48 protein-coding genes and 2 pseudogenes (2 of these 50 only partly in view) are annotated in these 57,671 nt (G+C 70.7%); 30 read left to right on the top strand and 20 right to left on the bottom strand.

Annotation, left to right across the window (positions count from 1 at the left end; genetic code table 11):
* From AB0F29_RS25865 to AB0F29_RS25845, 5 genes are all read left to right on the top strand, one after another.
* Positions 1 to 1,434 carry the final stretch of an adenylate/guanylate cyclase domain-containing protein gene (locus AB0F29_RS25865; protein ID WP_361876283.1) on the top strand. Its footprint begins 1,989 nt before the window's first position, so the window shows 1,434 of its 3,423 coding nt (coding positions 1,990-3,423); its start codon lies off the left edge, out of view; its stop codon occupies positions 1,432 to 1,434.
* Positions 1,435 to 1,668: 234 nt separating this feature from the next.
* Positions 1,669 to 2,472 carry a S8 family serine peptidase gene (locus AB0F29_RS25860; RefSeq protein ID WP_361876281.1) on the top strand — a complete coding sequence of 268 codons (804 nt, stop codon included), beginning with the start codon at positions 1,669 to 1,671 and terminating at the stop codon, positions 2,470 to 2,472.
* Positions 2,456 to 3,097, top strand: coding sequence for a GAF domain-containing protein (locus AB0F29_RS25855; protein ID WP_361876278.1), 642 nt, complete (start codon positions 2,456 to 2,458; stop codon positions 3,095 to 3,097). Before AB0F29_RS25860 ends, AB0F29_RS25855 begins: the two co-directional genes overlap by 17 nt.
* A gap of 94 nt (positions 3,098 to 3,191) precedes the next feature.
* On the top strand, positions 3,192 to 3,980 hold the full coding sequence (locus AB0F29_RS25850) for a sugar phosphate isomerase/epimerase family protein (RefSeq protein ID WP_361876275.1): 789 nt from the start codon (positions 3,192 to 3,194) through the stop codon (positions 3,978 to 3,980).
* A 267-nt stretch (positions 3,981 to 4,247) separates the two neighbouring features.
* On the top strand, positions 4,248 to 6,083 hold the full coding sequence (locus AB0F29_RS25845) for a glycoside hydrolase family 3 protein (protein ID WP_361876272.1): 1,836 nt from the start codon (positions 4,248 to 4,250) through the stop codon (positions 6,081 to 6,083).
* Positions 6,084 to 6,256: 173 nt separating this feature from the next.
* Here AB0F29_RS25845 and AB0F29_RS25840 read toward each other — a convergent pair whose 3' ends face one another.
* The 3 genes from AB0F29_RS25840 to AB0F29_RS25830 form a co-directional block, all read right to left on the bottom strand.
* Positions 6,257 to 7,741: a S28 family serine protease gene (locus tag AB0F29_RS25840; RefSeq protein WP_361876269.1), complete on the bottom strand. Its 1,485-nt coding sequence runs from the start codon at positions 7,739 to 7,741 to the stop codon at positions 6,257 to 6,259.
* Positions 7,742 to 7,892: 151 nt separating this feature from the next.
* Positions 7,893 to 8,378: a hypothetical protein gene (locus tag AB0F29_RS25835; RefSeq protein ID WP_361876267.1), complete on the bottom strand. Its 486-nt coding sequence runs from the start codon at positions 8,376 to 8,378 to the stop codon at positions 7,893 to 7,895.
* Positions 8,379 to 8,505: 127 nt separating this feature from the next.
* The gene (locus AB0F29_RS25830; protein ID WP_361876264.1) at positions 8,506 to 12,237 is read right to left on the bottom strand and encodes an ABC transporter ATP-binding protein; all 3,732 of its coding nucleotides are present in this window, start codon (positions 12,235 to 12,237) and stop codon (positions 8,506 to 8,508) included.
* A 329-nt stretch (positions 12,238 to 12,566) separates the two neighbouring features.
* Between AB0F29_RS25830 and AB0F29_RS25825 the strand changes: the two genes are divergently transcribed.
* Entirely contained in the window at positions 12,567 to 12,932 is a 366-nt protein-coding gene (locus AB0F29_RS25825; RefSeq protein ID WP_361876261.1) for a hypothetical protein, read from the top strand.
* Positions 12,933 to 13,080: 148 nt separating this feature from the next.
* Here AB0F29_RS25825 and AB0F29_RS25820 read toward each other — a convergent pair whose 3' ends face one another.
* Positions 13,081 to 14,769: a thiamine pyrophosphate-binding protein gene (locus AB0F29_RS25820; protein WP_361876258.1), complete on the bottom strand. Its 1,689-nt coding sequence runs from the start codon at positions 14,767 to 14,769 to the stop codon at positions 13,081 to 13,083.
* Positions 14,766 to 15,752 (bottom strand): agmatinase, encoded by a 987-nt coding sequence (gene speB / locus AB0F29_RS25815; RefSeq protein ID WP_361876256.1) that lies wholly within the window; start codon positions 15,750 to 15,752, stop codon positions 14,766 to 14,768. Before speB ends, AB0F29_RS25820 begins: the two co-directional genes overlap by 4 nt.
* 172 nt (positions 15,753 to 15,924) lie before the next feature.
* On the opposite strand from speB, the gene AB0F29_RS25810 reads away from it, so the two are divergent.
* The 16 genes from AB0F29_RS25810 (at position 15,925) to AB0F29_RS25735 (ending at position 35,175) form a co-directional block, all read left to right on the top strand.
* Positions 15,925 to 17,478 (top strand): PucR family transcriptional regulator, encoded by a 1,554-nt coding sequence (locus tag AB0F29_RS25810; protein ID WP_361876395.1) that lies wholly within the window; start codon positions 15,925 to 15,927, stop codon positions 17,476 to 17,478.
* A 156-nt stretch (positions 17,479 to 17,634) separates the two neighbouring features.
* Positions 17,635 to 18,486: a GNAT family N-acetyltransferase gene (locus AB0F29_RS25805; protein ID WP_361876253.1), complete on the top strand. Its 852-nt coding sequence runs from the start codon at positions 17,635 to 17,637 to the stop codon at positions 18,484 to 18,486.
* Positions 18,487 to 18,590: 104 nt separating this feature from the next.
* Positions 18,591 to 18,881, top strand: coding sequence for a hypothetical protein (locus AB0F29_RS25800; RefSeq protein WP_361876250.1), 291 nt, complete (start codon positions 18,591 to 18,593; stop codon positions 18,879 to 18,881).
* A gap of 173 nt (positions 18,882 to 19,054) precedes the next feature.
* On the top strand, positions 19,055 to 20,398 hold the full coding sequence (eccD, locus tag AB0F29_RS25795) for a type VII secretion integral membrane protein EccD (RefSeq protein WP_361876247.1): 1,344 nt from the start codon (positions 19,055 to 19,057) through the stop codon (positions 20,396 to 20,398).
* A gap of 55 nt (positions 20,399 to 20,453) precedes the next feature.
* On the top strand, positions 20,454 to 21,653 hold the full coding sequence (locus AB0F29_RS25790) for a MinD/ParA family protein (protein ID WP_361876244.1): 1,200 nt from the start codon (positions 20,454 to 20,456) through the stop codon (positions 21,651 to 21,653).
* 157 nt (positions 21,654 to 21,810) lie between these two features.
* The gene (eccCa, locus tag AB0F29_RS25785) at positions 21,811 to 25,803 is read left to right on the top strand and encodes a type VII secretion protein EccCa (RefSeq protein WP_361876241.1); all 3,993 of its coding nucleotides are present in this window, start codon (positions 21,811 to 21,813) and stop codon (positions 25,801 to 25,803) included.
* A gap of 82 nt (positions 25,804 to 25,885) precedes the next feature.
* On the top strand, positions 25,886 to 27,304 hold the full coding sequence (locus AB0F29_RS25780; RefSeq protein WP_361876238.1) for a DUF6177 family protein: 1,419 nt from the start codon (positions 25,886 to 25,888) through the stop codon (positions 27,302 to 27,304).
* A gap of 178 nt (positions 27,305 to 27,482) precedes the next feature.
* Complete coding sequence (locus AB0F29_RS25775) at positions 27,483 to 27,815, top strand: hypothetical protein (RefSeq protein ID WP_215101848.1); 333 nt, start codon at positions 27,483 to 27,485, stop codon at positions 27,813 to 27,815.
* A gap of 60 nt (positions 27,816 to 27,875) precedes the next feature.
* Positions 27,876 to 28,187 carry a pore-forming ESAT-6 family protein gene (locus AB0F29_RS25770; RefSeq protein ID WP_018959356.1) on the top strand — a complete coding sequence of 104 codons (312 nt, stop codon included), beginning with the start codon at positions 27,876 to 27,878 and terminating at the stop codon, positions 28,185 to 28,187.
* Between the two features lie 72 nt (positions 28,188 to 28,259).
* Positions 28,260 to 28,706 (top strand): DUF6507 family protein, encoded by a 447-nt coding sequence (locus AB0F29_RS25765; protein ID WP_361876233.1) that lies wholly within the window; start codon positions 28,260 to 28,262, stop codon positions 28,704 to 28,706.
* Entirely contained in the window at positions 28,703 to 31,075 is a 2,373-nt protein-coding gene (locus AB0F29_RS25760; protein WP_361876231.1) for a hypothetical protein, read from the top strand. The genes AB0F29_RS25765 and AB0F29_RS25760 overlap by 4 nt, the downstream gene beginning before the upstream one ends.
* Positions 31,076 to 31,089: 14 nt before the next feature.
* Positions 31,090 to 31,482 carry a hypothetical protein gene (locus tag AB0F29_RS25755; RefSeq protein ID WP_361876228.1) on the top strand — a complete coding sequence of 131 codons (393 nt, stop codon included), beginning with the start codon at positions 31,090 to 31,092 and terminating at the stop codon, positions 31,480 to 31,482.
* Between the two features lie 73 nt (positions 31,483 to 31,555).
* Positions 31,556 to 32,131 (top strand): hypothetical protein, encoded by a 576-nt coding sequence (locus tag AB0F29_RS25750; RefSeq protein ID WP_361876225.1) that lies wholly within the window; start codon positions 31,556 to 31,558, stop codon positions 32,129 to 32,131.
* Between the two features lie 1,007 nt (positions 32,132 to 33,138).
* Positions 33,139 to 33,603: a hypothetical protein gene (locus tag AB0F29_RS25745; RefSeq protein WP_361876222.1), complete on the top strand. Its 465-nt coding sequence runs from the start codon at positions 33,139 to 33,141 to the stop codon at positions 33,601 to 33,603.
* Between the two features lie 194 nt (positions 33,604 to 33,797).
* Positions 33,798 to 34,574 (top strand): hypothetical protein, encoded by a 777-nt coding sequence (locus tag AB0F29_RS25740; protein WP_361876219.1) that lies wholly within the window; start codon positions 33,798 to 33,800, stop codon positions 34,572 to 34,574.
* 64 nt (positions 34,575 to 34,638) lie between these two features.
* Positions 34,639 to 35,175 (top strand): hypothetical protein, encoded by a 537-nt coding sequence (locus AB0F29_RS25735; RefSeq protein WP_361876216.1) that lies wholly within the window; start codon positions 34,639 to 34,641, stop codon positions 35,173 to 35,175.
* Positions 35,176 to 35,382: 207 nt separating this feature from the next.
* Here AB0F29_RS25735 and AB0F29_RS25730 read toward each other — a convergent pair whose 3' ends face one another.
* Entirely contained in the window at positions 35,383 to 36,804 is a 1,422-nt protein-coding gene (locus AB0F29_RS25730) for an FG-GAP and VCBS repeat-containing protein (protein WP_361876214.1), read from the bottom strand.
* A 177-nt stretch (positions 36,805 to 36,981) separates the two neighbouring features.
* Between AB0F29_RS25730 and AB0F29_RS25725 the strand changes: the two genes are divergently transcribed.
* The gene (locus tag AB0F29_RS25725) at positions 36,982 to 37,854 is read left to right on the top strand and encodes a class I SAM-dependent methyltransferase (RefSeq protein WP_361876211.1); all 873 of its coding nucleotides are present in this window, start codon (positions 36,982 to 36,984) and stop codon (positions 37,852 to 37,854) included.
* Between the two features lie 60 nt (positions 37,855 to 37,914).
* Here AB0F29_RS25725 and AB0F29_RS25720 read toward each other — a convergent pair whose 3' ends face one another.
* On the bottom strand, positions 37,915 to 38,868 hold the full coding sequence (locus AB0F29_RS25720) for an N-acetyltransferase (RefSeq protein WP_361876209.1): 954 nt from the start codon (positions 38,866 to 38,868) through the stop codon (positions 37,915 to 37,917).
* 125 nt (positions 38,869 to 38,993) lie between these two features.
* Positions 38,994 to 39,674: a GPP34 family phosphoprotein gene (locus tag AB0F29_RS25715; protein ID WP_361876207.1), complete on the bottom strand. Its 681-nt coding sequence runs from the start codon at positions 39,672 to 39,674 to the stop codon at positions 38,994 to 38,996.
* A gap of 274 nt (positions 39,675 to 39,948) precedes the next feature.
* On the opposite strand from AB0F29_RS25715, the gene AB0F29_RS25710 reads away from it, so the two are divergent.
* Together AB0F29_RS25710 and AB0F29_RS25705 are read left to right on the top strand one after the other, a co-directional pair.
* Positions 39,949 to 40,227, top strand: coding sequence for a DUF1905 domain-containing protein (locus AB0F29_RS25710; RefSeq protein ID WP_361876393.1), 279 nt, complete (start codon positions 39,949 to 39,951; stop codon positions 40,225 to 40,227).
* Positions 40,228 to 40,375: 148 nt separating this feature from the next.
* Positions 40,376 to 41,293, top strand: a complete 918-nt coding sequence (locus tag AB0F29_RS25705; RefSeq protein ID WP_361876204.1) for an alpha/beta hydrolase fold domain-containing protein — start codon at positions 40,376 to 40,378, stop codon at positions 41,291 to 41,293.
* Here the strand turns inward: AB0F29_RS25705 and AB0F29_RS25700 are convergent.
* Positions 41,280 to 41,492: pseudogene (locus tag AB0F29_RS25700) on the bottom strand (GNAT family protein); the annotation flags it as partial. The gene AB0F29_RS25705 and the pseudogene AB0F29_RS25700 overlap by 14 nt on opposite strands.
* Before the next feature lie 164 nt (positions 41,493 to 41,656).
* On the opposite strand from AB0F29_RS25700, the gene AB0F29_RS25695 reads away from it, so the two are divergent.
* Positions 41,657 to 44,710, top strand: a complete 3,054-nt coding sequence (locus AB0F29_RS25695) for a BTAD domain-containing putative transcriptional regulator (RefSeq protein WP_361876201.1) — start codon at positions 41,657 to 41,659, stop codon at positions 44,708 to 44,710.
* A 136-nt stretch (positions 44,711 to 44,846) separates the two neighbouring features.
* Here the strand turns inward: AB0F29_RS25695 and AB0F29_RS25690 are convergent.
* From AB0F29_RS25690 to AB0F29_RS25660, 7 genes and pseudogenes are all read right to left on the bottom strand, one after another.
* A pseudogene (locus tag AB0F29_RS25690) lies at positions 44,847 to 45,344 on the bottom strand (M20/M25/M40 family metallo-hydrolase); the annotation flags it as partial.
* Positions 45,341 to 46,612, bottom strand: a complete 1,272-nt coding sequence (locus AB0F29_RS25685) for a PLP-dependent aminotransferase family protein (protein ID WP_361876198.1) — start codon at positions 46,610 to 46,612, stop codon at positions 45,341 to 45,343. The gene AB0F29_RS25685 and the pseudogene AB0F29_RS25690, both read right to left, overlap by 4 nt.
* Before the next feature lie 55 nt (positions 46,613 to 46,667).
* Positions 46,668 to 47,924, bottom strand: coding sequence for an MFS transporter (locus AB0F29_RS25680; protein ID WP_361876196.1), 1,257 nt, complete (start codon positions 47,922 to 47,924; stop codon positions 46,668 to 46,670).
* Positions 47,921 to 48,922, bottom strand: coding sequence for an NADP-dependent oxidoreductase (locus AB0F29_RS25675; RefSeq protein ID WP_361876193.1), 1,002 nt, complete (start codon positions 48,920 to 48,922; stop codon positions 47,921 to 47,923). The genes AB0F29_RS25680 and AB0F29_RS25675 overlap by 4 nt, the downstream gene beginning before the upstream one ends.
* 114 nt (positions 48,923 to 49,036) lie before the next feature.
* Positions 49,037 to 49,894: a hypothetical protein gene (locus AB0F29_RS25670; protein ID WP_361876191.1), complete on the bottom strand. Its 858-nt coding sequence runs from the start codon at positions 49,892 to 49,894 to the stop codon at positions 49,037 to 49,039.
* 23 nt (positions 49,895 to 49,917) lie between these two features.
* Positions 49,918 to 50,511, bottom strand: a complete 594-nt coding sequence (locus tag AB0F29_RS25665) for an aminotransferase class I/II-fold pyridoxal phosphate-dependent enzyme (RefSeq protein ID WP_361876188.1) — start codon at positions 50,509 to 50,511, stop codon at positions 49,918 to 49,920.
* 132 nt (positions 50,512 to 50,643) lie between these two features.
* Positions 50,644 to 50,988: a hypothetical protein gene (locus AB0F29_RS25660; protein ID WP_361876185.1), complete on the bottom strand. Its 345-nt coding sequence runs from the start codon at positions 50,986 to 50,988 to the stop codon at positions 50,644 to 50,646.
* Positions 50,989 to 51,121: 133 nt separating this feature from the next.
* Here AB0F29_RS25660 and AB0F29_RS25655 point away from each other — a divergent pair, with 133 nt between their 5' ends.
* On the top strand, positions 51,122 to 51,919 hold the full coding sequence (locus tag AB0F29_RS25655; RefSeq protein WP_361876182.1) for a helix-turn-helix transcriptional regulator: 798 nt from the start codon (positions 51,122 to 51,124) through the stop codon (positions 51,917 to 51,919).
* Positions 51,912 to 52,121, top strand: coding sequence for a DUF397 domain-containing protein (locus AB0F29_RS25650; protein WP_361876179.1), 210 nt, complete (start codon positions 51,912 to 51,914; stop codon positions 52,119 to 52,121). The genes AB0F29_RS25655 and AB0F29_RS25650 overlap by 8 nt, the downstream gene beginning before the upstream one ends.
* A gap of 31 nt (positions 52,122 to 52,152) precedes the next feature.
* On the opposite strand, the gene AB0F29_RS25645 is transcribed toward AB0F29_RS25650, so the two are convergent.
* The 4 genes from AB0F29_RS25645 to AB0F29_RS25630 all read right to left on the bottom strand — a co-directional run bounded on the left by AB0F29_RS25645 (position 52,153) and on the right by AB0F29_RS25630 (position 56,010).
* Positions 52,153 to 54,540 (bottom strand): excinuclease ABC subunit UvrA, encoded by a 2,388-nt coding sequence (locus AB0F29_RS25645; protein WP_361876176.1) that lies wholly within the window; start codon positions 54,538 to 54,540, stop codon positions 52,153 to 52,155.
* Positions 54,541 to 54,740: 200 nt separating this feature from the next.
* Positions 54,741 to 55,154, bottom strand: coding sequence for a VOC family protein (locus AB0F29_RS25640; protein ID WP_026290780.1), 414 nt, complete (start codon positions 55,152 to 55,154; stop codon positions 54,741 to 54,743).
* A gap of 10 nt (positions 55,155 to 55,164) precedes the next feature.
* On the bottom strand, positions 55,165 to 55,584 hold the full coding sequence (locus tag AB0F29_RS25635; RefSeq protein ID WP_361876173.1) for a helix-turn-helix transcriptional regulator: 420 nt from the start codon (positions 55,582 to 55,584) through the stop codon (positions 55,165 to 55,167).
* 84 nt (positions 55,585 to 55,668) lie between these two features.
* The gene (locus tag AB0F29_RS25630; protein WP_361876170.1) at positions 55,669 to 56,010 is read right to left on the bottom strand and encodes a DUF5713 family protein; all 342 of its coding nucleotides are present in this window, start codon (positions 56,008 to 56,010) and stop codon (positions 55,669 to 55,671) included.
* A 244-nt stretch (positions 56,011 to 56,254) separates the two neighbouring features.
* Between AB0F29_RS25630 and AB0F29_RS25625 the strand changes: the two genes are divergently transcribed.
* Both AB0F29_RS25625 and AB0F29_RS25620 read left to right on the top strand, forming a co-directional pair.
* The gene (locus tag AB0F29_RS25625) at positions 56,255 to 57,412 is read left to right on the top strand and encodes an acyl-CoA dehydrogenase family protein (protein ID WP_361876168.1); all 1,158 of its coding nucleotides are present in this window, start codon (positions 56,255 to 56,257) and stop codon (positions 57,410 to 57,412) included.
* A gap of 25 nt (positions 57,413 to 57,437) precedes the next feature.
* A protein-coding gene (locus AB0F29_RS25620) for an acyl-CoA thioesterase II (RefSeq protein ID WP_361876166.1) crosses the window boundary here: on the top strand, positions 57,438 to 57,671 show its 5' portion. It continues 651 nt past the right edge of the window; the window shows 234 of its 885 coding nt (coding positions 1-234); it begins with the start codon at positions 57,438 to 57,440; the stop codon falls past the right edge of the window.

Here is a 57,671-nt window from a genome sequence, read left to right as displayed (position 1 = left end):
CGGTTCAGCAGCGGACTGGTGCACGAGGTCGCGTACGCCTCGCTGTCCAAGCGGGCCAAGGCGGAACGCCATGCCTGGGCCGCGGAGCTGCCCAGCGTGCTGCGGAGCGGCGACGGCGCGGTCGGCGGCCATCTGGAGCGTGCCTACCGCTACCGCGCGGAGCTGGGTCTGCTGGACGATCCGGCCCGGCGGCTGCGCGAGCGGGCCGCCGCCGCGCTGGGCCGGGCCGGGGCGCAGGCCGCCGCCCGGTCCGACCTGCACTGGGCGCACGGTCTGCTGGAACGGGCGGTGGACCTGTGCCCCGGGGACCCGGCGGCGACACGGCGGCTCGGCGAGGTACGGGTGGCGCTCGGCCGAACCGGTGAGGGAGCCGAACTGCTGCGCCTCGTACGGGACTCGGGGGCCGACCCGGTGGAGGCCGCGCATGCCCGCCTCGCGCTCGCCGTGCTGGATCCGGGCGGCCCGGGTACCGGCCCCGCCGCCGTGGCCCGGGCCGTGCTGCCGGTGTTCGAACGGGCCGGGGACTCGGCGGGCCGGGCCCGGGCCCATCTGCGGCTCGCCCAGCAGTTCCAGCGGTCCGGGCGGCACGAGGAGGCGGAGCGGGACCAGGCGCGCGCCCTGGAGCACGCGGTGCTGGCCGGTGCGGAGCCGGAGCGGGCCGGGGCGCTCGGCGCGATCGGCGTCTCCCTGTGGCGGGGGCCGGTTCCGGTGCCCGCCGCGGTGGTCCGCTGCCGGTCGCTGCTGGCGGCGCACGGGGCGGGCCGGCCCACGGTCCGGGTCACCCTCAACTGCCCGCTGGCGGTGCTGTACGCGCTCCAGGAGCGGGCCGACGAGGCATACCGCTGCCTGGCCGAGGCGGAACGGCTGGCCGGGAAGCTGGGGTTCGCCGAGGCGGAGGTCTTCCTCCCGGTGTTCCGGGCGACGGTCGAGGGGCTGCTCGGCAACGGCACGGAGGCCCTGGACCTGCTGGCCCGGGCGGACGCGGCGGCCCGGCGTACGGGGGCGGCCGGGATGCGGACGGCGGTGGCGCTGGACGCGGCCCGCCTGGAACTGGACGCGGGCCGGGAGGCTCCGGCGGCCGCCCGGCTGGCGGGCGTCGGCGACACGCCGGGGCTGAGCCGTGCGGACGCGGTGGACCTGGCGGGGCTGCGGGCCCGGCTGACGGTGCGGGACCGCCCGGAGGAGGCGGCGGAGCACGCGGACCGGGCGGTCCGGGCCTCACTGCTCACGGACTCCCCGCTGGTGCAGGCGACCGCAGAGCTGGACCGGGCGCAGGCGCTCGCCGCCCTGGGCCGGTGGCCGGAGGCCGTGGCCTCGGCCCGGTCGGCCGGGGCGCACTTCACGGGCAAGGGGCATCTGCCGGGGACGCGCCGGGTCTCCGGCTTCCTCGCGCACCCGCCCCGGCCCCTGACCACGACGAGGGAGAGGAGCTGACCGATGACGACCACGGAACCGGAACGGCGGCGGGCGGAACCGGAACGGCGGCGGGCGGAACCGGAACGGCGGCGGGCGGGGACGGAACAGCCGGGGACGGAACCCGAACGACCCCGAACGGAGGCGCGACAGCCGAGGACGGCCCCGGGAGCGCGCGGGGCCCCGGGAGCGCGCAGGGCCCCGGGGCAGGGGCTGACCTGGAGTCTGCGCGGCCGTGGTCCGGAGGACGTACCGGTGCTGGCGGACCCCGGGCCGCCGCTCGGCCGCCCCGCCGGGCCCGCCACCGGGCGCGGCGTACGCGTGTGCGTGGTGGATTCGGGCGTCGAGCGGGACCATCCGCTGATCGGACCGCTGGCCGGTTCCTGGGTGGTCGTCAAGGACGCGGAGAGTGGGGAGATCACGGTCGAGCCGACGACCACCGGGGACACCTGCGGGCACGGCACCGCGTGCGCGGGCATCGTCCGCCGGACCGCCCCGGAGTGCGAGATCCACAGTGTGCGGGTGCTCGGGGAGCGGTTCTCCGGCACCGGCGACGTCCTGATGGCCGGGCTGCGCTGGGCGGTGGAGCAGGGCTTCGACGTGGTCAACCTCAGCCTGTCGACCACCCGCACACGGTTCGCGCAGGAGCTGCACAGCCTGGCCGACAACGCCTACTTCGCCCGTACGGTGATCGTCGCCTCGGCCCACAACACCCCGGTGGAGAGCTTCCCCTGGCGGTTCGCGTCGGTCATCTCGGTGGGCAGCCACCAGGAGGACGACCCCGAACTGCACCTGTACAACCCGGAGCCCCCGGTGGAGTTCTTCGGTCCCGGCCAGAACGTGACCGTGCCGTGGCTGGGCGGCCGGACGATCCGCACCACGGGGAACAGCTTCGCCACGCCGTACGTCGCCGGGCTCTGCGCCCGCGTCCTGTCCGCGCATCCGCGGATGACGGCCTTCCAGCTCAAGAACGCCCTCTATCTGTCCGCGGCCAATGTGCGCCACACGCCGCGTCCTTCCACTGCGGCAGGAGATATCCGTGATGACTCCGAGAACTGATCCCGCTCCCTCCCTCTCCCCCACCGCCGCCCCGGTCGCCGACGCCGACGCCAGGATCGCCGACGCGCCGCGCCGCGAGTTGCTCCAGTCGGTGGTCGACGTGGCCCGGGCCATCTTCGGGGCCGAGGCCAGTTCGGTCTTCCTGCTCGACGAGGAGGCGGACGAGCTGGTCTTCCAGGCCGTGTCCGGGCAGGGCGAGGAGTTCCTCGTGGGCCGCCGCTTCCCGGCCGGCCGCGGGATCGCCGGATGGGTGGCGACCTCCGGCGAGCCGATGGTGGTGGACGACCTGAGCGCGGATGCGTCCTTCGACCGCTCGCTGGCCGAGTCGACCGCGTACGTGCCGAACGCCCTGATGGCGGCCCCGCTCATCAGCGACTCCCGGATCCTCGGCGTGCTGGAGGTGCTGGACCCGTCCCCGCAGGCCAGGTCGGGCCTCCGGGAGCTGGACCTGCTCGCGATGTTCGCCCGGCAGGCCGCCGCGGCGCTGCGGGTGGTCACCCCGGAGCGGGTGCGGGAGGCCGAGCAGCGCGCGGCGTCCGGCGCGGGCCTGCTGGAGGGTGCGCGGCGCGAGGACGCGCTGAAGCTGCTGGGTAGCCTGGAGCGACTGCTGCGGGGCGTCGGCTGAGAAGGCCGGCGGCCGCACCCGTCGTCCGTACGGGAGTAGCCACCGGCCCGGCGGGCAGGAGCGGGGCGTCGGCACAAGGAAAGGGACCCGAACGATGAAGCTCGCATTCTCCACCCTCGGAGTGCCGGGAACGCCGGTATCCGAGGTCGTCCGGCTCGCCGCCGGGAACGGCTATGGCGGGGTGGAGCTGCGCGTCCACCCCGAGGAGCCGGTGCACCTGGGGCTCTCGTCGCTGGAACGGGCCGATGTGGTCGAGGCGTTCAAGGCCGGCGGGGTGGAGATCCTGGCCCTCGCCGGGTATGTGAAGGCGGCTGCCGAGGGGGACGACGAGCCGGTCCTGGCGGAGCTGTCCGAGCTGGTGAAGCTCGCCCGGGACCTGGGCGCGTCCTACGTCCGGGTCTTCCCGGGCGGCGGCGACCAGGAGCAGTCGGAGGCCGACGCGACGGCTGCCCGGCGGCTCGGTGCGGTGGCGCCGGCCGCCGCCGACATGGGTGTGAGCATCCTGCTGGAGACCCATGACTCGCACCGGGCGGGCCTCGACGTCGCCCGGATCGTCGCCGCGGTCGGGCACCCCCGGGTCGGCGCGATCTGGGACGTGCTGCACACCTGGCTCGCCGGTGAGGAGCCGACCGCCAGTCAGGCGGTCCTCGCTCCGCACCTGGGCTACGTCCAGGTGAAGGACGTCGCGTCGGCGGACGACCTCACCCCGGTGGCGCTGGGCTCCGGGGTGGTTCCGCTGGCGGACTGCCTGGACGGGCTCGGTCCGGACACGTGGGTGTGCTGGGAGTACGAGAAGCGCTGGCACCCGGGGGCGGCGGAGCTGCCGGGGCTGCTGGGCGCGGGACGCGAGTACCTGCTGCGGCTCGGAGCGCCCAAGCAGTAGCGGCAGAGCGGCAGCGGCGGGGCCGTACGAGGGCGCGGGGGCCGGCGCGGGGCGGCGCACCCCGCGCCTTCGCGTGCGCGCGGACGGTGTACGCCCGTGCGCTTCCGTGTCCGGGCGGGCGGCGCGCCCCTGCTTCCGGCCCGTCCGTTCTCGTCCCTCCGTTCGCGTGCGGGTCGTGACGCGGGCGGCCGGGACCCTTGACCGGAAGTTATTTTCCATATAAGCGTACTCACTTGGAAGTTTCTTTCACCCCGGGAAGGAGCTCACGTGCCCCACCGCACCTCAAGACGCACCCTCCTCACCGCCACCGCTGCCGCCACGGCGGCGGCGGCCACCGGCGCCCTCGCCGCCACCCCCTCCGCCGCGTCCGCGCCCACCACGAACGCCTCCACCGACCGCCGGCTGCGACGGATCATCGCCGGGATGAGCCTGGAGGAGAAGGCCGGCCAGCTCTTCGTGACGCGGGTCTACGGGCACTCCGCCACCGACCCCGACCAGGCCGACATCGACGCGAACCTCAAGGAGATCGGGGTCCGTACGGCCGCCGAGTTGATCTCCACGTACCACGTCGGCGGCATCATCTACTTCACCTGGGCGCACAACACCCGCGACCCCCTCCAGATCGCCGACCTCTCCAACGGCCTCCAGCGCGCCGCGCTCGCCGAGCGCTCCCGGCTGCCGCTGCTCGTCTCCACCGACCAGGAACACGGCATCGTCTGCCGGGTCGGCGAACCCGCCACCCTCCTGCCCGGCGCGATGGCGCTCGGCGCGGGCGGCTCACGCTCCGACACCCGCCGGGCGGCCTGGATCGCGGGCGCCGAACTGGCCGCGCTCGGCGTCAACCAGAACTACGCGCCGAACGCCGACGTCAACGTCAACCCGGCCAACCCGGTCATCGGCGTACGCTCCTTCGGCTCCGACCCCACCGCAGTCGCCGCCCTGGTCGCCGAGCAGGTGAAGGGCTACCAGGGCGCGGGCATCGCGTCGACCGCCAAGCACTTCCCCGGCCACGGCGACACCAGCACCGACAGCCACACCGGGCTGCCCGTCATCAACCACACCCGCGCCCAGTGGGAGGAGCTGGACGCCCCGCCGTTCCGCGCCGCGATCCGGGCCCGTATCGACTCGATCATGACCGCGCACATCGTGGTCCCCGCACTCGACCCGTCCGAGGACCCGGCCACGCTCTCCCGGCCGATCCTCACCGGCATCCTCCGCGAGGAGCTGGGCTACGACGGGGTGGTGGTCACCGACTCGCTCGGCATGGAGGGGGTGCGCACGAAGTACGGCGACGACCGCGTGCCGGTCCTCGCGCTGCTGGCGGGCGTGGACCAGCTGCTGAACCCGCCGAACCTCTCCGTCGCCTGGAACGCCGTGCTGGAGGCGGTACGGGGCGGCGAGATCAGCGAGGCGAGAGTCGATGAATCGATCCTGCGGATTCTGCGGCTGAAGAGCCGACTGGGCCTGTTCCGCGACCCGTTCGTCAGCCGGCGGGGCGTCGAGCGCACGGTCGGGAGCCGCGCCCACCGGGCCGCCGCCGACCGGATCGCCGAGCGCACGACGACCCTGCTCGCCGATCCGGGCGCCCTGCTGCCGCTCTCCCGCCGCAGCCACCGCGACCTGCTGGTGGTGGGGGCCGATCCGGCCTCCCCCTCCGGGACCACGGGCCCGCCGACCAGCACCCTGCGCGACGCCTTCGGCGAACTGGGCTTCGCCGCGACGGCGTTGTCCACCGGTACGGCTCCCAGCCAGGCGAAGATCGCCGAAGCGGTCGCCGCCGCCGAGGGCAGGGACGCGGTGGTCGTGGCGACGTACAACGTCACGGCGACCAGCCCGCAGCGCACCCTGGTCACGGCCCTCGTGGCGACCGGCGTCCCGGTGGTCACCGTCGCGGTCCGCAACCCCTACGACGTCGCCCACCTCACCGGGACCGGAGTCGCCGCGAGCCTCGCCGCGTACTCCTGGACCGACGTCGAACTGCGCGCCGCCGCCCGGGTGATCGCGGGCCACGCCGATCCGGAGGGCACCCTCCCGGTCCCGGTGCAGCGCGCGGACGACCCGACGCAGGTGCTGTATCCGATGGGCCACGGGCTGTCGTACTAGGGCCTTTCGTCCGCGAGGCCCCAGCCCTACGGCGACCGGACGGCACCGCGCCCCGTACACCTGGCGTGGCCCGCACCGGGTGTACGGGGCCGCGCCCGCCGGTCACCGGGAGAGTGACCGAAGGACGCAGCCCCCTGGGGACGGCGGCGACGAGAACCGCGCGTGGGCCGCCGCTACGGGCGCAGCGTGGCCTCGTCGCGCTCGATCTCGCCGTTGCGCTTGTCCAGCTTCTTGTCGAACTTCGCCAGCGGCTTCGCCTTGGCCGGGTCCGCCTCGACGGCCGCCGGGGCGACGCCCGCCCAGCGCAGGATCGCGGCGGTGGCCTTCGCCTTCTCGTCGGCGACGAGACCGGAGACCTTCGCGCCGTGGTTGCCGCCGGGGACGGTGTAGACGTAGCTGTCCTTCGCACCGCGTCCGAGACGGAACGGCTCCGCGCTCCACGGGTCGTTCTCGCCGTTGACGTACATCATCTGCCGGGCGTTGCGCTTGACCCAGCGGTCGATGTCCCGCATCGCGCCCCGGTCGAACTTCATGGGGATGGAGCGGGGCACGAAGTTGCGCGGGGGCTGGTAGCCGTAGCGGCTCAGGTCGCTCAGCCAGGGCTGCTTGATGTCCGGCGACCCGAGCTGGGTGCCCGCCTGGTAGTAGTACGGGGTGTACCTCTCCAGGCCCTGGTCGACGTAGGCGGAGAAGCCGGAGATGGCGTCGACCGAGTTCCAGATGTCCTCGTCGGTCGCCTCCTCGGCGTCGGCCGGGATGTCCACGCAGTCGGCGACCAGGCTGTACTGCCAGAAGGCCCACCCGTAGTCCATGACCGTGGCCTCGTAGGCGTGGTCGAGGGAGCCGATGGTGTTGAAGGTCCAGCCCTGGGCGGCGGCCAGCTCCTTGTACTTCTTCTGGAGCGGGGCCCGGCGGATCAGCGCCTCGCGCTGCACACCGGCCAGTTTGTCGCGGCACTCCTCGGTGCCGACGTTCTCGAAGAACCGGTCGTACGCCGAGTCCTCGTCGTTCACGACGTCGTTGGGCGCGACGTAGGCGACGACGCCGTCCATGTCCTTCGGGTAGAAGCGCTCGAAGTACGTGGCGGTCATGCCGCCCTTGGACCCGCCGGTGGCCAGCCACTTCTTGTCGTAGATCTTCTTCAGCGCCGTGAACACCCGGTGCTGGTCGCTGGCGGCCTGCCAGATGTCCAGCTTCGACCAGTCGGCGGGGGCCGGCCGGGACGGGGTGAAGTAGCGGTACTCCAGCGAGACCTGGTTGCCGTCGATGATCTGCGTCGGCTCGCTGCGGCTGGGGTTGGTGGAGACGTTGTAGCCGCTGGTGAAGAAGACCGTCGGGCGGCTCACGTCCTTGTGCAGCAGCGTCAGGCGCTGCTGGAACGTGCCCTTGGACGGGCGTCGGTGGTCGACCGGCTGGGTGTAGTCGAGGACGAAGTAGCGGTAGCCCGCGTAGGGCTTCTCCTCGATCAGACTCATGCCCGGGATGGCCAGGATGCGGTCCTTGATGTCCTCGTTGCTCGCTTCGCCGCCCTGGGCGGCGCCGCTGCTCCGCTGCGCGGCCGGCTCCGCGGCGGTGGCCGCACCGGCCGAGGCCCCCGTGGCTCCGACCGTGCCTATGAGCACGGCGAGCGAGAGAACCCCTGTGAGTGACTTGCGCATGCACGCTCCCCTTGATTCACGACAGTCGCCGTGAACTTATCGGGGCAACACACGCCACGCCAGACCTGGTTGTCCGTGTCAGTGGAGAAGTCGGCCGAGAAGGGGAGGAGAGGGAGGAGAAGGAGGAGAAGGGGAGGAGTCGGCAGAAAGGTCAGCAGAGAATCCATCCGGTGGAGGCGGATTTCCTGCCGATCGCGCCGGTGGCCCGTACGCAGCGGTTGAGCGCGTTGACCGTGACCGGGCCGGCCATCTTCGTGTACGAGCCCTTGTCGGTGACGGCGCGGCCGCCGCGCGCCTGGAGCGTGACGCTCATCGTCCGCCGCTTGCCGGGCTTCTTGGCGACGGTCACCGCGCACGCCTGCGCGCGGCTCTTGTAGACGCGCAGTTCTCCCGTGGAGAACTCGACGGTCTTCGCGGGGCGGCCGGAGCAGCCGGAGGCGGCCCGCGCGACGCCGGGGGCGCCGAGAAGCGGCACGAGTCCGGCCAGCAGGAGCAGGACGAGGAGGCGCACCAGCGAGGGCCGTCCCGCCGTCCCTGGCGAGCCTGTCTGCCTTGCCGATCCCGCCGATCCCACCGGCCCTGTCTGCCTTGCCGATCCCGCCGATCCCGCCGGCCCTGCCGATCCTGTCGGTCTCATGGGTCTCACCGGCTCCGCGGCCCTGTCGAACACCTTCGCCCCCACCTGACGTCTGTACGCACCCGTGCGTCTCTGGCTACGACGCGGCAGACGGGCGGGAGGTTGCACGCGGGGCCGCCGCCGCCTCTCAGACGCCCGCCGGCTCGTCCTCCCCTATGCCCTCGCCGATGAAGGTGCGCCACAGCCGGGCGTACCGCCCGCCCCGGGCGAGCAGCTCGTCGTGCGTGCCGTCCTCGACGACGCGCCCGTGGTCCATGACCACGACCCGGTCGGCACGGGCGGCGGTGGTCAGCCGGTGGGCCACCACCAGCGTGGTGCGGCGGCCGGCGAGGCGGTCGGTGGCCTGGTTCACCAGGGCCTCGGTGGCGAGGTCCAGGGCGGCGGTGGCCTCGTCCAGGAGCAGGATGTCCGGGTCGACGAGTTCGGCGCGGGCCAGCGCGATGAGCTGGCGCTGCCCGGCGGAGAGGTTGCGGCCGCGCTCGGCGACCTCGTGGAGGTAGCCGTCCTCCAGCGTGGCGATCATCTCGTGCGCGCCGACCGCGCGGGCGGCGGCCTCCACCCGGGCGTCGGTGGCGTCGGGCAGCCCGTAGGCGATCGCGTCGCGGACCGTGCCGGCGAAGAGGTACGCCTCCTGCGGGACGACGCCCAGGCGGTGCCGGTAGGCGGTCATGTCGAGGGTGCGCAGATCGGCTCCGTCGGCGGTGACCCGGCCGCCCGTGGGGTCGTAGTACCGGGCGACGAGCTTCACGAGGGTCGACTTCCCGGCCCCCGTCTCCCCGACGAACGCCACCGTCTGGCCCGCCGGAATACGCAGGTCGACACCGGTCAGGGCCTCCTCGTCGGAGCCGTACGCGAAGGAGACGTCCTCGAACGCGATCTCGCCGCGCAGCGAGAGCACGTCGAGCGGCTCGTCCGGGTCGGCGGTCGAGGTGGGCTCGCGCAGCAGCTCCTGGATGCGGCCCAGGGAGACGGTCGCCTGCTGGTAGCCGTCGAAGACCTGGGAGAGCTGCTGGACGGGAGCGAAGAACAGTTCGATGTAGAGGAGGTAGGCGACCAGGGCGCCGACGGTCAGCGTGCCGTTGTCGACCCGGCCCGCTCCGACGATGATCACGGCGGCGGCGGCGATCGAGGCCAGCAGCTGGACGAACGGGAAGTAGACGGAGATCAGCCACTGGCCGCGTACCCGGGCCTGGCGGTAGTAGTCGCTGTGCTCGGCGAAGCGGACGGCCCCGTCGTGCTCGCGGCCGAAGGCCTGGACGATCCGGAGGCCGGAGACGGACTCCTGGAGGTCGGCGTTGACGGCGCTGATGCGGGTCCGGGCCAGCTCGTACGCCTTGACGCTGCTGCGCCGGAAGAAGACGGTGCCGATGATCAGCACGGGCAGGGTGGCGAAGACGACCAGGGCGAGCTGGACGTCCAGGACGAGCAGTGCGGCCATGATGCCGAAGAAGGTGACGACGGAGACGAACGCGGTGACGAGCCCGGTCTGGAGGAACGTGGCGAGCGCGTCCACGTCCGTCGTCATCCGGGTCATGATCCGGCCGGTCAGCTCCCGCTCGTAGTAGTCGAGGCCGAGCCGCTGGAGCTGGGCGAAGATCTTCAGGCGGAGCGCGTAGAGGATCCGCTCGCCGGTCCGGCCGGTCATCCGGATCTCGCCGGTCTGCGCGACCCATTGGACGAGCACGACGACGAGCGCGATCGCGGACGCCGCCCACACCGCGCCGGTGGAGAGCTGGGAGACGCCCTCGTCGATGCCGTGGCGGATCAGGACCGGCAGCAGCAGGCCCATGCCCGCGTCGACGGCGACGAGCCCGAGGCTGATCAGCAGGACCGCGCCGAAGCCGCGCAGCAGCCGGCGCAGCCCGTAGGAGTCCTCCGCCCGCAAGGCGGCGGTCTCGTCGACCTCGGGGGTGTCGGTGGCGGGCGGCAGGGCCTCGACCTGGGCGAGCAGCTCGGGTGTCGCGGGCATGCCGGCGGCGGTGGTGTCCCGCTCCTCCTCCTCGCGGATCCAGAGCGCGGGGGTGATGCCGCGCTCCGCGTCGAACTCGGCGTCCAGCTCCTCCTGGAGCGCGCGGTCGTCCTCGGGGCCGGCCTCCGGGAGCGTCGGCCGGTGGCCGGGCGAGGTGCCGCCCAGCTCGTCGGGGTCGGTGAGGAGGCGGCGGTAGAGCGCGGAGGTGCGCTCCAGTTCTTCGTGGGTGCCGATCGCGGCGAGCTTCCCGCCGTCCAGGACGGCGATGCGGTCGGCGAGCTGGAGGGTGGAGCGGCGGTGGGCGATGAGGAGCGTCGTACGGCCCGCCATCACCTGCTTGAGGGCCTCGTGGATCTCGTGCTCGACGCGGGCGTCGACGGCGGAGGTCGCGTCGTCGAGGAGGAGGAGCCGGGGGTCGGTGAGGATGGCGCGGGCGAGGGCGACGCGCTGGCGCTGGCCTCCGGAGAGGGTGAGCCCGTGTTCGCCGACGGTGGTGTCGTACCCCTTCGGCAGGTCGGCGATGAACCGGTCGGCCTGGGCGGCGCGGGCGGCCTGTTCGATCTGCTCCTGGGTGGCGCCGGGGAGGCCGTAGGCGATGTTGGCGCGGATGGTGTCGGAGAACAGGAAGCTGTCCTCGGGGACGAGCCCGATGGCGGAGCGCAGGGACGCCTGGGTCAGCTCGCGGACGTCGTGGCCGCCGATGAGGACGGCCCCGTAGGAGACGTCGTAGAAGCGGGGCAGCAGGAGCGAGACGGTGGACTTGCCGCTGCCGGACGCGCCGACGACGGCGACGGTCTCGCCGGGTTCGACGGTGAGCGAGAACCCGTCGAGGACGGGGCGCTCGTCGTCATAGCCGAACCGTACGTCGTCGAACTCGATGCCGGCCGGGGCGTCGGCGGGCAGCTCCTTCGTACCGTCCTGCATGGAGGGCTCGGTGTCGATGAGTTCCAGGACGCGCTCCACACCGGCCCGGGCCTGCTGGCCGACGGTGAGGACCATGGCGAGCATCCGGACGGGGCCGACGAGCTGGGCGAGGTAGGTGGAGAAGGCGACGAACGTGCCGAGGGTGATCTCGCCCCGGGTGGCCAGCCAGCCGCCGAGGGCGAGCATGGCGACCTGGCCGAGCGCGGGCACCGCCTGGAGGGCGGGGGTGTAGCGGGAGTTCAGCCGGATGGTGCGCAGCCGCCCGGCGAACAGCCGGCGTCCGACCTCGCGGAGCTTGCCGGTCTCCTGGTCCTCCTGGCCGAAGCCCTTGACGACCCGGACCCCGGAGACGGCCCCGTCGACGACTCCGGCGACGGCGGCGGCCTGGCTCTGGGCGTACCAGGTGGCGGGGAAGAGCCGGGTGCGGGAGCGGCGGGCGATGAACCAGAGGGCGGGGGCGACGGCGAGCGCGACGAGGGTCAAAGGCAGCGAGAGCCACGCCATGATCACCAGGGAGATGACGAAGAGCAGCACGTTCCCGATGGTCATCGGGAGCATGAACAGCAGCCCCTGGATCAGCTGGAGGTCGCTGGTGGCCCGGCCGACGACCTGCCCGGTGGACAGCTCGTCCTGGCGTTTCCCGTCGAGCCGGCTGATCGTCGTGTACATGTCCGTACGCAGGTCGTGCTGGACGTCCAGGGCGAGCCGGCCGCCGTAGTACCGGCGGATGTAGGTGGCTACGTACACGAGGACGGCCGCGCCGATGAGCAGTCCGGTCCAGACGGCGAGGGAGCGGGTGTGGTCGGTGACCACGTCGTCGATGATCACCTTGGTGATGAGCGGAACGAGGGCCATGACGGCCATTCCGGCGAGCGACGAGCCGAGAGCGAGCACGACGTTGCGCCGGTACCGCCACGCGTACCCGGTCAGCCGCCGGCCCCACCCCTGTTGCTCTGCGCCCGTCACGCGTTGCCTCCCGTCGCGGCCTTCACCTCGGCCTGTCCGCTGATCCAGCTGATCCGGCTGATCCAGTTGTTCCACTTGTTCCCCCTGGCCTACCGGAAGGCACCAACGCCCGGGGCTGCGGATTTCATCCCGCCGCAACAAAAGGGGGCGGCGAACGGGGCCGATGGTCGGGGCGCCCGGCCCCGGGGTCCCAGGCCCCGGCCCGGGGGCCCCGGCCCGGGCCCTGGGAGCGGTTCGGAGCCCCGGCCGGGCGGGTAGTCATCCGCAGCGGCATGGGCGGCCTCCTCGTCGGAAGGCCGTCGGAAGGGCCGCCGAAGGGGGCAGGAACCATGGCGACCGACCGGCTCAACGAGGCTTACCGCTGCGGACAGCTCTACGCGGCGCTCGCCGCGCTGGAGCGCCTCGGCGTGGGCACGCACCACTCCCTGGGGAGGCCCGGGACGCGGCGGCAGGTGTCCACCGAACCGCGCAAGCACCTCACCGTGCACCTGCGGCAGGCGGGCCGGTATCTGGCCGACGCCGCCAACCGGGGCGAGGGGCCCGCCGCCGCGGTGGTGTTCCGGCAGCTGCCGGACCTTCTGCCACTTGGCCGTGAGCTGCCCGGGGAGATCCGGGACCCGGCGGAGCGGGCCCGGTTCCAGGAGGGTGTCCAGGCGCAGGAGGCCGCGATCGAGAAGGCGCTCGCGGAGCTGTGAGAGGGATGGGCCGGACCGGATCGGGCCGGGCCGGGCCGGGGTCGCCGTCGGTCCGGCCCATCTCTCCGCGCTCCGGACGCGTACGGCCTGCGTGCGGCCTGCCTGTACGGCCTGCCCGTACGGCCTGCGTACGGCCTCTGCGCGCGGCCTACAGGTGCGTCGGCTCGAACATCCGCAGCAGGGCCGGGAGCACGACGACGGACGGGCCCGGGGCCGTCAGCGCCTTGCCGAGGTCGGCGGCGAGGGACTCCGGTGTCGTCACGACGGCCGGTACGCCGAAGGACTCGGCGAGCGCGACGAAGTCCGGGCGGGAGAGCTCGGTGGCCGTGGCCGTGCCCTCGCCGAAGGCGTCCGTCATGTACTCGCGCAGAATGCCGTAGCCGCCGTCGTCGACGATCAGCCAGGTCAGCGGCAGGTCGTACTGGCGGGCGGTGGCCAGCTCCGCGATGGAGTACATCGCGCCGCCGTCGCCGGAGACCGCGAGCACGGGCTTCGTCGGGTCGGCGACTGCCGCGCCGATGGCCGCCGGGAAGCCGTAGCCGAGGCCGCCCGCGCCCTGGGCGGAGTGCATGGTGTTGGGGCGGCGGGCGTCGAACGCGGACCATGCCCAGTACGCCAGGATCGTCATGTCCCAGAAGCTGGGCGCGGTGTCGGGCAGCGCCTCGCGGACGGCGGCGAGGACCTGCTGCTCCAGGGTCAGGTCCTGGGCGTCGATCCGGGCCCGTACCTTCTCCAGCACGGTACGTACGCGCTCGGTGGCGCCCGGGTCCTCGCGGGGCTCGACGGCCTCCAGGAGGTCGGCCAGGGCCTCGCGGGCGTCGGAGTGGATGCCGAGCGCGGGGTGGTTGGACTCCAGCTTCCCGGCGTCCGCCTCGATCTGGATCACCCGGCCGCGCGGGCGGAAGGTGTGGTAGTTCGAGGAGAGTTCCCCGAGCCCCGAGCCGACGACGAGGAGGACGTCCGCGTCCTCCAGGAAGTCGGTCGTGTGCCGGTCCTCCAGCCAGGAGCGGAGCGAGAGCGGGTGCTCCCACGGGAACGCGCCCTTGCCGCCGAAGGTGGTGACGACGGGGGCGTCGATCTTCTCGGCCAGCGCGCGCAGCTTGCCGGAGGCGTCGGAGCGGACGACTCCGCCACCCGCGATGATCACCGGGCGTTCGGCGTTCGACAGCAGGTGGGCCGCGGCGATCGCCAGCTCGGGGCGCGGGTAGAGGTCGCGCGGGGTGGCGTCCATGGCGCTGACGACCGGCAGGGTCGTCCCGGCGAGCAGCACGTCCTGCGGGATCTCCACCCAGACCGGCCCGGGCGGGGCGGACAGCGCGGACTCCCAGGCGGCGGCGATCGCGGAGGGGATCTGCGAGGCGGACCGCACGGTGTGCACGGACTTCACGATGTCGCGGACGGAGGCCTGCTGGTCGCGCAGCTCGTGGAGGTAGCCGTGCCGCCCGCCGCCGAGCCCCGCCGTGGGGATCTGGCTGGAGATCGCGAGGACGGGCGCGGAGGCTGCGGCCGCCTCCTGGAGCGCGGCGAGCGAGGTCAGCGCGCCGGGCCCGGTGGACAGGAGCAGCGGCGCGACCTCGCCGGTGATCCGGCCGTACGCGTCGGCGGCGAAGCCCGCGTTGTTCTCGACGCGGAGCCCGACGTAACGGAGGGAGGAGCGGCGCAGCGCGTCGAACATGCCGAGCGCGTGCTGGCCGGGCAGCCCGAAGACGGTGGTCGCGCCGAGCCCCTGGAGGGACTCGACGACGAGGTCGCCGCCGTTGCGCCCGGCCGGCGGGTTCAGGACGGCGGCGGCCTGGGCGGCGGTGAGCCGCGGCCGGTCGTCGTGGTCGTGGCTCACTTGGCCGCGCCCTCCTTCGTCTCCTTCTCCGCCGCGATCTGGCGGGACATGATCGTCGTCAGCTCGTACGCGGCGTGCGAGGCGGCCACGGAGGTGATCTCGGCGTGGTCGTACGCGGGGGCGACCTCGACCAGGTCGGCGGAGACCAGGTGGCAGGAGGAGAGGCCGCGCAGGATCTCCAGCAGCTCGCGGGAGGTGAGGCCGCCGGCCTCGGGGGTGCCGGTGCCAGGGGCGTGCGCCGGGTCCAGGACGTCGATGTCGATGGAGATGTACAGCGGCCGGTCGCCGATGCGCTGCCGCAGCTGGTCGGCGATCTCGTCGACGCCGCGCCGCATGACGTCGGCGGAGGTGACGATCCCGAAGCCCATTTTCTCGTCGTCGGTCAGGTCCTGCTTGCCGTAGAGCGGGCCGCGGGTGCCGACGTGGGAGAGGGCGGAGGTGTCGAGGATGCCCTCCTCGACGGCCCGGCGGAACGGGGTGCCGTGGGTGTACTCGGCGCCGAAGTAGGTGTCCCAGGTGTCCAGGTGCGCGTCGAAGTGGAGCAGGGCGACGGGCCCGTGCTTCTTGGCGACGGAGCGCAGGAGGGGCAGGGCGATGGTGTGGTCGCCGCCGAGGGTCATCAGGCGTGCGCCGGTGCCCAGGAGGTCGTCGGCCGCGCCCTCGATGGTCTCGACGGCCTCGTTGATGTTGAACGGGTTCGCCGCGATGTCCCCGGCGTCGGCGACCTGCGCAAGGGCGAACGGGGAGGCGTCCTGCGCCGGGTTGTACGGGCGCAGCAGCCGAGAGGCCTCACGGATGGCGTTGCCGCCGAAGCGGGCGCCGGGCCGGTAGGAGACTCCGGAGTCGAAGGGCACGCCGACCACGGCGACGTCGGTACGGCCGACCTCGTCGAGCCGGGGCAGCCGGGCGAACGTCGCGGGCCCGGCGTACCGCGGGACGCGGGAGGAGTCGATGGGGCCGCGCGGCGACTCGGTGCTGCTCATGGGGGTGTGCCTTTCCTTCGGGTTCGTACGGTGTCGAGTGTGCGGGCCTCCCAGCCCGTCCGGCCCAGACCCCCGGAAGACGGTATGTGACCGAAAGCCAACTCTGAAGTGTACGTTTCCTCCATTCGCGACGCACTGAATGGATGAACCATCCATGCCGAACACCCCGAACATGCCGAACCCTTCCGCGGGCGCCCCGCGGGCGACTCCGCCGGCCGGCCCGCCGACCCCGCCCGTCCCGCTGGCCGAGCTCCTGGCGCGCGAGGAGCTGGGCCTGCGCCGGATCGCCGGCCCCGCCGACGCCGATCTGCTCTGGGTCCACACCTCGGAGATGGCCGACCCGTTTCCGTATCTGCTCGGCGGCGAACTGCTGCTGAGCGCGGGCGTGCTGCTGACGGACCCGGACCACTACGTCGGCCGGCTGGTGGAGGCGGGGGCGGCAGCGCTCGGTTTCGGGGTGCGGCCGGTGCACGAGACGGTGCCCCGGGCTCTGGTCGAGGCGTGCGACCGTGAGGGCCTGCCGCTGCTGGAGGTGCCTCCGGAGACCCCGTTCACCGCGATCTCTCGGGCGGTATGGCGGCTGATGGCCGAGGCGCGCCACCGCGAGCTGCGCCGGGTGACCCGCGCCCAGCAGGCGCTGGCGACGGCGGCGGCCCGCCCCGACCCCGTACCGGCGGTCCTGCACCAGCTCGCGACGCGGCTCGGCGGCCGGGCGGTCCTGCTGACGGCGCGGGGCGAGGAGGTCCACGCGGCGGGCCGCCGCCCGGCCCCGGAGGCGGCGGGGGCCCTGACCCGGCTGGCCCGGGTGGTCGCCCGCGAACGCCCCGGCTCCCCCTCCTCGGCCACCGACACCCACGGCGGCACCCACCTGTCCGCGTACGCGCTGGGCGGCAACGAGGGCTTGGTCCTGGCGCTGGCGACCCGGCGACGGGAGTCCGGCGACCACACGGTGGCGGGCATCGCGGTGGTCCTCCTCTCCCTCCTGGCCGCCCCCCACCAAGGCGCGGACGCGGCGGGCCGTTCGGCGGCCCTGGTCCGCATGCTCCTGGGGGCCTCCCCCGCCGAGGTGGCGCCGCTCCTCGGCTCCACCGGCCCCTGGACGGTGATCCACGCCCTGCGCACGGACGGCACCCCGGCGGACGTTCTGACGGCGGAGGCCCTGGGCGCGTCGCTGGGCACGGCCCTGGTCGACGCGGGACGCGGGGCGGGCGAGGCGGTCCGGCTGCTGCTGGGCCCGGGCGGCGGCGAGGCAGGCTCGGCGGAGGGCGGGGAGCCGCTGACCGACGGTCCTGCGGGGACGGGCCCATCACCCCGTCCCGCCCGGCTCACCCCGAGGCTCGGCTGGACGCTCGGCGCGTCCGCGCCCACCCCCGTCACCGCTCTCGCCGCCGCCGACACCCTGGCCGCCCGCGCCCTGGCCCACGCGCGGGCGACCCGCGCCCCGTTGACGGTGGACGCCCTCACGAGCGGCCTCGCCGCGCTGGTACCGCCCGAACGGGCGGCCGCCCATGCCCGCGCCCTCCTCGCCCCGCTCACCGCGTCACTGGCCGACACCCTGCGCTGCTGGCTCTCCCTCCACGGCAGTTGGGACCGTACGGCGGTGGCCCTCGGCGTCCACCGCAACACCGTCCGCCAACGCATCGGGCGGTGCGGGGAGTTGCTGGGCGCGGACCTGGACGACATGGACGTACGGACGGAGTTGTGGTTCGCGCTGCGGCAGACATGACCACGACCCGGGCCCACAGGCACCCCGGGCACCCCGGGTACCCCGGGCACCCCGGGCACCCCGGGTACCCCGGGCACCCCGGGCACCCCGGGCACCCCGGGCACCCCGGGCACAAAAGCCTTCGCGCCTCCGTGGCGCGCTGACTAGTCTCCGCGCATGGCCTCACTCGCGCGGCACCGTCTGTCCCCTGCCGACACCGGCCCGGCGCTGCGCGCCCTGCGCGCGTGGACACCGCCCGACGCCCCGGCCGGGAGCCTGCACCCCGGGGACGTGGGCTGGCTCCTGCGACTGGACGACGCGACCGTCTACCTCTGGACCGACGCACGGGCCGAGGTCCGGGCCGAGGTCCGGGCCAGCAGCGATGCTGCAAAGGCGGCACCCGTCGCAGTCGGCTTCCTCGACGGCCCCGTGCTGCGCGTGACCGCCGCGCCCGACGCCGACCTCGGAGCGCTCGCGGCGGACGCGGAGGACCTGCTCGTACCCGGCAACGACGCGACCGACGGCCTCCCCGTGCCCGGCTGGGAGCCGGACACGGAGGAGCCCTGGCTCGTCTTCTCCTGGACCCCGGGGCCGGTGTCGAGCCGCGCGGTACAGGTGACCGGGCCCGACGCCGCCGACCGGGTACTGGTGCACCGGGCCGCCTTCGCGGGATCCACGTTCTCCGTCGACCACTGGCGCAGGATGAAGGGGTCCCCCGCGGGCCACCTCGCCGTGGAGACGCTCGTCCGCACGCCCGCCGGGGACCCCGCCGCCGCCGCGACCGGCTGGTTCGGGGGCACGGGCCGATGCGGACTGCTCGAACCGGTCGGCACCCATCCGGACCACCGAGGTCACGGCTACGGGCGCGACGCCGTACGGGGCGCGTGCGCGGCGCTCGTCGACCGGGGCGCGAGCGCGGTGGCCGTCCTGACGCCGGCCGGCAACGAGGCGGCGGCAGCGCTCTACCGGTCGGCCGGATTCGCCCTCGTACGCGAGAACCACGACTGGACGCGTCCCGGCCGGGTGTGAACACCGCTTCCCCTCACGTCACGTCACGTCACGTCACGTCACGTCCCCCTGGTGTGTACTCCACAGCTACCCCTCGGTATGTTGCAGTGGCAAAGGGGGATGGTGTGGCACGGGATTACGACAGTCAACTGCTGGAATCGGTGGGGGTACGCCGCCGCAGGACGCGGGACGCCCTGCTCTTCGGCGCGGGGCGCGCACGGCGCACCGCCGACGAGCGGCTCGGGAAGGTATTCGCGGGCATCGCCATCACCGCCGTGCTCTGCGCCGGGTGCGTCGGCTGGTCCTTCCTCCAGCACACGCTGGACAGACAGAAGGCCGAGCAGGAGAAACAGCAGCGGCAGGCGCAGCATTACGAACCGCCGACGCATTCTTCCGGCCCGGCGAAGAGCCCCTGATCAACTCCGGCCGAGAAACGACGAAGTGGCCGGGAATTCACCAGGCGGGCACCTATCGCAGGCGAGATTTCGCCGAGATCGGAAATGCGCCAACCACGCCATGCACTATGCCTAATTGGCCCGACATTTCGGAACATCACGATGATAGGTTTCCGTAAGTGGTGAGCACAGCAATGACGTCCCGATCGGAACTGAGCCGGGTGACCCTGGTCGGCGAGCGGCGCCGGGCGGACATCGTGCTGCCCTCGGACACACCCATCGGTCAACTACTGCCGGACATACTGCAGTTGCTGGACGACCGCGCGGCTTCACGGCCGTTGACCCGGCAGTTGATCACCTCCGACGGTTCGGCCCTGCCGCACGACAGCACGCTCGCCTCGGCCGGCGTCAGCGACGGCGCCGTGCTGCGCCTGGTCAGGACCCACGCGGCTCCGCCCGCCCCGGTCGTCCACGACGTCACGGACCAGGTGGCCGACAGCCTCGACCTACAGGCCTGGCGCTGGCGTCCGGCCGCTCGCAGGGTCACCGCCGGGGCGTCGACCGTGGCCTTCGCGGTGATCGCCGCCCTGTTGGCCCGGCGCGAATTCCCGCTCGGCGCCCTGGCCGTCGCGCTGGCGGTCGCCACCGTCGTCCTGCTGGTGGGCGGCGCGCTGTGCGCCCGGATCGGAACGGGCAATCGCGGCCTGGCGACCGCGCTGCTGTTCGTCTCGGGCGGCCTCGGCGTTCTCACGGCCTGGACCGCCGCCGACGCGTACGACTGGTCGGGCCCGGCCCGGCTCGCCGCGGTGGCGACGGCGGTGGCCCTGGCCCTGCTGCTGCTCGGGTTCTTCTCGCCGCTCGGCCGCGGTGGCCTGATCGGCGCCGGTGCCACTGCCGCGGTCACCGCGGTGTGGGAGGCCGTCGCCGCCGTGGAACCGGATCCGGCCCGGCTGGGCGCGGTGATGGCGGTGTTCTCCGTGGTGCTGCTCGGCGTGCTGCCCCGGCTCGCGCTGATGGCGTCCGGCCTCACCGCGCTGGATGACCGGCGGTCGGGCGGGGCATCGGTCAGCCGCCACGACGTGGCCGACGCGCTGACCGCCACGCACCGCGGACTCGTCCTCGCCACCGTGGTCACCACGGCGTCGGCGACGGCGGCGGGCTGGCTCCTCACTCTGACTGCCCGGCCGACCGTGTGGACGGTGCTCCTGCCCTCGCTGGTAGCGGTGGTGCTGCTGTCGAGGGCTCGCGCGTTCCCCCTGGTGGCCGAGGTGGTGGCCCTGTTCGCCGGCGCGGCGGTCCTGCTCGTACGCCTCGTGATGCTGTGGATGGAGCAGCCGTCCGCCGGTGCGGGCCCCGTCGTGGTGCTCGGCGTGGCGGCGCTGCTGCCCCTGCTCGCCCTGGCGGTGGAGCCTCCCGAGCACGTGCGGGTGAGGCTCCGGCGCACCGCCGACCTGATCGAGTCCATCGGCATGGTGGGGCTGTTCCCGCTCGCTATCGGTGTGTTCGGCATCTACGGCCAGTTGCTCGACAAGTTCTGACATTCATGCGCGGGCGTCTCCGGTCGGGGCATCGGAGCGGAGGAGGAGGGCAGACATGCCGAACGCGGACAACTGGCAGGGTGATGTGCTGCGCGATCTGAGGGGAACCCCTCCTCCGCGGCGCGCGCAGAGCCACAGTGCGGCACACGGCGACCATCCGGCACAGGAACAGCAGCAGCCTCCGCAGGAGCAGCCGCAACCGCACCCACAGCCACAGCCACAGCCGCCGGAGCAGCCGCAGCCGCGTACGGGTGCGCGAGCGCCGGGCCCGAACACCCCCGCATCGTCCCCCGCTCCCGCCCCTCCCCCGGCACGTGCGCGACAGCCCGCCCGGTCCCCCGACTCACGGCCCGTGATCGACAGCGCGCTGTCCGGTACGGCACGCCGCCCCCGGCAGGGTGAGCCGGCCGCAGCGCGGGTATCACGCGCGGTACGCCGGATCGTCTCCTCGTCGGCGGCCCGCGAGGTCGCCGAGATCACCCGCACCGCCGAGCGGATCCAGCAGCCGGTGACGACCGGCCGGCAGATCGCCGTCACCTCCATCCGGGGCGGCGCGGGCAAGACGACGGTGGCCGCCCTGCTCGGCACGGCGTACGCGCACTACCGCCAGGACCCGGTCCTCCTCGTCGAGGCCGACCCGGCGCTCGGCTCGCTGCCCCTGCGTCTCGGTGCCGAGACGCTGCGCTGGACCACGGCCGACCTGGCGGACATCGTGGAACCGCAGATGTCGCTGCTCGACATCACCGGATACCTCGTCCAACTCCCCGACAACGCCTGGCTGCTGCCCGGCAGCCAGGGGCGGATCGGGGCGATGCTGGACACAGCGGCGTACGAGCGGGTCATGGTCGCGCTCCGCCGCTACTTCGGGGTGACCGTCGTCGACTGCGAGACGCTGCCCGCCGAGGTCGCCCGGGTCGCGCTCTCCGCCGCCCAGGCCCGGGTCCTGGCCGCGCCCGCCACGCTCGACGGCATCACCAGCACGTACGCGGTCCTCCAGTGGATGCAGGGGCTGCCGCGCCACATGATCGCCGGGACCGTGGTGGCGCTCACGAGCACCACGTCCCGCCCCGGGATCGATGTGGAGGCGGCCGCCGAGAAGCTGCGGTCCACCGGCGCGACCGTCCACGTGCTGCCCCACGACCGGCATCTGGCGGCAGGCGGAGCACTCCGCACCGAACTGCTCGCCCGGCCGACGCGGCTGGCGGCCACCCGGCTGGCCGCCGAGGTCTTCCAGCTCTCCCAGAAGCGCCGGTGACCGCGATGCGGGGCGTTACGACCGCCACAGTCAAAGCCACAGTCGCAGCCGTCGCAGCAGCCGCTTCCGCCGCTTGCGCCACACCCGCCACACCTGCCATACCCGCCGCACCCGCCACTTCCGCCACTTCCGCCACCGTGAACGCCGGACCACGCCCATGAGCACCCGACTGATCCACCGCCCCGCCCGGACCACCCGCCCCCCGGCCGCGCCCGCGCCCCGCACCATCGAGGCCCCGCCCAACCTCCCCGAGGGGAAGGCGGGCAACATCGCGATGTCGCTGCTGCCGGTCGCCGGGGTCATGTCGTCCGTCGTGATGATGACGGTCGTCCGCAACAGCCAGTTCGCCGCCCTCGGCGCGATCATCCTCGTGGTCACCGTCATCGGCTCCGTGGCGCTGCTCTTCTCGCAGCGGGGCAAGGCCCAGCGCACCCGACGCACGCAGCGCGAGGCGTATCTCGCCTATGTGGAGGACCTGCGGGAGGAGTTGTCGGGCGAGGAGCGCGTACGGCGTGAGCGCGCCGATGTCCTGAACCCCCCGCCGTACGCTCTGTACGACATCGTGCGGGACCCGGCGCGCCTCTGGGAGCGGCGCAGGGTCGACGACGACTTCCTACGGGTGCGGGTCGGCACCGGCGAGATGCCCGTACGGGATCTGGGAATCGCCGAGCCGGGCTCGACGGTCCTCACACCGCCCGACCTGTTCATGCTCAACGAGGCCTCGGCGCTGGTGAACCGGTTCCGCAACGGCACCGAACTGCCCCTCACCGTCCCGCTGGACCGGATCGGCAACGTCAGTGTGATCGGCCCGCGCGAGGACTGTCTGCGGGTGGCCCGTGCCCTGCTGGTCCAGACGGCGGCCCTGCACGCACCCGACGACGTGGCCATCGCCGTCGCGGCGCCGGGTGATCGCATGACCGACTGGGAATGGGCCAAGTGGCTGCCGCACCTGCTCGACACCGAGCAGTTCGACGGGCCCGTGGCCGCCCGCCGTATCGCCCCGTCCGCCCCGCAGCTCGCCCGGCAGATCGGGGCGGAGCTGCGCCGCCGGGCCTCGTACGCGGCCGAGGTCCGCCGGGGCCTGGCCGGCCGGGACGCGCTGTCCATGAACTCCCGGCTGCTCGTCGTCACCGACGGGCACGGCGAGGACGCCGTGGACCTGCCGCGCCCGGACGAGGCCGTCGGCCTGCGCGAGATGGGCGTCACCGTGCTGCATCTGCTGGAGCGACGGGTGCAGGAACCGGGACACGTCAGCGTACGGATCACGGTCGACGGCACGGACGTGACCATCGAGGACCTGCGGACGCCGGAGCCCGTGGAGGCGTACGGCACGGTGGACGAGGCGGGCGCCCCGTTCGCCGAGGGTCTGGCCCGGATGCTCGCGCCGCTGCGGCTGTCCGCCGAGTCCCTGGCGGACGCCCCGCTCTCCGGACCGGTGGGGTTCGCGGCGATGCTCGGCGTCGACGACGTGGCCCGGCTCGACCTGGAACGGCTGTGGGCGCCGCGCGGCGAGCGCGCCTTCCTGCGCGTCCCGATCGGCATCAGCGACTCCCACGAGCCGGTGCTGCTGGACCTCAAGGAGTCCTCGGAGCTGGGGATGGGCCCGCACGGGCTGTGCGTGGGCGCGACGGGCTCGGGCAAGTCGGAGCTGCTGCGGACCCTGGTCCTCGCCCTGGTGGCCACCCATCCGCCGGAGGACCTGGCGCTCGTGCTGGTCGACTACAAGGGCGGGGCGACGTTCGCGCCGTTCGCGGACCTGCCGCACGTGGCCGGGGTCATCACCAACCTGGAGAACCAGGCGGGGCTCGTCGAACGGGTCCACTCCTCCCTCGCCGGGGAGGTCAAGCGCCGCCAGCAGGCCCTCAAGGACGCGGGGAACGTCGCGGACATCGGGGACTACGCGGCTCTGCGCGCCGAGAAGCGGCCGGACCTGGATCCGCTGCCGCACCTGTTCGTGGTGATCGACGAGTTCGGCGAACTACTCACCGCGAAGCCGGACTTCATCGATCTGTTCCTCTCCGTCGGCCGAATCGGCCGCTCCATCGGCGTGCATCTGCTGCTCTCCAGCCAGCGCATCGAGGGCGGCAAGCTCAAGGGCCTGGACACCTACCTCTCCTACCGTCTCGGCCTGCGGACCTTCTCCGCCGACGAGTCGCGCACCGTCCTGGACACGACGGACGCCTTCCACCTGCCTCCGCTGCCCGGGTTCGGCTATCTGAAGGTCGACACGAGCCACTACGCCCGGTTCAAGGCGGGCTATGTCTCGGGCGGCTACCGCGGCCCGGTCCGCGGCACCGACGAGGAGGAGACCGGCCCGCTGGCGCTGCCGTACGAGGCGTACAACACCCTGGCCGGACCGGACGAGGCGCGGCAGTCAGCGGAGCCGGCGTCCCGTCGCCGCGAGACCGGGCCGACCGAACTAGGCGTCATGGTCGCCCAGTTGACCGGGGCGGCACCGCCCGTACGAAGCATCTGGCTGCCGCCCCTGCCGACGGCCACCGCGCTGGACACCGTCGCCGGTCCTCTGGACATCGGACCGCGTGGGATGCGGCTGACCGGGGCGGTCGCGGACGGGCGCCGGCGGCCCCTCCGCGTTCCCGTCGGGCTGCTCGACGACCCGGCCAGGCAGTGGCAGGGGCAGTGGTTCCTGGACCTCACGACGGCGGGCGGCCACGCGGCGGTCATCGGCGGCCCCCAGTCGGGCAAGACGACGCTGCTGCGCACACTCGTCCTCTCCCTCGCGCTCACCCACACGCCACGCGAGATCGGCGTCTACGGACTGGACCTGGTCGGCGGCGGCCTCCAAGCGCTCTCGGGTCTGCCGCACGTCGGCGGTATCGCGGGCCGCGCCGACCGGGAACGGGCGGCCCGCACCGTCGAGGAGGTCCGCACGATGCTCGCCCTGCGCGAGGACCTCTTCCGCGAGCACGGCATCGACTCGGTCGAGCAGCTGCGCACCCTGCACGCGGCCGGCCGACTGCCCGAACTCGCGTCGGCCGAGGTCCTCCTCGCCATCGACGGATTCGGCGCGCTGCGCGACGACTTCGACGAGCTGGACGACACGATCGCCGACATCCTCAAGCGCGGCGGCGGTTACGGCATCCACGTCGTCGCGTCCATGCTGCGCTGGAACGACGTACGCATCGCCATCCAGTCCAACTTCGGCACCCGCGTCGAACTGCGCCTCAACGACCCCGGCGAGTCCAGCATCGACCGCAAGCTCGCCGAGACCCTGTCACCCGACGAGCCGGGGCGGGTCCTCACCGACGGGAGGCTCTTCGCCCAGGTGGCGCTCCCCCGTACGGACGGGGTCGCCGACACACCGGACCTCGGCGCGGTCCTGGAGCGTACGGCGCGTACGGTCCGGGCGACCTGGAGCGGCGAAGTGGCGCAGCCAGTGCGCGTGTTGCCGCACCTTCTTGAGCCGCACTCGCTGCCGGGGCCGGCGGCCGAGCCCACGCGCGTACCGATCGGGCTCGACCAGTCGGCGCTCGCGCCCGTACTGCTCGACCTGTTCCAGCACGATCAGCACCTGCTGGTGCTGGGGGACAGCGAGTGCGGCAAGACGAACCTGCTGCGGACCGTCGCACACGGTCTCATCGACCGCTACGGGGAAGACGAGTTGGTGTTCGCCGTGATGGACCCGCGGCGCTCACTGCGCGGCGTGGTCCCGGAGGAGTTCAACGGCGGGTACGCGTACAACGCCAAGCTGTGCGCCGGGCTTTCGGCGGGCATCGCCACCGAGTTGGAGAAGCGCCTGCCCGACGAGAACGCCCGGCTGGAGGACCTGGAGCCCGGCAACTGGGGCGCGGGCCCGCGGATCGTCGTCCTCGTCGACGACTACGACGTCCTCACGACCGCCGGACAGTCACCGCTGTCCGCGTTCCTTCCGTACATCCCCTCGGCGGTCGACATCGGCCTCCACTTCGTTCTGACGCGCCGGGTCGCCGGCGCCTCACGGGGCATGTACGAGCCGCTGGTACAGGGTCTGCGGGAGTCGGGCGCCTCGGCGCTCCTGATGGCGGGCGACCGCAGCGAGGGCCAGTTGTTCCCCGGCGTGTACGCATCCCAACAAGCTCCCGGACGAGGCGTGTTCGTCCGCCGTGGGCAGCCCAACCGCCTGATCCACACGGTGTACGCGCCGATGTGAAACTCCTCGGTGCGGAACAGCGCCCGCCCGTGCATGACCACCGCGGAACGACGAAGGACCGAAAGGACCGGACGACCACTCCATGACCAAGGACGTCATCGCTCTCACCTCTCGTATGCCCGACCCGTGGGCCGTACTGGCGGGCCTGCTCTCCGGAGGCCCGGACAGGCTGGTAGGCACGCGGGGCGAGGGCGCGGTGATCCAGCTCTGCGACACGGAGGGCCGCCCGCTCGTCTCCGTGGAGGCCCCGCTGCTGGTCTCCGTCGAGGGTGAAGCCGAGCGGCTGCTCGGCACCACGGCCCCGCCGGTCCCGTACTGGTGGACGGAGGCCCGCGCCACCACGGGCGTCGCGGAGGCGGAGCAACTCGCGGGGGTCTTCGCGACCCGGCTCGCCGCGTTGGTGGGCGGCTCCGCCTGGCCGCCGGACGCGGCGGGATCGCTCGCCGTGGTGAAGACCGACGGCGTGAGCGTCGCGCCGGAACCCGCCGCCGCCCAGCCGGCCATCGACGTGCTCACCGGCAAGGTCGCGGTGGTCATCCAGGACCGCCCGGTGGTGGCGATGACGGCCTGGCTGTCCGACGCCTTCCGGGCGGCGGCGAAGGCGGGTCTCGGCATCCAGATCGTCAGCCCGGCGGGCACCACGCTCTCCCCCGCCGTACGGGACGCTTTGGGCGGCTGGCCGTCCCGCTGGATCGTCCAGGACGAACGGGACGGCTACTACGACGGCCTGACCGGGGCCGTACTGCGCTGGCAGGACGGCGCGTTCGACCCGGTGCTCTCCCCCGACGCGACGGAGGACGACCCGCGCACCCCGGTGGCGGCTGCCTACCAGCGGGTCCACGACACCGGCGACCGCCAACTGGGCCTGACCTTCCGCATGGTGCACCCGGCGGACGAGCGGCTGGTGCTGGGCGGCGGTCTGGAGACGGTGTGGCGGGAGCTGACGGGCGAACCGCCGGCCGGCTGGGGCACGTCGGAACCGGCGACCCTCCCCTGGTCCCCGGGCCGGCTGACCGACGTCGCGTTCGAACGGGCACCGGAGCCCACGTGGTTCGTCGTGGTCGGCACCCGCTCGCGACCGGCCATCGCGACCGTACGCGTCACCCGGACGAAGGCGGGCGTGGAGGAGGAGGTCACCCTCGCCTTCGGCTACGGCGCCGACGAGGAGCCTCCGCTGGACGCCCTGCCCGCGGCCGCCGAGACGCTCGCCACGCGCCACCACCTCCAGTCGATGCTCGTACAACTTCGCAAAGCGCGCCGCGATGTGGCCGTACCGCCGCGCTTCGAGGGCCCCGGGGTCCCGTTGGCCTTCGTGCTGGGCGCGGAGGAGGTCCGCGCGCTGCCGGGAGACCGGGCGCGACGCACACCCCTGGCCGAGCAGCCGGTGCGGCTCGGCCCGAGAACCAGGCCGGCGCTGTACTACCCGCTGCCGGGGAACCCCTCGGACCTGGCGGGGTGGCAGGAGTTCGAGAGGCTGATGCGGCACCTCAAAGGGGCGTAGGGACTTCCCGGACTCCCCCCGCAATCTGGCTGATTGCAGATTGCAGTAGTGATGCCGAGGTTGATAGACAAGGATGTGCGCACAAGTAGGCGTGCGTTCGGTCGTTGTAGTCGATGCGTTAGATGTTTCGCAGCTTCGCTGCTTCGCTGCTCGCTGTTTCGATGTAACGGGGGATGTCATGAAGTTCGACATGGGGGCGTCGGTCCTGTCGAGGCTGCTGTCGGATTCGCAGAGTGCGAGTACGGATCTGGGGACGCTGATCCAGCAGCTGATCGCGGCGGCGGAGCCGTTGGAGGGAAAGTTCAACGGGGCGGGGAAGGTCGCGTTCGACGATTTCAAGACACGTTCGGACGAGATCACGAAGGCGTTGAACGCGTCGTTGTCGGGGATCCTGGGCGGTCAGTCGGGGATGGACGCGGCGTTCGGCTCGGGTGACCAGGAGCAGGACGAGAACGCGAAGTCGCAGATGGCGTCGGCGAATTTCGACGCGGCGCGTTTCGGCGGCCGCTGACACCGGTCATGGTGACCGGCTCGGCCACACATTTCTGTCTGACGGGGAGTTGAAGGACTGATGGCGGGCAGCACGGACCGGCGTTCGTACGACACGGGGGCTTCGACGGAGGTACAGGCGGCTCTCCAGGTGGTGATCGGCCGCCTGGAGCAGGTGATCACGGCGCGGGACGCGCAGGTGAGAGCGGCGATGAACGACTTCGCGGCCGATGGCGTGGCGGACGAGTACCACGGCAAGGAACTGCGGTGGAACGCGACGTCGCAGGAGGTGCGGAACATCATCCGGCTGCTGCGGACGACGTTGGAGAAGAACGACGGCACGGCCGCGCAGACGCTGGCGCGGGCGAAGGCCGCGGTCGACGGCATCGGCTGACCGCCGGGGGGTTCATGAATGCGCCCACCCCGTGCGGGGTGGGCCGGTCGTGTTGTGCGTACGGGGGCGTGGATGGTTGCGTGGGATATCAAACCGCAGGGTGTGCAGGGCCAGTTGAAGGTGGTCGGCGGGCATGCCGGTGAGCTGGAGAAGGCGCTCAACGCGCTGATGACGCACCTGTCCGAGGCGGCGACAGCGGCGGGAACCGCGGTGCCGGGGGGTACGGAGACGGGGCAGCCGGTGGGCCCGGTGATTCCGCACCGGCAGGCCGGCCCGGTCGCGGCGCTCGTCAGCGCCCCGACGGCGACGGGCCCGGTGGCAGCGGCGCTGGGCGCGTACGCGCAGGCTCGGCAGGCGCAGCTGAAGTCGATGTCGGAGCGGATCCAGGCGGCGGTGCTGGGTGCGGCGACGGCGACGAACGAGTACGTGGAGGGCGACCTCGACACGGCGAAGCAGGCGCAGAACGCGGCGCAGGCCGTCCGTCTGGACGTGCTGAAGGACCTGCGGGGTGGGAAGTGAGCGACAAGGAGCCGATCGACCCGTCCGGCATTCCGGTGTTCACCGGGGACCTGGCGGTGCTGGACCAGAAGGTGACCGCCCTGGCCGGGGACGGGGAGAACATCGCGACGGCCGCCGGTGACATCCACAGCAGCTTCGGCGGACTCCAGGCGTTCTACAAGGCCCCGGAGGCCGATCAGCTGTTCGCGACGACACAACCGGTCGCACACCGCGGGGCCGCGCTGAAGGGGGACCTGACGAGGATCACCGGCGCGCTCGGCGCGTACGCGGACGACGCGCAGCCGCTGGTGGCGAAGTTGCGGCGGCTCAAGCGGGAGGCTTCGGCCTTCCTGGACGAGGCGAACGCGGACGACAAGTGGCGCGAGGACGGCGACCTGGTCGAGGAGAACAACCGCCGCCGCGACGAGATCGCCGAGACCTGGGCGGCATTCCAGGCGGTGGAGCGCGCCTGCTACAACAAGATCATCACGCTGGTGCCCGACGGCAAGCCGCTCAAGACCGACGACGGCTCCGGCGGCAAGGGCATGTACGGGTACGACGCCGAGGCCCTGAAGCAGGCCAAGGGCCTGCCGTGGGGCGACCCGGTCAAGGAATCCACACCGTGGTGGCAGATCCACGAACACGCCTGGGACTTCGGCAAGGGCTTCGTCGTGGACGGCGTCTGGGCCACGGTCAAGGGCCTGGGCACTCTGGTCGGCACCGAGGGCTGGGACTCCATGAAGCAGGCATGGACCGGCCTGGGCAACCTCGCCACCGGCGTCATCCTCACCGTCGCCGCACCCCACGTCCTGTGGCTCACCCCGGAGGACAAGCTGCCGGGCTTCGCCCGCGACGCACGCAAGGCGATGACGGAGACCGGCAAGGCCCTCATCGCCTACGACCAGTGGGGCGAGAACCCGGCCCGCGCCGGAGGAGCGGTCACCTTCAACGCCCTGACGACAATCTTCACCGGCGGCACCGGAGGCGCGGTCTCCGGCGCGGGCAAGGCGGCGGTCGCGGCAAAGGCCCTGTCATTCGCGAACAAGGCGGGCCGCTACGCCGACCCGACGACGTACCTCTTCAAGGGCGCGAGCACCGGCCTCACCAAGATCAGCGACGTCATGGCCGGCCTCAAGGGCACGGGCAACGTCGAGATCCCCCCACTGCCGCCGGGCGCAATCACTTTGCCGGACGGCGGCTTCAAACTCGCCGACGGCACCCTGCACCTGCCGGAGGGCGCAGCACTCCCGGACGGCGCGTTCGAGATCCCGAGGAACTCGGTCAAGCTCCCGGACGGCGCGGAGATCCCCGCCGGAGCGATCGACCTGGGCGACGGCGTGGTCCGCCTCCCCGAAGGCGTGGCCCCGCCCGCAGGCTCCCTGCCGATCCAGGAAGGGGCCCTGAAACTCCCCGAAGGCACCACCGCCCTGCCCGAGGGCATCCTCCGGGGCACCGACACAGACGGCAACATCGTCCACCTGGACCGCGAGGGCAACATCCTCGGGGAAGACGGCACGCTCAAGCAGCACCACACCGCCTCTAAACACGAGAACCTACCCGCAGGCAGCTTCGCGCCTGCCGAACAACTGACGCCGGCAGGTCACGGGCGGGGGGCGATCACCGCCGGGGGTGTCGGCCACGAGAGGCTGGCACACAATCTGGACGACACAAACGGCGACGCGCACCGCGGAGGCGGCTCATCAGCCCCACCGTCGTCGCCCTATAGGCCAGAGGGCTCCGAAACGCAGGCAGGGGGCCACGATGGCGGCAGCCCGGCTGGGCATGGGGAGGACGCCGGTGGACCGCCTGGCGCACAACCGGACGGTTCCCCATATCGTCACGTTAGCGACATGGGAACCCGTCGCGGCTACGAAGCGCGGATCGCTCCCGAATCCAGAATTCCACACCCACCCAAGGAGCCCGGAGATCTCGTACTAAGCACAGGCGATCCCGTGTACTTTCGAGAAGGAAGAACCGCTATTGGTTACGATAGGAGCACCATGGTGAACTTCGACCGTGTGCGCCCTCTTGACGGTTACCATGATGTCGTCGTGCATGGCAATGCCCAAGGGTTCTTCGAACCCGGTCGGGTAAACCACGCTGAACAAGGCTTCTCCGCCGGCGATACCCATCCTTCTCATATCGCCGAAGCTATTCGGGCTAACCCTAGCTATAGCGGCGGACCCGTTCGACTAGTTTCCTGTCACACGGGGAACACCTCCCAGGGCGCACTGGACATCCCTGCCGCTCAGGCAATCGCCAACGAACTGGGGGTCCCAGTAACTGCTCCCACAAATAAGGTCGGCGTTAGCTCGAGGCTCGGACCCGGACAAGTTCCTACAATATTCGACGGCGGGTATTGGCGGACTTTTCTACCGCTGGCGCACTAACGAGGAGCCAAACCATGAAAATTGCCGATTTTTTCGAGGAACTATGGCTGCCATCTTTCGGGACCCCAGTCGGGAGCATAAAAGATAACGTTACATCAAATCGCTACAGCGATGTCGAAGAAATTACCCAGTACCTCTTGTCAGGGCACGACCTGTTCAGCGTGATGGGATCTTCTGAGGACGTGATGGGTTCAGGGGAGACTGTACTCGGCGGGGACTCGATCTACAGCGACGGCGAATGGATCTGGCGAGGCGACCTCTGTTTCTATGTAAGGAAATACAACGTTCGTCTACCTGAAGAATTTCTTTCGCGCATGAGAGAGAAACAGTACCTTATGCCTGCCGAGAACGAGCCGGAACTCAGGAGGCTCGCCCAGAAAGTACACGATAGCCTCACCGCGGGGTGAGGACGCGAAGAGGTCGTCGCACTGCTCAAACAGGAGCTGCGATAAAAACGAATCGAGCTGAACAATGGATGACGTGGCCAACCAGGGTGGCCTCAGGGTCTTGAATCGCCTCCGCACAATAGAGTGGGATGCCGACTGGGACGACGCCTACGCTCATGTATTCTCGCGTCAGCTGCTGATGCGAGAATATTTGAGACGATCCGCGTTGTGGGCCGAAGCCTATTCTGCCGAAGAAGCATGGCCATTCTTTGACATCACGAATTGCGTTGCACCAGAACTCAAACTACCTCAGAGTCTTTCCATAGACTTGAACGAGTTCCTCCGCACCCGAAGGGTTGGACTCGTCAAGACCACCTGTGCTGGAGCCGTGCGCCTGGCGGAACTCCGCACGCAGGACCCCGCAACGGAAAAACTCAGCCTCCCCGAACTTTATGAACCGCTACTTGTCATGTACGAGCGCGGCGGCGAGTTCATGAGGGACAACTCAGGAGCTCTCGACCTGACGGGCGTTTCGTTCCGCCCCGGGACTATGCGGGACTACCTCGGAGACACTCCAATTGTGACGATCCGTGCGTCTGTACTCGATGCTTTGGATACAGAAGGACGGGTCACTTTCTTCGCGAAGACGCCGGCGATGAACCGATCCTGAGGCGCCGGTTGCTACCGGAAGGTGAGGAGCGGTACGAAGTGTTCAGCGATCAGCTCAATTGGGACACGACAGGGGCCATCCACACTCAGGAAAAAGGAGCAGAGGGTGCCAGCTAAACTCAGATAACTCCCAGCGAGGCCGCTCGGATCATCGAAGCCATGATGTCAGGACCCGGCGCGAAGCACGAGTCCGACACCGCAGCAGGGCCGTGAACCGATGACTATAGGACATTGCACGTTGAACTCGTGGTGTCGTAGGGACCTGAATGGTCCGCCGCCAGTTCCACGATGCAATTCCTCCGTTTATACCTGGATCTTGAGCGAGAGTATGAGAATACAGGCGAACTGAGACCTATAGGCCCGAGTACTGCCAAATTCCCTGACCTTCCAGACCCTTTCGAACCGTTGTCTATTCCTTTCGAGCGAGGCGGAGAATTTTGGGTCGAGAATAGGTTCATCGATTTTGTTGACTATCGCGTCTGCCTGTCCGGTTGGGAAAAGCATCTCGATCGTCAGCCTCTTTCCTCACTGGGCGCCTCTTATCTCGACTCGTTGGACGAGGACCAGCAGAGAGACGACAACCTACTTTTCTGTCGAAGAGATCCACTAGGACCGTCTGAATTCTGATCGGGCAGGGTCGCGATATTTCACGAGGGCCAGGCAGGCCTCCGGCGGCGAGAAGCTGGCGGAACGTACGCCGGCGGTGGCCGCTACGCACGGAAGAGTCTCAGCACAACTGGAGCCCACGACCTGGCGCCGCACTCCCGTGCACGGCTGTTGGGGAGCGTCTGGAAAAGGCTCGGCCTGAAGCACCCCAGGCGAAGCTTGTCCCCGTTCTGTCCAACCTCGACGACTTCGTGAAGGATGTTTTCCAAGAGCTGCGAGCCAAAGGGGGGTGAACCTGAAGTGAGTTATACACCTTCACGTGAGGTATTGAACCGACTACGGGCCATCGGCTGGACTGACGACGCCGCAGCCGTCCAGCACGCTCACTCACGTGTCCTGCTTATGCGGGAATACCTGCGACGAGCGGCTCTGTGGGCACGGGCGTGCGAAGCCGAGCAGCTCTGGCCGTTCTTCGATATTGCCGCCCACATCGACGCCAACATCACGACACCACTCGACGTCACCGAGGATCTGGAGCAACTCCTCAAGGATCTCGCCCCCGCCTCGCTGCGAACCACCTGCAGGGGAGCCGCCCGGTGGGCGGCACTGCGCGACGCCCACCCTGACCTGCTAGAGAACTTGCCAGACCCGTACGAGCCGCTGCTGCGCACGTACGAGCGGGGCGGCGGCTTCTACCTGCAGGAGTACCTCGACCTCAACGGCGTGATGATTCCGTTGCGGAACGTGGAAAGCAACACCTCCACCGCTCCCTTCGTCACGCTGTCCCCCACCACCCTGGACGCCTTGGATGGCGAGGGCGAGTCGACGTGTTTCTCCAACGATGACGGTAAGACAGTCGATTACTAATACGTTTGACCCCGGGATGCCTTCGACGCGAAAGCTCACGACCTTTCTCTGGATGAAGGTACGGGTGGGTTCGACCATTGGCGTTCATTGAGCATGGACGCTTCGCGGATCAAGGTAGCAGCCCAACTGGCAAATATTGATGACGTTGTCGTGGCCTTCAAGCAGTAGTTGCGGTTCAAGGGGATTGATCTGAAGTGACTGACGGACCAGGCAAGCGAGCGGCATCCAAGGTGATGGAGCGCCTCTGCGCAGTAAAATGGGAACGCGACTGGGGAGACGTTTTCGGAAAAGCAATGTCGCGGCGACTGCTGATGCGAGAATATTTGAGGCGATCCGCCTTGTGGGCCCAGACATACTCCGCCGAGAGCGCCTGGCCATTCTTCGACATCACGGAATACATGGATCCAGAATTTAAATTTTCGCCCGACACGGCGCAGGAATTGGAGGAATTCCTTCGTGCGCGAATGAGCGGGGACGTCAAGGTAACCTGCCGTGGTACCGTACGCCTTGCGGAACTACGCCTGCATAACCCTGAAATCGGGACTGACGATCTCCCTGACCTCTACGAGCCGCTGATTCGCTTGTATGAACGGGGCGGCGAGTTCATGACAGACAATTTCGGAGCCCTGGACCTGACAGGTGTCTCGTTTCGCCACGGAAGCTTGCAAGGCTATGCGAGCAACACCCCAGTTGTCGCGCTCGACGGCACCGTTCTCGACTCTCTGGACGTTGAAGGACGCGTTACGTTCTACGCCTCTGATAGAAATCGAGGACCTGTCTTCAGGCAGCTTATGCCGCAGGGTGGCGGGCAGCACGATGAGGTGTTCAGTGGAGACCTGGGATGGCAGCCGACAACTCAACTGTCCGCCATGGAGGCAGATGGCGACTGCGTCCGCATCTACGACCAAGACGCTGCCAGGATTATCGAGGAGGCCGTACTTGGCGTACCTGGATCGGCCGGCCAGGAGTGAACCACGCCTGACCCGTCAAGAAAGGATCCCAACGAGTGGAGGCGGCGAAGAAAGGATTGGGGCTATGACGAGTAAACAGTACCCAACGGCGAACGACACGCTGGAACGTCTCAGCGCTATCAATTGGATGGACTGGGACAGAGCAGACAGCCATGCGCAGTCACGCACGGCGCTACTTCGAGAGTATCTCCGGCGGGCGGCTTTTTGGGCAAGAGAATTGGGCGGATCGACCAGTTGGCCGTTCTTTGACATTGCGAAGGAGCTTGCACCTTCCTTTTCAATCCCGGAAGAGCTTTCCGTGAAACTGGAAACCCTTCTGGAAAACAATGTCCCTGGCGCCAGAGCGGAGAGGGTGTGCCAGGCCTCTGTTCATTGGGCGGCACTGCGGGAAGCAGCACCCGCGAAGGTGTCCGAAATGGAAGATCCTTTTGCGCCACTGATCACCCTCTATGAACGCGGCGGAATCTTCGTCGTAGAGAACAGTGTGGCGGATTTCGTCTTTTCTAGAGTTCGCCTGACGAACTGGGAGGATCACATTTCCGACTCGCCCGTCGTAGAACTGAACGAGGACACCCTGAATCAACTGGATGCCCATCAATGAGTCTTTTCCAACCTCACGCTGACGCGTGAGGTTGGACGAGCATCCGGACGATCACGGTGATGTGATTAGTGTTTCAGTGGAGCCTCCGACGATGCCGAAAGCCCTTCAGGAACACCATGTCCCGCTAGACCAGACAGCGAATCTTTCTTTTACCCTTGCTGGTGCCCAGACTGCTCCGTTTATCCGTCGGCTCGTACAGTGGGTCCCTCACCCCAACAAGCCCCCGAAGCGGACCGCCGCCGGCTTCACGCCCAGGCTCGACTCGCCGAAGGAGACGCTGCCCTTCACCGCCGGGCCCGTGCGGCTGCCCTTGAAGAGCCAGACGCCTCCCTGGTTGGTGTTCTCCCCGGGGGCCGCCACCGCCAGCGTGGCAGGTACGCCCTTGGCCGGGGCCACCACGTGGACCTCGCCGCCGAACGCGTCGCCGTTCTCGTCGACTCCGGGGACGTTCGCCGTCGACTGGCCGATCACCTTCGTACCGGCGGCTGTGATGCCCGAGGCGCGGCCCTTGAAGACCAGGACCCCGCCGGCGTCCTTGGCCGGGCCCACGTCCTCGCCCGGCAGGCCGACGACGACCTCGCCGTAGCCGTCGCCGTCCAGGTCTCCCACCGAGGCGCTCGCGCCCAGGTCGTCGCCCGTCTCGTCCGCACCCGGCACGCCTGCGGTGGCCTGGGTGATCCACTTCGGCTTCACGGCGGTGTTCTGGCCCTTGGGGCCTCCGAGGACGACCGCCACCGCGCCACCCTTGCTCGGGAAGTCCAGGTCGCTGTCCATGCCGGTGGGCCGACGGGTGAAGACCAGGTCCGGGTAGGCGTCGCCGTTGACCGAACCGACCGTCACCGTGGAGTGCTTCAGGTACGTCCCAGGCGCGGTGACGATGGGCGTGTGGGTGAAGCCCGTACCCGTCGACAGGTACAGCGACCGCCCGCCGCAGTCCGGCTCGTCGTCGCAGCCACTGCTCACCAGCAGGTCGTCCTTGCCGTCGTTGTTCACGTCCACGACCTGCACTCGCTCGAAGACGGTGACGCCGTCGGCGGTGAGCGCCGTGCGCGTGCTGCCGACCGAGCCGTCCGCGCCGATGTTCTCGTCCAACACGATCTTTCCGACCCACTCGGTGCGGTCGATGCCGGCCGCGTCCGTCCGGCCGTCGCCGTCGAAGTCGCCCAGCGCGTATCCCTGGCCCCGGAACTCGACGGCCCGGGTGCCGAGGCCGCTTGTGCCGCCGAACAGGATGACCTTCGGGCCGTTGCCGGCCGAGACCAGCAGGTCGGTGTACCCGTCGCGGTCGATGTCCGCGGGCGTTCCCGCCCCGAAGCGGGCGTTCGCGGCGGCCGTGCCGGGAACCCCGGACGTGTTCTGGTTGACCACCCGGTGGCGGGCCGCGCTGACGCCCTTCGCGTCGCCCGGGTAGACCACCAGGTACCCGGCCTTCTTGAGGCCGGACACGGTCCCGTCCGGCACCGAGGCGTACATGTCCTGGTATCCGTCCCCGTTGAAGTCGACCTGCTGACGCGCGGCGGCGACCGGCGCGGCCGCCGCCGCCGTACCGGAGAAGGCCGGTGCGGCGGCCGCCGTGGTCGCGAGCGTCACGAAGATCGCCGAAACGGTGCGGAGTCGAGAAGTCTTCATCGCGTTCATCCCCCTGATGTGCGCACGTGCTCACTGCTGAGAAAGACCATCCGTGCCGCGAATGGTTGTGTACTCCGGGACCGATCCTTTTGCGTCGGAGGGTGGTTCCGGCGTCACCTTCTTGCGTTATTGGCAAGCCAACATGCATCTGACGCAAGAACCCGTACGCTCGATTTCATGGCTCACGAACACCAGCACCAGCACCAGCACGGTCATGCGGCTCACTCCCACGACCCCTCCGCGACGCCGAACGGTCTCCCCGAGATCCTCGACCTCGACGCCGCCCTCTTCGCGCCCCACCTGACCGCGCTCACCGGCCGTATCGCCTGCCTCGCCGGTGATGACGTCCGCAACATCGTCGACCTCGGCTCGGGCACCGGGACCGGCACGTTCGCCCTGCTGGAGCGGTTCCCCACCGCCCGGGTGACCGCCGTCGACAGCTCCCCCGAGATGCTGGAGCGGCTCGCCTCGGCGGCTCGGGACCGGGGGCTCGGCGACCGCGTGCACACCCTGGAGGCCGACGCCGGCGCGGGGCTGCCCGGGGTCGTCAACGCCGACCTCGTCTGGGCGTCGGCGTCCCTGCACCACCTGGACGACCCCGCCACCGCCCTGGCCGGCATCCGCGCCGCGCTGCGCCCCGGCGGGCTGCTGGCCGTCGCGGAGGTGGACGGAATGCCGACCTTCCTGCCGGAGGGCGGGGAACCGGGTGCGCTGGAGCGCCGCTGCCGGGAGGCCCTCGATGGCCTGCATGCCGAGCAGTTGCCGCACCGGGGAGCCGACTGGGGCTCCCTGCTGGCGGCCGCCGGCTTCTCCGTCGAGCAGGAACGCGCCGACCCGTGGGAGCTGCGTGCCCCGCTGCCCGAGGGGGCGGGCCGGTACGCCCATCTCGTCTTCGAGCGCATCCGCGACAACCTGGTCGGGCGCGTCTCGCCGGAGGACCTGGCCGCGCTCGACCGGCTCATCGACGGCGGTCCTGAGGACGTACGCCACCGGGACGACCTCGTCGTGCGGTCCACCCGTGAGACGTGGATGGCCCGCCGCCCCGCCTGACGCCGGGGCCTGCCCGGCATTTACCAACAGTGTCCGGCCCGGTCCGGCCCCGGTCAGGTCTCAGACGGTGCGCAGCTCCCATCCCCGGGCCGTCCGCGTGACCTCGCGGAAACCGTGGCGGTGCAGGGCGTCGATCTCGTCGAGGTCCTCGGGGTACGCGCAGGTGATGAGACGATCGATGCCGCAGAGAGTCAGCCAGTCCCGGGCCTGGGCGAGCAGCCGGGCCAGGGTCTTCTCGGCCCCCTCCGGAGCGTCGGGGCCCAGATCGACATCGGCCAACTCCGCCAACCCGCCTCCACGACCGACACGTTCGGGGCGGTCAAGCGTGGTGTCCAGCTCCAGGTGGCCCAGCACGCGGTCACCGGCGAGGGCGGTGAAGCGGGTGCCGAGGGAGCCGAGCGTGCGCCGAAGGGTCGGACTTTCCCGGCCGGGCTGCTCACCGGTGTCGGGAAGGTCGCTCACCTCGGCGAGCAGCAGCACCTCCGTGGCACCCGTGTGCACGAACCCTGCCCGCTCCAGCGCTGAGCGGACGTGCGGCCAGGCATCGGGTACGCCGTACACCCCCGGGCAGGGAAGCGTTCCGTCGGCGTGGACGCTGCGAGCCCCCCAGCGGGTGGCGGTCGCCAGGCACGCGGAGAGCAGAAGATCCGCCGCGTCCGAGGAGACGGTGTCGCTGTCGCTGTCGCTGTCGCTGTCGCTGTCGCCGGGATGGTGCACGAACCATTGGATGGCTGCGGCTCCCCGGTAGTCGGGGCCGACGTCCGGCTCGTCGCGGTAGCGGTGCAGATGGGCCGCCGCGACGACGCGGCCGCGTTGCTCGGTCACGAGCGTGAGGCGCTCAGCGACCCATGGATCGACGACGTACTCGTCGGGCCGCGCCTCAAGGCTGCTCAGGACGGTGTTGACCGAGGTACTGACGCCGGGAAGCACTGCGGCGACATGGCGGTTCACCAGGTCGGTCAGCTGGTGACGGTCGCTGCGGCGGAAAGTGCGCACGGCAGGTGAAAAAGACATGGCGATCCTCTGGAGGGAAAGGAGGGAAGACCGCCATGCGATGCGGCACACCACGACGCTAGCAGATTCACAGAAGGAGCCTCGGGCCCGGATGCGGCGGCTTCCAACAGAGCGGCGCGCTCCCGTCACGTGGTGACCGCGACGACCGTTCCCGCCGAGACCGCTGCCACGGTCCGCATCACCGCGGCGTTCACCGCCTCCGCACCCCAGCTGCTCCGCTCCAGTTCCTTCGCCCGCTTGTAGACCTTGCCGGACCACGGGATGGAGCGGTGCAGGGTCGGCAGCGTGCCGCTCGCGGAGAGCAGTCCGACCAGTGCCGCCGTACGGGCGTCGGGTTCCGCGCCGTCGATCAGGACGGCCCTGACCTTCTCCACCAGGGCCTTCTTGTACCCGGTGTCCGCGACCGTCGTCGCCGTCGTACGGAACAGGCCCAGCGTCTTCCTGGTCTCCCGGCGCAGCACGCCCCGCTCGACGAGCCGGTCGAGGACCGTCTCCCGTGTGACCACCCCCGTACCGATCTCGATCAGCAGCGTCTGTACGCCCCGCACGCGCTCCCCGACCTTCGCGTGGGCGGCCCGGAGCAGCGGATCGGACGGCGCAGGACCGGCCACGGCGTGGACCTTCACGCCGTTCAGCCCCTTGTCGTCCTCGTCGGCCCTGATCCGGCCGCCGAGTCCCAGCTCGACGAGGACCGCGCCGCCCAGCGCGTAGTACAGCGTGCCCGCCCCCGCGATGGCTCCGGAGCTGTCGTCCATCATCAGCAGCGTCAGGTCTTCGACGATGAGCATCTCGTTCTCGGTCTGCATGGTCGTGTCCCACTGTCGGCGTCGGATGTACCCGGCTCTCCCACCCAAGCCTGCCCCGCGGAGAGCGGGCAGAGCGGTGCGGGCTGTCACCACTGTTCATGACAGACGTCATGAACAGTCCGGCGCTCGTCGGCGTCGCGTGTCCCCGATGAGTTTTCCCACCCGCCCCGGTCCAACTGGTGAACGACAACGGCGACAGCCCTCCTCAGCGCAAGCTCCTGGACAGGCGGTATCAACGATGAACAGCACGACGAACAACACGACGAACAGCACGATGAGCAAGCTGAACAAGCAGTTCACCGCGACCCTGCGGAAGAGTCCGGAGAAGGGCGGCTGGACCTACGTCGTGTGGCCCGAGTCGGCCGAGTTCTTCGGCACCCGCGGCCTCGTGAAAGTCCGGGGCAGCATCGACGGTCATCCGTTCCGCAGTTCGTTCATGGCCCTGGGCGACGGCACGCACAAGCTGCCGGTGAAGGCCGATGTACGCAAGGCGATCGGCAAGGGGGAAGGGGACAGCGTGACCGTCCTCCTGGAGGAGCGGGTGGACGCTTGACCTCCGGATCGGTCGCCCTGCCGTGACAGCGGCGATCACCGCGGCGGTGACGATCACCGCGGCGGTGACGAACCGCGCCCCACGATCCGCCGCTACATTGGCTGCCGGCAGGCAGGGGTCAGCCAGGACGACGGATGAGGAGCGACGCGTGCGATTCGCGCTGGAAGCACTGCTGGTCGACGTGCCGGCCGAGCAGGTCGCCGAGGCTCGCGCCTTCTACCGGTCCAGGGTGGCAGGCCGGGGGCCCGGCTCGTACGAGGAGCTGAAGGAGGCCCGCGCGAAGAAGCCCGCTCCTCGTGCCGCCGTGCCGCCTGCCGTCGAGGAGACGGTCGAAGCCGCCGGAGTACGGGTCCCGGTCCGGATCTTCCTCCCTGCCGGCGGCCCGCCCCGCGCTGTCTACCTGGGCATTCACGGCGGCGGCTTCTACATGGGCTCCGCGGCACAGGGCGACGAACGCCACCGCGAGCTCGCGGACGCCCTGGGCATCGCCGTCGTCGGGGTCGACTACCGGCTCGCGCCCGAGCACCCCTGGCCGGCCGCGCCCGACGACTGCGCGGCGGTTGCGCTCTGGCTCGTCGAGGAGGCCGAGGCCCGTTTCGGGACCTCCCGGCTCGCGATCGGCGGAAGCTCGGCCGGGGCCACCCTCGCCCTGGCGGCCTTGCTCCGGCTGCGCGACCGGGGTGTCGTCGACCGGTTCGCAGGGGCCGCGCTGCGCTTCGGCACCTACGACCTGAGCGCACAGACCCCCGGCGGCCGCCGCATCGCGGACGAGTACTTCATCCAGGCCTACGCCGGCCAGGTCGCCGACCGTACCCTCCCCGACATCTCGCCCCTCTACGCCGACCTGGGCGGGCTGCCCCCGGCCCTGCTGGTCGTGGGAAGCGAGGACGTACTGCTGGAGGACAACCTGACGCTGGCCGGCCGCTTGTCGGCGGCCGGCAACGACGTGGAGCTGCGCGTCTATCCCGAGTCGCCCCACGGCTTCACCGGTCACCCCACCACCCTGGCCGCGACGGCGCTCGAAGGCATCCACTCCTGGCTGCGCGACAGGATCAGTCGCCCCTGACCCGGGCATGCAGATGCATGTCGTGCCGGCCGTCGTCATGCACGGCCGCGTCGCGCTGGGTGCCCTCCAGGCGGTAACCGGCCTTCGTGGCGACCCCGCACGAGGCGTGGTTACGCGTCGAGTGGTCCAACTCCAGCCGGTGGAAGCCGATGTCGGCCGGCGCCCACGCGCTGACCGCCGCGAGTGCGCGGGAGGCGACCGCCGATTCGCTGGAGCGTTGGTAACCCCGCGGCCGTTTGCCCTTCTTCCGCACCCACCGCATCAGGCCAGCATTTCCCGCTTCACGCATGTCCAGACCAATGAGCCAATATCATCGGAGCCCGCGGCCCGGGGGGGGCCTCCGCATACGGGGCAGGCATGGGCATGCGCACAGAAGACACCGAACCAGAAGTGACGTCCGAACCAGGAGGTCTGCGTTTCCGGATTCTCGGACCGCTGGAGGCCTCCGTCGGCGGGGCGAGGTTCTCGCTCGGCGGCGCGGTCCAGGAGCGCGTCCTTTCCGTTCTGCTCCTGGAGCCGGACCGGGTGGTTCCCATGCCCCGTCTCATCGAAGCGGCCTGGGAGGACAATCCGCCGGCGACCGCTTCCCATCAGGTCCGCAAGGCCGTCTCGGAGCTGCGTCGTCGGCTCGGCGACGCTTTCATCTCGACCGAGGGCAGCGGCTATCGCATCGCCGTGACCGCGGCACACCTTGACCTGCTGGAGTTCAACGACCGGATACGGGCCGCTGAGCAGGCCCTGCGCGAGGGCCTGCGGCCCGAGGCCGCGACGGAGTTCGAGGCCGCGCTCGCACTGTGGCGCGGAGCGGTCCTTTCCGGCCAAGGTGGCGCGGTCATCGAGTCGGCGGCCACGGTGCTGGAGGAGCGCCGACTGGTCGCCACGGAGGACCTCTTCGACCTGCGCCTGGGCCTGGGTCTGGGCAGTGAGCTGGTGGCCGACCTCCGGACCGTCGTCTCCGAACACCCACTGCGCGAGACGTTCCACGGCCACCTCATGCTCGCTCTGTACCGCAACGGGAGGAAGGCCGAGGCGCTGCACGAGTACGCCCGGGTCCGTGAAATCCTCGCCGACCAGCTCGGCGTCGACCCCGGCCCCCCGCTGACCGGGCTCTACGAGGACATCCTGCGTGACGACCCCGGGCTGTTGCTGCCGCAGCGGCCCCCGGCCGTCGAGGCGGTGCCCCCGGCCCCGCCGCTCCCGGTCTGCACCCTGCCCCAGGCGCTGTCCGACTTCACCGGCCGCAACAAGGAACTGGCGGAACTGCTGGCCTGCGCCGACGCGGTCGACGGATCCGACGACCGGTCCACCCGGGTCGTGGCGGTGGACGGCATGGGCGGTTCGGGAAAGACCTCACTCGCGGTGTGGGCTGCCCACCACCTCGCCGAGCGGTTCCCCGACGGCCAACTCTACGTGGATCTGCGCGGGTTCACCCCGGGGGAGCAGCCCCCGGTGTCGCCCGGCACTGCGCTCGATTACCTCCTGCGCTCGTTCGGCGTCAGCGACGACCGTATCCCCAGCGACGCGGAGGCCAGGGCCAACCTGTGGCGGGCCACCGTCGCCGGCCGCCGCCTGCTGCTGCTCCTGGACAACGTGGCCCACGCCGAACAGGTGACCCCTCTGCTCGCCGCATCGCCAGGCTGTCTGATCCTGATCACGAGCCGCTCCCGGTTGCTGGACCTTGACGGCGTCAGCTGGGTACCCGTCGGGCTCATGACGCCTCAGGACAGCGCCGCCCTGGTCGTGGCGACCCTCGGCGCGGACCGGGTCGAAGCCGAGCCCGAGTCGGCGGCCGAGCTGGCCGAGCTCTGCGGACATCTCCCCCTCGCCCTGCGCATCGCCACCGCCCGGCTGCGCAACCGGCCCTCGTGGACTCTGCGCTACCTCGCCGAACGGCTCCGGGACGAGACCCGCAGGCTCGATGAACTGCGCTCTCCGCAGCGCAGCGTCGCCGCGACCCTGCACCTGTCCTACATGGCACTGAACGTGCGGCAGCGTGCCGCCTTCCGCATCCTCGGGCTCCACCCGTCCACCGGCATGGACGTCCACTCCGCGGCCGCCCTGCTCGGCGCCGACGTGCACGACGCCGAGTCGACTCTGGAGATCTTGCTGGACATGCGGCTGGTTCAGCAGCCGGGGTTCGGCATCTACACCCTGCACGACCTGGTGCGCAGCTTCGCCCTGAGCTTGTTCGGCCCTGCGACGGCGGAGGACGACTCGGCGGCCGTGGAGCGGCTGCTCGGCTACTACCTCACGGCGACGGACGTCGCCTGTCAGATGCTCTTCCCCGGTCGTGAGCAGCGCTGCACCGGCATACCGGCCTATGAGGGCAGCCTGCCTGCCTGGCCGGACGCCGAGGCGGCCCGGGCCTGGTTCGACCGCGAGCACAGCGGTCTGCTGGCGGCCGTGTCCCTGGCGGAACTGCACGGTCTGCGTCGCCACACCGTCTGCCTCGTGCGCAACCTCAGTTTCCACCTGAACGCGCGTGGACAGTTCGACGACCTGTGGAACGTCGGGCGGACGGCGCTGGCCGCCGTCCGCGGACTGGACGATCCCCAACTGCTCTGCGTCACCCTGTCGAACGTCGGGGTGGCCTGTTGGAAGGTGGGCCGGTTCGAAAGCGGCTTGGAGGCCGCGCAGGAGGCCAGAGAGGTCGCCGTGTCCCTGGGGGACCGGCGCATCCAGGCCCATAGCGAATCGACCATCGGCCTCCTCGCCTCGATGCTCGGACGGTACGAGGAGGCGTTGACCCTGTTGAGCGAGGCCGTCGCCCGGTCCGCCAAGCTGGGCGCCAGCCGCGCCGAGGCGGAGGGGCTGTCCACGTTGAGCACGCTGTACGAGAAGTGGGGGCGGTACGCCGAGGCCGCCGAGACGGCCCGCAGGTCCCTGGAGATCAGCCGCACCATCGGTTACCACGGAAACCTGGTCATGTCGCTGACGGATCTGGCCTTCGCCCAGGTGGGTCTTGGGGAGCTGGAGGAAGCCGACAGGAATCTGGCGGAGGCGCGAGGGCTGAGCGAGACGCGGACGGCTCCGGGAGATGTCGGCCTGGTGCTCGCGCTGTCCGCCCGGGTGGCGCACGCGCGGGGGCGGATCGCCCAGGCCGAGAGCTTCGCGGCGCGTGCGCTGGAGCTGGCCTGTACCGGGACGACTCCGGTGCGGCTCACGGAGGTGGAGAACATCGTCGGCCACTTGCGGTCAGGGCTGGGGGCGTACGAGTCGGCCTTGGACTTGCACCGCCACGCCCACCGGGCCGCCGTGGAGATGGGCTTCCGGGCGGAGGAGGCGTCCGCGCTGACCGGTCTCGCGCGGGCCTTGGACGCCCTCGGCGACCGGGAGACCGCGAAGGGGCACCGTGCCGAGGCGGACCGTCTCTACACGTTCATGGGTGTCCGCGGTCCGAGGACCGTCTCCGCCTGAGCCGGAAGTCCGCAGTCGGACGCCGGACGCCGGGCGCCGGCCGACGGATCAGGGGGTGGCGGGAGGCGTGGCGGGAGGCGTGGCGGGACCGGCGTTGGTGGCCAGCACCACCGCGGCGTCCGGGGCCCCGTCCTGCAGCGGCCACTGGCCGGGTCCCCGACGCGTCCAGGATCCCCTCCTCCAGCATGTGGCGCGCGCCGTCGTGCCCCTCCTCGCCGGGCTGGAACATCAGGACGACGTCGCCGGCCAGCCGGTCCCGGTGGTGGGCGAGCAGCCGGGCGGCACCGGCCAGCATCGCGGTGTGCAGGTCGTGTCCGCAGGCGTGCATGGCCCCGTTCTCCGAGGCGAACTCCAGTCCGGTGCGCTCGGCCACCGGCAGGGCGTCCATGTTGCCCCGCAGCAGCACGGTCGGGCCGGGTCGGGCGCCGCGCAGTACTGCGGTCACGGAGCTGAGCCGTCGCCCGGTGGTGATTTCCAGCCCCACTCCGTCCAGGTGCCGGAGCACCGCCTCCTGGGTGTGCGGCAGGTGCAGTCCCACCTCGGGCCGGGCGTGCAGGGTCCGCCTCAGCCGGACCAGGTCGTCCTGGATGCCTCGCGCGTCGTCCAGCAGACCGTCGGTGGGGCGGCCGGTCATCGCGCCACCGCTTCCCGCAGCCGGACCGCGCCGTCGCCCGCCTCGGCCCGGATCACGTCCGAAAGCCGCCGGACGCCTTCCCGGACCTGGCTCACGGAGGGGTAGGAGTAGGAGAGCCGCAGGTTGCGCTCGCCGCCCCGGGTGTGGAACCCGGTGCCCGGCACGTAGGCCACCCCGCCCCCGATCGCGCGGGCCATCATCGCCCGCGTGTCCAGTTCGCCCGGCAGGGTCAGCCAGACGAAGAACCCCCCGTCGGGCACCGTCCAGGACACGCCGTCGGGCATGGTGGCGGCCAACTCGGCGAGCATGGCGTCGCGGCGATCGCGGTACAGGCTCCTGGCGACACCGAGGTGCCCCTGCCAGGACGTGGTGCTCAGGAACCGGCTCACAGCCCGCTGGGTGAGTCCCGAGGCGGAGAGCATCGCGCTCTCCGCGGCGAGGACCAGCTTGCCGGTGACGGTACGCGGAGCACGGACCCAGCCCACGCGCAGTCCCGGCGCGAGGGTCTTGGAGAACGAGCCCAGGTAGACCACCCCTTCAGGAGCGTCGGCGCACAGCGCCCGGTGCGGCTGCTCGCCGAAGTGCAGCAGTCCGTACGGGTTGTCCTCGACGACCAGGACGCCGGCGCGTCGGCAGATGTCGAGCACCTCCTTCCGCCGGTCCGCGCCGAGCACCCGGCCGGTGGGGTTCTGAAAGGTCGGCACGGTGTAGTAGAACTTCGCCGGCCGCCCCTCGCCGGCGAGCAGGGCGAAGGTGTCGGCCAGTGCCTGGGGGATCACTCCGTCGCGGTCCATGGCGACTTCGACGATCCGAGCCTGGTGGGCGGCGAAGGTACTGAGCGCGGTGACGTAAGTGGGCCCCTCGGTCACCACACTGTCCCCCGGATTCACGAAGACGCGGGTCACCAGGTCCAGCGCCTGCTGTGAGCCCACGGTGACCAGGACCTCGTCCGGCGACGCCGTAACGCCCTCGGCAGCCATGACCTCGCATATCTGCTCGCGCAGCACCGGGTCGCCCTGCGCGGAGCCGTACTGCAGGACACTCGGCCCTTCGGTGGCGAGCACCTCTTGGAGGACCGCGCGCAGAGCCTCCGCGGGCAGAGCCTCGGGGCTGGGCATCCCTCCGGCAAGGGAGACGACATCCTCCCGGGCTGCCATCGAGAAGAGCGCCCTGGTCTCGGAGGGCACCATCCGGTACGTGCGGTCGGCGAAACGCAGCGGTGGGGAGAGAACCGTCTCCAGGGGAGAGGTCGGCTGGAAAGCGATCATGGCGTCTCCTGGGAAGTTGGGCGAAGGAGGGGGGCACGGCGGCAGGGGCGGGCGGTCAGACAGAGGTCAGCTCCCGCTGCACGGCCTCGCTCTTCGCCCCGTCCGCGGTCCGGGGGCGGAAGCGGAGCGCGGCCCAGAGACCGCACGCCGCGAACGGCACCAGCAGGGCGGCGACGGCCAGGAAGGCGGCGTTGAGGGACTGCCGGGCGGCCATCCCCACCAAGGGCATCAGGGCGGCGGTGCCCAGGCCGATCGCCAACAGGCGCAGCGATGCCATCTTCGCCTTGTCCAGCGGACCGGCCTGCTGCTGAAGGAGGGTCAGAAGGAGGGTGATGGCGTTCAGGTTGGCGAAGCCGGCCAGGAAGAACCCGACGTAGTGCAGGGCCGGGGTGGTGGTGAAGGCGAGCCCTGCGGCGATCACAGCCTGCAGCGACACCCAGACCGGCAGCAGCGCCAGGCGGACCGTCCAGCGGGTGAAGAAGGTCGCCGCGATCATCCCGGCGCCCAGGGTTCCCTCCAGGGCCGACACCGACCATGGCTGCCCGCCGTGCCAGGCGTCGACGAGGGGCACCACCAGAGTGGAGAGGCTGTAGGAGTACACGAAGTCCCCCGCGCACATGAGGACCATCGCGAAGACCACCACCTCGTGGCGGTGCCGGCGGAACAGACCCGCCCAGTCCCGCAGCATGTCCGGCAGCGCCGAGCGCAGGGTGGCGTCCCGCAGCCGCCCCACCGACTCCTGGCGCGGCGCCCGCAGCCGCGAGACCACCAGGGCGGCCACCAGGGAGACCACCACGTCGACCAGCAGCGCCTGCGTGGCCGTGCCGACCATCAGGACCAGGCCGAGCGCCGCCATGCCGATCAGGCTGCCTGCTTGGATCGCGATGCCGATCAGGCTGTTGAAGGCCACGGCACGGTCTCCGGCGATGTGATGCGCGGTGAACTTGAAGAAGGCGGTGCGTTGCACGTTGTCGAAGGCCGCCAGGAACACGGCGGCCGTGCCCACGATGGCCACCTCCCCGCCGTCGCCCATGGAGAGGGCCACCGTGATGACGCCCACGGTCACGGCCCGCAGGAGACTGCAGAGCACGTAGACGGTCCTGGAGTCGAAGGCGTCGACCAGCGGCCCGGAGAAGGGGAGTACCACCACCGCCCCCAGCCCCTGAAGGGCGAAGATCATGGCGAACGCCTGGGCATCACCGGTCTGCTGGAACAGCGTCTGTCCCAGGGCCAAGGTGTACAGACCCATGCCGATGCTCGACACGAGCATCGAACCGAGCATGGTGCGCGAGGTGGTGTCCCGCAGAATCATGCCGCCACCAGCCGGACCGTCGCCTTGCCGGTGTTCCCGCCGTCGAGCATCCCCAGAAAGGCGTCGACGATCCGGTCGAAACCCTCGGTGACGGTGTGTCGGTCCGTGACCGCGCCGGAGGCAAGGGCCGGCCGCAGCAGTCGCTCCAACTGGTCCTGCGCGTCACGGTGGTTGCGGACGAGGAAGCCCTCCAGCCGGATGCTCTTCTCGACCACGTCGAACAGGTTGCGCGGAGCGGCCGGCGGCTCGCTCGCGTCGTACTGGGCGATCGCGCCGCACCAGGCGATCCGCCCGAAGTCACGCATCGCCCCGATCGCGGCCTCCAGGTGCTCACCGCCCACGTTGTCGATGTACACGTCGATGCCGTCGGGCGCCGCCTCCGCCAGCTGCTCGGCGAGCCGGCCGTCGCGGTGGTCGAACGCGGCGTCGAAGCCCAGCTCCTCCTTGAGCCAGCGGACCTTGGCCGGGGAGCCGGCACTTCCGATCACCCGGCCCGCCCCCATCAGCCGCGCCAGTTGCCCGGCCGCACTGCCCACGCCCCCCGCGGCCGCGGAGATGTACACCGTCTCGCCGGGGGTGAGCCGGGCGATGCGGGTGAGAGCGACGTAGGCGGTGAGGCCGGTGCCGCCGAGGATGCCCAGGTACGCCTCGGGCGGTACACCGGGTGTACGCGGCAGGACGCGTACGTCCTCCGGCCCGAGGACGGCGTGGGTGCGCCAGCCCTGGCGGTGGAAGACCAGGTCGCCTTCGGCCAGGGCGTCGGTCCTGGAGTCGATGACCCGGCCGATGGACCGGCCCTCCAGCGGGGTGGACAGGTCCCAGTCGCCGTCCATGTTCTCCCGCATGTACGGGTCGACGGAGAGCAGGACGTTCTCCACCAGTGCGGTGCCCGGCTCCGGGACCGGTACCGGCTCCTCGGTGAAGAGGAACTCGGCGCCGGTGGGCCGGCCACAGGGGCGGCCCACCTGCTGGACGAAGCGTGCGGGCTGTGACGTCACGGGGGCTCCAGGAGAGTGCGGAAGGCAGGAGAGTGCGGAAGGGAAGGAGGGGGAGACAGGAGGGGAGGAGAGGAGAAGGGCGGTCGGACGGCGGGGGTCGCGGTGGCGGAGCTGTCAGCTCAGCCGGCGATCGATCACGGTCCGGATCTTGCCGCTGACCGGATTCCGGTCCAGTCCCCCCTCGGGGCGGCACTCGACCACGAGCTCGAACATGCGCAGCCCGTCGTCGTACAGGTGAGCGTCGCTCAGCGCCGGGAAGGCGTCGGCGAGGGCGGCCCGCAGGGTGGCCGGATCCAGTTCCACGCGTGACTCGGTACGCAGCACCAGCGTCTCGGTGCCCTCCCGGGTCGTCAGCTCCGCCTGCAGCTGGGAAACCTGGAACTGCTCCAGCGCGGCGAGGATGTCGCCGTGGTGCACGGTCGCCGACTTGAACTTCAAGAGCCCGTCGCTCCGTCCGAGGTACTCCAGGACCCGGCCGGACACCCCGCAGGAGCAGTCGCGTACGGTCACCCGGCCCACGTCGCCGATGCGGTAGCGGATCAGAGGGCCCTCGAACTTCTGCATGGCCGTGATCAGCAGGTGACCGGTCTCGCCGTCCGGCACGGGGACGCCGTCCTCGTCGACCACCTCGACGAGGTTGTAGTCGTCGTTGACGTGGTGCAGCGTGCCGCCGAGCCGCTCGCACTGGTAGCCGATCTGCGCTCCGTCGTTGGCCGCCAGGATGCTGGTGATGGACCGTGTTCCGAGCTCCTCGCGCAGCCACTGCTTGTCGGACTCGGTCATCGGGGTGCCGCCGTAGACGATCTTCTCGATCCGCAGGCCCGGATCCCGTCGCCGGGCCTCCCGGAGCAGGGGCAGGGGCGGGACCACGGTGGGCTGGCCCAGCAGGACGTTCACCGAGAAGTCGCGGACCAGCATCAGCATCAGCTCCGCGGTGACCTGCTGGCCGGCGGAGAACGCCTCCACCGGCATCCGGGTCAGCTCGCTGGACGTCGTCAGGAGACCGCCGTACAGGCCTCCACCGACCAGGGCGTTGAGGACCCGGTCTCCGTTGTGGATGCGGCGAGGGCCAGTTCCAGGTCGATCAGGTCGTTGTGGGCGAAGATGTGCTTGTCGTTGCCGGAGGTCCGCACGCCCTCGATCAGCGAGCGGTGGTTGAGCGCGTCCGAGAAGACCATCGTCTCCGGCTCGGCGCGCAGCAACGTGGCCAGCGTCTCCACGTTGGCCACGTAGCCACTCGTGAAGACCAGTGCTCGCTCCTTGGCATGCCAGACGGCGAGTAGCGCCTCCAGCTCCACATGTGCCTCACTGGTTCCAGCGATGTTGCGGGAACCACCGTTGCCCGTACCGTGCCGCAGGGTGGAGGTGACCTGGGCCTGCATCACCTCACGGTGCTGGCTCATGCCCAGGTAGTCGTTGGTGCACCACACCTGGATGCGGCGCCCCTGGTGCAGAGCGTGCCCGCGGTCCTCCGCGAGATAGGAGCAGGCGACGAAGTCGCGGTAGAGACCGTCAGCCCTGAGCTGGTCGAGACCAGCCCGGAGGCCGACGTACGCATCCGCGGGGGGCGGAGCAAGGGTGGAGATCACGGTGCTGCCCTCTCGGGTCGGGTGACTCGGTCAGGCCCCACCATGAGCTTTACCGTTCCCGATCCGGTCCCTCCTCCGTCCCTGCCCCGGACCGGGGCTTCCCGGAGCGGGGAGAAAGGGCCCCAGGACGCCTCACGGCCGCAGCCGGACCAGCCCTGGGCCCGACGGGTGACCGGGCTCGAAGGCATCGGGAATCCCCAGCCTGAGGCCCCGGCTCCGGGCGACCCGGTGCACGTCCCGCAGGGAGTGCGCCAGGGCGGCGGCGACATGGCGGAGCTGGACGGCCGTGGACCCGTCGTCCGCGACCATGTCGTCGGCGTGGTCGAGGAGTTCGTACGCCATGTCGAGCTGCATGGCCTCGACCTTGTCGGCCTCACGCGAGACCTTGCCGTCGCCGTCGCCGGCTACGTAGCAGGGCCTGCCTTCCGTTCCGGCCCAGGGGAGCAGGCGCGCGGTGTTCTGGGGCTGTTCGTTCATGGGGGCGTCAACTCCGTGCACGGTGGGGGTGAATTCTTCGCTGCGTAGCGATCCACTCACAGCGTGCGAGCGGTACGGCTAGGCTCGCCAGGGGGTTTGTGGTGACATCGCGTTCGTCGCACGGGAGTTGGCTGTGAGTAATACCTATGGCAAGTGGTTGAAAGCTCAGCGTGAATCCGCCGGGCTGACGCAGCAGCAGCTCGCGGACCTGGCTCTGATGACGCGGTCACATATCTCGCACATCGAGGCGGGGCGTCGTATGCCGAGCGAGGAGGATGCCCGGCGGCTGGACAAGGCGCTGGGCACGGGGAATGTGCTGGCAACCTTTCGGCCCCAGGAAGATGGCCGTTCGGTCGCAGAACACTTCGAGGGAGCCCGGAAGCTCGAAGAACTGGCAACTTTCATCTGCGAGTTCGCTGTCGCTTACTTTCCTGGAATCCTCCAGACCCGCCGGTATGCGGATGCTGTGCTGGGCACCGCCTTTCCGCCATACAGTGACGAGGAACGTGACGAGGCCGTCGTCTCACGGTTGGAGCGGGCCAAGATCCTGGAGCGACCCACCTCGCCCGTAGTCTGGGCGCTGCTGGACGAAGCAGTCTTCCGGCGCATGGCGGGAAGCGCGGACATCATGGCGGAGCAGATCATGCACGTGGTGAGGCTGGCCGAGCGTGGCCATATCCGCGTCCATGTGCTGCCTCTGGGCGGCCCCATCTGCACGCTGCACCAGAGCATGGTGACGCTGATGCATTTCGCGGATCAGCCACCGGTGGCGTACTCCGAAGGCACGAAGGTGGCCAAGTTGCACGATGCACCGCACTTGGTCGAGCGAATCCAGGGCGCTTACTCTCTGGCCATGAGCGACGCGCTGTCCCTCTCCGAGTCGTTGAACGCGCTCAGGGCAGCAGCAAAGGAGTACGGATACCGTGACTGAACGCGCCACACCACTCCCCAACTGGCGGAAGTCCTCGTACAGCAGCCCCGACAAAGACAGCTGCCTCGAAGTCCAGGACCACCACCCCACCGCCGTCCCCGTCCGCGACTCCAAGGTCCCCGGCGGGCCCGCCCTGCTCGTCCCCGCCGCCGGGTGGGCCTCCTTCGTGGACGCCGTCAAGAGCGGGGCCCTCTCCGCCTGACCTGAAGGGCAGACGGAAAGGGCCCGGCGTCTCACGCCCCCACGTACTCCGCCAGGTGCTCGCCCGTCAGCGTCGAGCGGTCCGCGACCAGGTCGGCGGGGGTGCCCTCGAAGACGATCTGGCCGCCGTCGTGGCCGGCGCCGGGGCCGAGGTCGATGATCCAGTCGGCGTGGGCCATCACTGCCTGGTGGTGCTCGATGACGATCACCGACTTTCCGGAGTCGACCAGCCGGTCCAGGAGGCCGAGGAGCTGCTCCACGTCGGCGAGGTGCAGGCCGGTGGTCGGCTCGTCCAGGACGTAGACGCCGCCCTTGTCGGCCATGTGCGTGGCCAGCTTCAGGCGTTGGCGTTCGCCGCCGGACAGGGTGGTGAGCGGCTGGCCGAGGCTCAGGTAGCCCAGGCCGACGTCCACGAGGCGGTCGAGGATCTTGTGTGCTGCGGGGATGGCCGCCTCGCCGGAGCCGAAGAACTCCTCGGCCTGGGCGACCGACATCGCGAGGACCTCGCTGATGTCGCGGCCGCCCAGGTGGTAGTCCAGGACCGAGGCCTGGAACCGCTTGCCCTCGCAGTCCTCGCAGGGGCTGGAGACGCTCGCCATCATGCCGAGGTCGGTGAAGATGACGCCCGCGCCGTTGCAGGTGGGGCAGGCGCCCTCGGAGTTGGCGCTGAACAGGGCGGGCTTCACGCCGTTGGCCTTGGCGAAGGCCTTGCGGATCGGCTCCAGGAGGCCCGTGTACGTCGCCGGGTTGCTGCGGCGGGAACCCTTGATGGGGCTCTGGTCGACCGAGATGACGTTCTCGCCCGCCGGGATCGAACCGTGGACGAGCGAGCTCTTTCCGGAGCCGGCGACGCCGGTGATGACGGTGAGGACTCCGAGCGGGATGTCCACGTCGACGTCGCGGAGGTTGTGCGAGGTCGCGCCGCGGATCTCCAGCGCGCCGGTGGACTTGCGCACCTCGTCCTTGAGGACGGCCCGGTCGTCCAGGTGGCGGCCGGTGACGGTGTCGGAGGCGCGGAGTCCTTCGAGGGTGCCCTCGAAGCAGACGGTGCCGCCCGCCGTGCCGGCCCCGGGGCCGAGGTCGACCACGTGGTCGGCGATGGCGATGGCCTCGGGCTTGTGCTCCACGACCAGGACGGTGTTGCCCTTGTCGCGCAGGCGCAGCAGGAGGTCGTTCATGCGCTGGATGTCGTGCGGGTGCAGGCCGATGGTGGGCTCGTCGAAGACGTAGGTGACGTCGGTGAGCGAGGAGCCGAGGTGGCGGATCATCTTGACGCGCTGGGCCTCGCCGCCGGACAGGGTGCCGGAGGGGCGGTCCAGGGCGAGGTAGCCGAGGCCGATCTCCACGAAGGAGTCCAGGGTCTGCTGGAGGGCTTCGAGGAGCGGGGCGACCGAGGGTTCGTCGAGGCCGCGGACCCATTCGGCGAGGTCGCGGATCTCCATCGCGCAGGCGTCGGCGATCGAGATCTTGTCGATCTTCGAGGAGCGGGCGCCCTCGGTGAGCCGGGTCCCCTCGCACTCGGGGCAGGTGGTGAAGGTGACCGCGCGGTCGACGAACTCCCGGATGTGGGGCTGCATCGACTCGCGGTCCTTGGAGAGGAACGACTTCTGGATCTTGGGGATCAGCCCTTCGAAGGTGAGGTTCGCGCCCTCGACCTTCACCTTGGTCGGCTCCCGGTAGAGGAAGTCCTGCATCTCCTTCTTGGTGAACTTGGCGATCGGCTTGTCCGGGTCCAGGAAGCCCGACTCCGCGTACGTCCGCACGGTCCACCAGCTGTCCGACTTCCAGCCGGGGATCGTGAACGCGCCCTCGGCGATCGACTTGGAGTCGTCGTAGAGCTGGGTGAGGTCGATGTCGGAGACCGACCCGCGGCCCTCGCAGCGGTTGCACATGCCGCCGGTGCGGCTGAAGGTCGCCTTGACCGCCTTCTTGTTGCCCCGCTCGACGGTGATCGCGCCGCTCGCCGTCACCGAGGGGACGTTGAAGGCGAACGCGCCGGGCGGGCCGATGTGCGGCTTGCCCAGCCGGCTGAAGAGGATGCGCAGCATGGCGTTGGCGTCGGTGGCGGTGCCGACCGTGGAACGGGGGTCGCTGCCCATCCGCTGCTGGTCGACGATGATCGCGGTCGTCAGTCCGTCGAGGACGTCGACGTCGGGCCGCGCCTGCGTGGGCATGAAGCCCTGGACGAAGGCGGGGTAGGTCTCGTTGATCAGCCGCTGGGACTCCGCGGCGATCGTGGCGAAGACCAGCGAGCTCTTGCCCGAGCCGGAGACCCCGGTGAACACCGTCAGCCGGCGCTTCGGGAGCTCGATGCTGACGTCCTTCAGATTGTTCTCCCGCGCACCGTGCACACGGATCAGGTCGTGGCTGTCGGCGGCGTGCGGCGCGGGCGGCTGCTCGGTCTTCGTTCGCGGAGCCATGCTCGTCGTCTCTCCATTACTGGTGCGCGGGACCTGCTGATGCGTGGAGCCCGTTGGGTGCGGTGCGGGGGCCTTGCTGGTGCGGCTCGTGGCGGGTGGTGCGGCTGGTACGGGCGGCCCGCTGGTGCGCGGAGCCTACTGGTCGTGCGTGAGGGCCGGGGCCTCTTTCGGCCTCGGCCTCTCACGGGCTGGTGCTGGTGCTACTTCTTGGCCTGGGTGATGCGGAGCATGTTGCCGGAGGGGTCGCGGAAGGCGCAGTCGCGGACGCCGTACGGCTGGTCGATCGGCTCCTGGAGCACCTCGCCGCCCGCCGCGCGGACCTTCTCGAAGGCCGCGTCGACGTCCTCGGAGGAGAGGATGACGCCGCGCAGCATGCCCTTGGCGAGCAGCTCGGCCATGGTCCGGCGGTCGGCTTCCGGGGCGTTCGGGTCCGCGAGCGGAGGTTCGAGGACGATCTCCACGTCCGGCTGTGCGGGGGACCCTACGGTCACCCAGCGCATGCCTTCGAATCCGACGTCGTTGCGCACCTCCATTCCCAGGGCGTCGCGGTAGAAGGCGAGCGCCTTGTCGTGGTCGTCGACGGCGATGAAGCACTGCGAGAGGTTGATGTTCATGCGTTTCACGCTACGGGCGGGGCTTGCGATCCGCTTCTCCATTCCTGACCGGTCGGGTGAGCATCTTGGCGACGCATGCCGGGATGGTCTCGCCCGCGTCGTGGGGGCGGGCCCGGTAGGCGCTCGGGCTCTCCCCGACCAGCTCCGTGAAGCGGGAGCTGAACGAGCCGAGCGACGTACAGCCGACGGCGAAGCAGACGTCCGTGACCGACAGGTCGCCCCGGCGCAGCAGTGCTTTGGCCCGCTCGATGCGGCGGGTCATGAGATAGCTGTACGGGGTCTCGCCGAAGGCGGCCCGGAAGCTGCGGGAGAAGTGGCCGGGCGACATCAGGGCGTCCCGGGCCAGCGAGGGCACGTCGAGCGGTTCGGCGTACTCGCGGTCCATGCGGTCGCGGGCCCGACGCAACCGGGCCAGGTCCTCCAGCCTCACAGCCACACTCCTTCACCCTCCCCCGCCTCTTCACCCTCCCACGGCCGTCGGCGCCCGGCCCCTCCCGAGGAGGCGGGGCGCCGGTCACCACTCGCGCTCGGCGATCAGCTTCTCCGGGTCCGCGTCCACGAAGCCGTACGCCGTCGCGATGATCCAGAAGGCCTCGCCTATCTCCTCGCGGGCGACCGTCTCGATCTCGCTGCCCGCCGCCTCGAACTCCGCCTCCAGGTCGTTGAAGGCCCGGGTCGGCGCGGCTGTCAGGGCGTACAGGGCGGTGAGGTCCGCGGGATCCTCGGCCTCGATCCGCTCGCAGAGGGCGCGCAGGACCGCCGTGCCCTTGTCCAGGAGGTGGTCGGGGAAGTAGTCGTCCTCGTACAGCAGGGCCAGGAACGTGTACTGCGCCAGCTGCTCGTTCGTGATGGTCACCGTGGTCTCCCCCATGCGTCCCGTACGTTCCGTCGCCGTCGTTCCGATACTCCCCCACGCCACTGACAATCGGGCCGCACGCGGGTGGCGGGGGTCCGGTGCGGACCGGGCGTCCGCGTGCCGAGCATCACCCTGGACAGCGGCCACAACCGGCGGGTAACTTCGAAGGAAGTCTGAGCAAGCGCTTAGCCGAGCACGACGAGAACTACGCGATCGAATCGACTGCCGACCTAGGAGGCATCCCGTGCGCCGTACGGTATTCAACGAGGACCACGAGGCGTTCCGGGAGACCATCCGCGCCTTCATCGCGGCCGAGGTCGTGCCGGTCTACGACGAGTGGTTCGCCGCGGGCCAGGCGCCGCGCGACTTCTACCTCAAGCTGGGCGAGCTGGGCATCTTCGGCATCGAGGTCGACGAGGAGTACGGCGGCGCGGGCATCGACTCGCACAAGTACGAGGCCGTCATCTACGAGGAGACCGCCCGCGCGGGCGTCTCCTTCGGAGGCTCCGGCGTGCACACGCTGCTCGGCCTCCCGTACATCAAGATGCTGGCCACCGGCGACCAGAAGAAGCGCTGGCTGCCGAAGTTCGCGAGCGGCGAGGAGATGTGGGCCCTCGCGATGACGGAGCCGGGCACCGGCTCGGACGTCGCGGGCATGAAGACCACCGCCAAGCTCTCCGAGGACGGCACGCACTACGTCCTCAACGGGTCCAAGACCTTCATCACCGGCGGCGTCCACGCCGACCGCGTGATCGTCTGCGCCCGCACCGCCGCCCCGCGCGATGACGACCGCCGCTTCGGCATCTCCCTCTTCGCCGTCGACACGAAGTCCGAGGGCTACTCGGTCGGCCGCAAGCTCGACAAGCTGGGCCTGCGGGTCTCCGACACCGCCGAGCTGGCGTTCGTCGACGTCAAGGTCCCGGTCGAGGACCTCATGGGCGAGGAGAACAAGGGCTTCGGCTACCTCGGCACCAACCTCGCCTCCGAGCGCTGGGGCATCGCCTTCGGCGCGTACGCCCAGGCCGCGGCCGCCGTCCGGTTCGCCAAGGAGTACGTGCAGGACCGCACGGTCTTCGGCAAGACGGTCGCCTCGTTCCAGAACACCAAGTTCGAGCTGGCCGCGTGCCAGGCCGAGGTGGACGCGGCCCAGGCCGTCGCCGACCGCGCGCTGGAGGCCCTGGACGCCGGAGAGCTGACGGCGGCCGAGGCCGCCTCCGCGAAGCTGTTCTGCACCGAGGTCGCCCACCGCGTCATCGACCGCTGCCTCCAGCTGCACGGCGGCTACGGCTTCATGAACGAGTACCCGATCGCCCGCCTGTACGCGGACAACCGGGTCAACCGCATCTACGGCGGCACCAGCGAGGTCATGAAGTCGATCATCGCCAAGTCCATGGGCCTGTAAGGGATTACCGGATTACCTTCCCTCCATGAACGAGAGTCCCGATCCCCTGCTCGATCTGCTCCACCTGCTCGACCTGGAGCGGATCGAGCGGGACATCTTCCGGGGCGTGAGCCGCAGCGCGGTCGTGCCCCGGGTCTTCGGCGGCCAGGTCGCGGCCCAGGCGCTCGTCGCCGCGGGCCGCACCGTCCCCGCCGACCGGGCCGCCCACTCCCTCCACGCGTACTTCCTGCGGCCGGGCGACCCCGGCGCGCCCATCGTC

The organism is Streptomyces sp. NPDC026589 (assembly GCF_040638385.1).
Taxonomy (GTDB): domain Bacteria; phylum Actinomycetota; class Actinomycetes; order Streptomycetales; family Streptomycetaceae; genus Streptomyces.
Note: the sequence above shows the minus strand (reverse complement) of the source record. Positions and strands in the feature narration are given on the sequence as shown.

Coding starts and splice junctions, on each gene's coding strand:
- AB0F29_RS25855 (WP_361876278.1), top strand. CDS start 2,456: ATGACTCCGAGAACTGATCCCGCTCCCTCCCTCTCCCCCACCGCCGCC.
- AB0F29_RS25850 (WP_361876275.1), top strand. CDS start 3,192: ATGAAGCTCGCATTCTCCACCCTCGGAGTGCCGGGAACGCCGGTATCC.
- AB0F29_RS25840 (WP_361876269.1), bottom strand. CDS start 7,741: ATGCGCAAGTCACTCACAGGGGTTCTCTCGCTCGCCGTGCTCATAGGC.
- AB0F29_RS25835 (WP_361876267.1), bottom strand. CDS start 8,378: ATGAGACCGACAGGATCGGCAGGGCCGGCGGGATCGGCGGGATCGGCA.
- AB0F29_RS25825 (WP_361876261.1), top strand. CDS start 12,567: ATGGCGACCGACCGGCTCAACGAGGCTTACCGCTGCGGACAGCTCTAC.
- speB (WP_361876256.1), bottom strand. CDS start 15,752: ATGAGCAGCACCGAGTCGCCGCGCGGCCCCATCGACTCCTCCCGCGTC.
- AB0F29_RS25810 (WP_361876395.1), top strand. CDS start 15,925: ATGCCGAACCCTTCCGCGGGCGCCCCGCGGGCGACTCCGCCGGCCGGC.
- AB0F29_RS25805 (WP_361876253.1), top strand. CDS start 17,635: ATGGCCTCACTCGCGCGGCACCGTCTGTCCCCTGCCGACACCGGCCCG.
- eccD (WP_361876247.1), top strand. CDS start 19,055: ATGACGTCCCGATCGGAACTGAGCCGGGTGACCCTGGTCGGCGAGCGG.
- AB0F29_RS25790 (WP_361876244.1), top strand. CDS start 20,454: ATGCCGAACGCGGACAACTGGCAGGGTGATGTGCTGCGCGATCTGAGG.
- eccCa (WP_361876241.1), top strand. CDS start 21,811: ATGAGCACCCGACTGATCCACCGCCCCGCCCGGACCACCCGCCCCCCG.
- AB0F29_RS25780 (WP_361876238.1), top strand. CDS start 25,886: ATGACCAAGGACGTCATCGCTCTCACCTCTCGTATGCCCGACCCGTGG.
- AB0F29_RS25775 (WP_215101848.1), top strand. CDS start 27,483: ATGAAGTTCGACATGGGGGCGTCGGTCCTGTCGAGGCTGCTGTCGGAT.
- AB0F29_RS25770 (WP_018959356.1), top strand. CDS start 27,876: ATGGCGGGCAGCACGGACCGGCGTTCGTACGACACGGGGGCTTCGACG.
- AB0F29_RS25765 (WP_361876233.1), top strand. CDS start 28,260: ATGGTTGCGTGGGATATCAAACCGCAGGGTGTGCAGGGCCAGTTGAAG.
- AB0F29_RS25755 (WP_361876228.1), top strand. CDS start 31,090: ATGAAAATTGCCGATTTTTTCGAGGAACTATGGCTGCCATCTTTCGGG.
- AB0F29_RS25745 (WP_361876222.1), top strand. CDS start 33,139: ATGCGGGAATACCTGCGACGAGCGGCTCTGTGGGCACGGGCGTGCGAA.
- AB0F29_RS25735 (WP_361876216.1), top strand. CDS start 34,639: ATGACGAGTAAACAGTACCCAACGGCGAACGACACGCTGGAACGTCTC.
- AB0F29_RS25730 (WP_361876214.1), bottom strand. CDS start 36,804: ATGAAGACTTCTCGACTCCGCACCGTTTCGGCGATCTTCGTGACGCTC.
- AB0F29_RS25725 (WP_361876211.1), top strand. CDS start 36,982: ATGGCTCACGAACACCAGCACCAGCACCAGCACGGTCATGCGGCTCAC.
- AB0F29_RS25720 (WP_361876209.1), bottom strand. CDS start 38,868: ATGTCTTTTTCACCTGCCGTGCGCACTTTCCGCCGCAGCGACCGTCAC.
- AB0F29_RS25715 (WP_361876207.1), bottom strand. CDS start 39,674: ATGCAGACCGAGAACGAGATGCTCATCGTCGAAGACCTGACGCTGCTG.
- AB0F29_RS25710 (WP_361876393.1), top strand. CDS start 39,949: ATGAGCAAGCTGAACAAGCAGTTCACCGCGACCCTGCGGAAGAGTCCG.
- AB0F29_RS25695 (WP_361876201.1), top strand. CDS start 41,657: ATGCGCACAGAAGACACCGAACCAGAAGTGACGTCCGAACCAGGAGGT.
- AB0F29_RS25685 (WP_361876198.1), bottom strand. CDS start 46,612: ATGATCGCTTTCCAGCCGACCTCTCCCCTGGAGACGGTTCTCTCCCCA.
- AB0F29_RS25680 (WP_361876196.1), bottom strand. CDS start 47,924: ATGATTCTGCGGGACACCACCTCGCGCACCATGCTCGGTTCGATGCTC.
- AB0F29_RS25670 (WP_361876191.1), bottom strand. CDS start 49,894: ATGCCGGTGGAGGCGTTCTCCGCCGGCCAGCAGGTCACCGCGGAGCTG.
- AB0F29_RS25660 (WP_361876185.1), bottom strand. CDS start 50,988: ATGAACGAACAGCCCCAGAACACCGCGCGCCTGCTCCCCTGGGCCGGA.
- AB0F29_RS25645 (WP_361876176.1), bottom strand. CDS start 54,540: ATGGCTCCGCGAACGAAGACCGAGCAGCCGCCCGCGCCGCACGCCGCC.
- AB0F29_RS25640 (WP_026290780.1), bottom strand. CDS start 55,154: ATGAACATCAACCTCTCGCAGTGCTTCATCGCCGTCGACGACCACGAC.